Here is a 49089-nt window from a genome sequence, read left to right as displayed (position 1 = left end):
CTCATCACCCTCAACGCCATGCTCCGAGACCAGAAGGACTACCGATCCGCTTGACCGAAAAATACAGTTGCCGGATCTGGTTCCGCTTCGCTGCACCAGTCCGGGGACGGGCGGGCCGTTGGCCCGCAGCCCCAAAGAAAGAACGTCAGTCCGGCCCGCTCCCGGAGCCGCGAAGCGGCAGCGATAAGGGCGGGCCTCGCCCGCCCGTCCCCGGAATGCCGGAGCCTTGCGGAGGCATGTCCGGGGGCCAGCGCATGGATGTTGCCGCGAAGCGGCGCTGCACCAGCCTTTTCGTATGGACGCGCTACGCGCGACATGGTGCGCTGGGCCCCGGATCTGGTTCCGCTTCGCTGCACCAGTCCGGGGACGGGCGGGCTTTCGCCCGCAAGCGCAAAGGACGGACGCCAGTCCGCCCTCCGCCCGCCGCCCCTCAATAATTCTGGAAGGGCTGATCGCACACCGAGAGCGGGCAGGCCGGCTGGTCCTTGGTCTTCACGAACATGACGCGCGTGACCTCGCCGATGGGGCAGTAGGTGACGCTCGCGACATAGAGGTCGTAGAAGAACTGGCCGGAGCCCAGCACGATCGAGCCCTTGCTCTTCACCAAGGCCTGCGTCTGGGCGCAGGTCATGGTCAGCGTGTCGGGGCGGCTCTGGGCCAGGGCCGGAGCGGCGGCGAGGGTGAGGATGGCGGCGAGGATGGCGCGGGACATGCCGCCATATTGCCGCGCGCCCACGGCCGAGCACAAGCCGGCGCGCGGCGGACCTGCTTCACAACCTGCGGAGGCTGCCGCGCTCCGGACGCCGGCGCGGACCCAGTCCCCCCGCGCCGTCACAGCCAGTCGATGTCGGCCTTTTTGAAGGCGCGCCAGGCGGCGTGGACGTTGGAGCGGTGGGACGTGCGGCGGGCCTCGAACCAGGCGACCGCCAGCTCGCGCGTGGCGCGGCCGGCGGCGGCGCGGGCCGGCATGCGCAGCCCACCGACCAGCGCGCCCAGCGTCGCCGCGTCGTTGGCCTCGCCCAGCACGTCCTGCAAATGCGAGGCGATGGCGGCGAAGCGTCGGGTCTTGCGCGGGTGGCCGAGCAGTGGCGCGAAGGTGTCGACGCCATAGCGCAGCGCCTTCAGCGCGACGCGGACGCGGTGCAGCTCCGCATCGGTGAGCCGCGCCAGCCCTTTGCCGCGCTTCAGCACCCGCCGGCGCAGGCGCTTGAGCGTCCTGCGGGCGAAGGCGGCGGCGGGCGCATCGAGCGCCGCGACCTCGTCGTCCGTCCGGCCGTCGCGCCACCCGCGCCTGGCCGCCAGACCTTCCGCCGCGAGCACGAAGCCGGTCGCGTCCGGTCCCTCCAGCAGGCCGACGACCCCGGCGTAGCTGGCGCGGCGGGCCTTGCCGAGCGCCGCCGCGAACTGCTCGATACCGCCGGGCGGGCAGAGCTCGGCGAAGTCCTCCTCCCCGGTCAGCGGCGCCAGCACGTCCCATTCGCGCGCGTCGGCCATGCCTTTGGCCAGGCGCGCCGCCTCGCCCCGCAGCGCCTCCAGCGCCGGCGCGGGAACCTCGTGGTGGAACATCGACAGCAGCGCGCGCAGCCGGCGCAGCGCCACGCGGAGCTGGTGCAGCGCCTCGGCGTTCGCGCCGTCGAGGAAAGCGGGCCAGTTGCGCACGAACTGCGTGACGCAGGTACCGAGCGCGGCTTCGAGCAACTGCTCCATCGTCTCCGCCGAACCGGGAACCGGCAGCGCCTTGACCGCGCCCGCCGGGCCGGCGGCGAGCGCGTAGCCGCGCTCCCCCTTGCTTGCGGCGAGGAGCCGCAGGCCGAAGCGCGGCACGATGCGCCCGGCGAGATCGAACAGCACCGGCAAATCGCCGTCCTTCAGCTCGCACTCGCAATCGCGCACGCGCGCCCGGCGCTCGCCGGCGACGATCCAGCCCTGGTCCAGCGCCATTTCCACCGCGCCGCCCTTCTGATCGACGAGGGCCGTGCGGCGCAGGACGGTGGTGACGAAGGCGGGGGCGAGCGGCGCGTCGCGGCGGAGCCCGGCGAGATATTCGGCGAGGTCGGGCTCGAGGCGGCCAAGGTCGGGCGTGTCGCCGCCATTGTCCACCTCGCGCTCGGCGCGTGTGGCGAGGCCGTGCCCGCGCTCGCGCCACTTCACGCCGAGGCTGCGGCGTCGCCCGGCCTGCCGCACGCGCAGGGTGACGCCGGCCTGCCGGAAGGCGAAATCCGCCGTGTCCCAATAGGTGGAGACGAGGCGGCGGGGACGGCCGAACGCGGCAAAGGCGGCAAGCCCCTCCAGGGCCGCGTCGGGCACGCGGAACGCCAGCTCGCGCTCAAGCCCGGCCGCGGATTGGGGGGACACGGCGCGTCAGCGCGCCCGCGGGGCCTGGCGTCGCCCGTTGCTGCGGGCGGCGGCGGGCCGGGCGCGGACGGCGCGCGGCCGGCCCTTGGCTCCGGAGGCGGATTTGGCGGCGGCGGGCTTCGAGGCGGCGGACTTGGACGCAGCGGACTTGGACGCGGCCGACTTGGAGGCGGCCGACTTGGACGCAGCCGATTTGGACGCGGCCGATTTGGACGTGGCGGATGAAGCCTTCGCCGCCCTCGATGCGCCGGAAGCCGACTTGCCGGCGGTGGACTTGGCGGTCGTGGAGTTGGGGGCGCGCGGCTTGCGGGCCCGCGACGGCGCGGCGACATCGGACGTGGCGCGCGGCTTGCGCGGGCGACGCGCCCGCGTCGGCATCGGCGACGCGGCGGGCGCGTCGGGCTCCGGCGCGGCCGCCGAACCGTCGGGCGCGGCCTGCGCGTCGGCCTTCGGCATCGCGCCGGCGATCGCCCTGCGCAGGCGCTTGAGGGCGCGCCGCTCCTGCCGCAACGCGCGCAGCTCCACCGAGATGGCCGCCAGGATGCCGGGTTCGGCCGGCAGCGCCGCGGGGTCGACGCCGCCCGGGCCCACCGCCACCGCCTGGGCCTCGACGCGCTCGCGGCGCGCCTCGGCGAACTCCGCGTATCGCTGCTTCAGCCTGTCATCACGCTTGCTCATCTGGCTCTCCCGCCCCCATTTCAACTTCTTGCCGCCAGCAACGATCCGCGCCACGCGTCACCCTTCGCCAGCTTCCGCCCGTCCCGTCCGCACGTCCGTTTCGCACGTTCCTTCTGGACGTTCCTTCTGGACGTTCCTTCTGGACGTTCCTGGGGGCCGTCCGGCCCAGCCCCGGAACTGTGCCCCAGGATGGCGAGGCGGGCACGCGTTTTGTGATCCACCCTGCCCGCGGCGGCCTCGGCGCAAACTCACGCAGGATGACGATGCCGGGTCATTTCGCTTGATCTATTGCGCATATTAGCATCAGCATTATTGCTCATTGACCAGCTTAATCTAAACCGTTCAGTTGCCTTATGCGTCACGATCCCGAACGGAGAGGCCGCATCGTGTGCATCCGCGGGGCCACCCCGTCGGGCGCATGGCGGACGGCGCGCCCGCGCCGCGCCACCAAAACCGCTCCGCCGCGTTCAAGGACGGGCGAGCGGCGCGAGGCCGCGACGGACGGTCCGTTCCGGCCCCGTTTCAACTCCCGAAAGACGAGAGGTTTGTCATGAAGCGCAGGGTTCTACTCGCCACCTTCGCCGCCGCCGCACTCGCCGTCGCGGCCATGCCGGGCCTCGCAGAGGCCAAGACGGCCGCCGTGCGCATCCAGATCGTCAAGGCGGGCCTCATCGTCGGCATGTCCGGCGGCAAGGGCACGATCACCATGGACAAGAAGACCTACCCGCTGAAGATCGGCGGCGTCAGCCTCGGCGCGACCATCGGCGCGTCCAAGGCCGACCTGGTGGGCACCGCCTACAACCTGACCAGCGTGCAGGACATCGTCGGCACCTACACCGCCGCCGAGGCGGGCGTCGCCGTGGCCGGCGGCGCGCAGGTGGCGCGGCTGAAGAACTCCAAGGGCGTCGTCATCGAGCTGAAAGGCCGCCAGATGGGGGCCATGTTCTCGCTCGACCTGAACGGCCTGGAAATCGGCCTCGGCCGCTGAGGCGGCCGGACGCCGTCAGAAGCTGAGCTGCACCTTCATCGCCCGCGAGCGGTCGCTGGCGAGCGTGAAGGCCTCGACGGCGGACTCGAAGGGCAGCGTCGCGGTGATGAGGGGGCGGGGGTCGACGAGGCCCTGCCCCATCAGCCGCACGGCCAGTTCGAACTCGGTGTCGAAGCGGAACGCGCCGCGCAACTGAAGCTCCTTCGCCACGATGGTGTTGACCGGCAGCGTCATCTCGCCGCCGAGCCCCACCTGCACCACCACCGCCCCGGGGCGCAGCACGTCGAACGCCCCGATCAGCGCCGGCGCCGCGCCGGACGCCTCGAACAGCACGTCGAACGCGCCCTTCCCCGCCTTGTACTCCGCCAGCCCGTCCGGCTCCGCCGCCATGTTGACCGTGCGGGTCGCGCCGAGCGCCCGCGAGGCCGCCAGAGGCGCGTCGGCGATGTCGGTGACCACCACCTCCGCCGCCCCGCCGTAGCGGGCGACCATCGCGCACAGCGCCCCGATGGGGCCCGAACCGGTGACGAGCACGCGCCGGCCGAGCAGCGGCCCGGCCCGCATGCCGGCGTGCAGGCACACCGCCAGCGGCTCGGCCAAAGCCGCCTCGCCGAGGCTGAGCGAATCCGCGATCGGCACCGCCTGCGACGCGTCGACCGTCATGAACTCGCGGAAGCCGCCCTGCACGTGCGGGAAGCGCATCGCGCTGCCCAGGAAGCGCATGTCGAGGCAGTGGTTGCGCATCCCCCGCGCGCAGTACTCGCACGCGCCGCAGGGGCGGCTCGGATTGACCGCCACGCGCGCGCCGACGGCGAGGTGCGACACGCCCGAGCCGAGCTCCGTTATCACGCCGGAGATCTCGTGGCCGAGCGCCATCGGCTCCTTGACCCGAACCGTGCCGAAACCGCCCTTGTGAAAGTAATGAAGGTCCGACCCGCAAATGCCGCCCGCCGCGATCCGCACGCGGACCTCGCCGGGGCCCGGCTCCGGCGCGTCGGCGATGGTGTCGATCCGCAAATCGTGCGGGGCGTGAATGACGACGGCGCGCATGGCAAACCCGATCCGTGTGATGACAAGCTGCGCCGCACCGTGCGACGCCCGAGCCGGAAAATCCAGCACGGGCTAGCCGGATTCGGACAGCCCCGGAAGGCGCGATATTCGGCGGCGGCGCGCGCAGGCGCGATTCCGATGGAACAGCGGCCGAAGATCCGGATTCCGACGTTCCGACACAAGAAGCGCGGATCGCGGCGCCGTTCCGTGCCGAATTCGACACGGAAACGCGGGCGACGATGGCGGATTCCGACGCCGATTCCGGCGGCGGGCGCGGCGAAGCGGGCCGCGTCCGCAACTCCTGCGTGTCAGCCGACGAGCTGGCGGTAGATGGCCGGCAGAGCCATCGGCAGCCGCGACGCCCGCCCCACCGTGGCGAATCCGAAGCGTCCGAACAGTGTCGGAAAATACGACTTCGCATCCTCATCGATGGTCACCCCGAACACCGCCACGCCGGCGCGGCGGGCCTCCTGGACTGCCCGGCGAGTGTCCTCGATGCCGAACCGACCCTCGTAATGATCGACATCGTTCGGCTTGCCGTCCGTGAGCACGATCAACAACTTGCGGCGGTTCGGTTGAAGCACGATCTGAGCGACGGCGTGGCGGATCGCGGCGCCGATGCGGGTGTAATAGCCCGGCCGCAGCGCGCCGATGCGGCGCTCCACCGCGCCGCTCATCGCCTCGCCGAACTGCTTCACCGTCTCCACCCGCACCCAGGAGCGCCGGCGCGAGGTGAAGGTCAGGATGCTGTGGCTGTCGCCCGAGCCCGCCAGCCCGTGCGCCAGCACCAGCAGCGCCTCCTTCTCGACGTCCAGCACCCTGCGCCCATCCACCCAGCTGTCGGTCGACAGCGAGACATCCACCAGCAGCGTCACCGCCAGGTCCTGCCCCTGCTCCCGGGTGGTCATGTGCACCCGGTCGAGCGCGCCGTGCCCGGTCGCCAGATCGCAGCGCGCCCGCACCAGGGCGTCGAGATCGAGCTCCTCGCCGTCCGCCTGCGCCCGCATTAGGACCCGGCGGGGCCGCAGCGCCTCGAACTGCCGGCGCACCCGCCTGACGTGCCGCAGCGCCTCGGCGTCGGGCGTCCAGGTCTCGCCCGTCTCCGGCGCGACGCCGGCCAGCACGCGGCAATGGGCCGGAAGATAGGCCGCGCGGGTGTAGTCCCACTCGGGATAGGTCAGCTCGGCGGTCAGCCGCTCGCGGTCGACCGCCTCGGGCGGCAGGTCGAGATCAAACTTGAGGCGGCTCGCCGGCTTGCCGTCGCGGCGGCCGACGGTCAGTTCCTCCAGCGCGTCGGCGGCCTCGCGCGCCTGGTCGTCCTCGTCCTCGTCCGACGGCCGGTCGACATCGACCATCTCGGCCATGGCCAGGATCTTCTCGAAGCGGTTCAGCGCCAGCGGGTCGCGCTCGGCCCGCTCGGCGTCCTCGCGCTCGCGGTTGGCGGTGCGCTTGCGCGTCTCGGCCGCCTGGGAGTCCGACGCGCCTCCGGCCTCGTCCGGATCGTCGGCTGCGGTCTGTTCCGCCCGCAGCCAGGCATCGCCCCACAGCGGACAGGGAAGGAATGGCTGGTAGCCGCGCGCGATCCCGGAAGGGAGCGGCCCCTCGCCCGCAACCGCCGCCCACAGCGCGCCGGGAGGCGGGTCGCCGGCCCCCAGCAGCGTCATGACGATGCGCTCGAGCTCGCGCTCGTTGGCGGGCATCGGCCGCTTCGGCCGCGCGGCGGCGATGGCGCAGGCCAGCGCGCGATGGTCCCCCGCGAGGCCGGGGAAGGCGGCGAGCACCGCCAGCGTGGTGCGCCGCGCCCGGCGCAGCGCCAGCAGGTCACGGCGCAAGGGCTCGTCCTCGCCGAGCGGCGTGACAGGCACGACGGCGAACCACGCCGCCAGCCACCGATACAGCGCCCGGTTGAGCGCGGGGTCCGGGAAATAGGCGATGCCGGCGGGCAGGAACAGGGTCGCGCCGTCGCGGCCGGGCTGTTCCAGCCGCTCCTCGCCCACGCCGACGAATTGCCGCCAGCCCAGGCGATGCTTCGAGCGGCGCGCGCCCGCCGCCGCGATCTGCACGGCGGCCTCGCCGCCGAACCCCCGGAACATTACGGCCAGCGGGCCGCGCACCTCCTCCAGCGTCGCTTCCGCCTCCGGGCAGCGCGCGTAGGTGGCCGCGCCGCCGACCAGGCGGTGCCAGACTTTTCCGACAGTCTCCTCGAGCTCCAGGAAATCGAGCATGGCGGTCACACCGCCAGCGCGCGGGCGAGCTCGACCAGCGCCGTCTTGACGTCCGGCTCGTCCGTCAGCGGCTCGACCATGGTCGCCAGCACCGCCTCGCGCGCCGGCATGCCGGCGGCGATCAGGCTGGCGCAATAGACGACGAGCCGGGTCGAGACGCCCTCCTCCAGGTCGTGGCCCTTGAGGGCGCGCAGGCGGCCGGCGAGCGCCACCAGCGGCTTGACCCGGCTCTCCGCCAGGCCGCTCTCGGCCGAGACGACGGGGATCTCCCGCTCGGGAGGCAGGAAGCCGAACTCGATGGCGACGAAGCGCTGGCGGGTGCTGGGCTTCAGCGCCTTGAGCAGGCTCTGGTAGCCGGGATTGTAGGACACGACGAGCATGAAGCCGTCCGGGGCGTGCAGTTCCTCCCCGGTGCGCTCCAGCGGCAGGATGCGCCGGTCGTCGGTCAGCGGATGCAGCACGACGGCGACGTCCTTGCGCGCCTCGACCACCTCGTCGAGATAGCACAGGCCGCCCTCGCGCACGGCGCGCGTCAACGGTCCGTCGCACCACACCGTGTCGCCGCCCTTGAGCAGATAGCGCCCCGTCAGGTCGGCGGCGGTGAGGTCGTCGTGGCAGGAGACCGTGTGCAGCGGCAGTCCCAGCCGGGCCGCCATGTGGGCGACGAAGCGCGTCTTGCCGCAGCCGGTCGGGCCCTTGAGCAGAAGCGGCAGGCGTCGCGCCCAGGCCAGCTCGAACAGCTCGATCTCGTTGCCGGAGGGCGAATAGAACGGGATGACGGGACCGGCGGCCGACGGGACCGGATGAACGGCGATGGTCATGGGGATTCTCTCGGATTGAATGGGGGAACGGGGCGGCCGGCCCGCGCTCGGCGGGCCGGCCGCCGGGAGGTCACTCCGCCGGCTGAACCGCGCCGAGCGGCGCGCCCTTGCGCTCGCGGCCGGGGACCAGCACGGACCAGACGAACATCAGCGCGGCGAGCCCGACGAACGCTCCGGAGCCCAAACGTACCCAGTAGAACAGCGCCAGCCCGTCCTGGACGTCCATGTAGGACTGGCCGAGCACGCGCTGCAGGTGAACCTGCACGACGCCCGCGAAGGTGAGCGCGAAGGTCATCACCGTCATCGCCGTGCACATGATCCAGAAGCTGACGATGCTCAGCCACTGGCTGTAGACGCGGCGGCCCAGCAGAAGCGGGAAGGCATAGGCCATCATCGCCAGGTTCAGCATGACGTAGGCGCCGAAGAAGGCGAGATGTCCGTGGGCCGCCGTCACCTGCGTGCCGTGCGTGTAGTAGTTCACGGAGGACAGCGTGTGCAGGAATCCCCACACGCCGGCGCCGAGGAACGCCATCACCGAGCAGCCCACCGACCACAGTAGTGCGGCGCGGTTCTCGTGCTTGCGCCCGGCCTTCCACGTCATCTGGACGGTGAACAGGATCATGGTGAAGAACGGCGCGACCTCCAGCGTGGAGAACAGCGAGCCGATCCACTGCCAGTAGCCCGGCGCGCCGATCCAGTAGTAGTGGTGGCCGGTGCCCAGGATGCCGGAGAACAGCGCCAGGCCGATGATGACGTAGAGCCACTTCTCGACGACCTCGCGGTCGATGCCGTTCAGCTTGATCATGAGGAAGGCCAGGACCGAGGCCATGATCAGCTCCCACACGCCTTCGACCCAGAGGTGGACGACGTACCACCAGTACATCTTGTCCAGCGCGAGGTTGACGGGGTTGTAGAAGGCGAACAGGAAGAAGATCGCGACGCCCCACAGGCCGAACAGCAGGATGTTCGTCACCGTGGTCTTGCGTCCCTTCAGCACCGTCATGGTGATGTTGAAGAGGAACATCAGCGCCACGACGACGATCCCGACCTTGATGGCGAAGGGCTGTTCGAGGAACTCGCGGCCCTCGTGGATGTGGAATAGATAGCCGACGACGGCAACGCCGGCCGCGGCGAAGAACAGCCAGAACTGCACCTTGGCGAGCATGGGGCTCCACAGCTCGTTCTCGGTTTCCTCGGGGATGAGGAAATAGGTGCAGCCCATGAAGCCCATCAGCAGCCACACGATCAGCGCGTTGGTGTGGATCATCCGGACGATATTGAAGGGCAGAAGCTCGGACAGCGTGTTCGGCAGGACGTAGATCGTGCCGGCCAGAATCCCGAACGCCACCTGGGCGAGGAAGAGCGTCAGCGCGCCGTAGAAGTAGAGCAGCGCGACCTTCTGGGTCTCGTATCTCATGGTGCGAATCTTTCAGCGATGAAGGTGTTCGGTCAGCCGGAGGTGTGGGGCGGCCAGTTCTGGGTCTTGATGCGGCTCGTCCACTCCAGGAAGTCGGAGAGGTCGTTGACCTCCTGCTCGGAGAGGTTGAACTGCGGCATCTGACGGCGGCCCGGCGTGCCGGACGGCTGCGAGGCCATCCAGGCCTTCAGCATGTCGCGCGCGGCGGCGGGATCCTCGTTGCCGTTCCAGCGGATCCAGACATTGCCGAGCTCGGGAGCGAAATAGGCGCCCTCGCCGAGCAGCGTGTGGCAATTGATGCAGGAGTTCTTTTCCCAGACGTGCTTGCCGCGGGCCACCGCCGGCGTCAGCGTCGACGCGTCGGTGGACGAAGTCGCCATGTACCAATGACTGTGGGCCGTGAGCCCCAGGAAAATCACGAAGAAAAAGGCCGAGCCGCCGTAGAACACGTTGCGGGCCGCCGAGGTTGTGAGGCGCTCAGCCATCACCGATCCTTTCGAGAGTCAGTCCTTTCGACAAAGCCCTGCGCGGGCATGCTCCGGACAACCGGGACACGGCGCGGGACGCTAGTCGTCGCGGCGCAGTCTTCTTTGTGGCGGCGCAACAAACGGGGCGATTGACGATGCGCGGGGCGTTTGCGCGGGCGCAACGTCGCGCCTCCACCCTGCGGGTAGGTCAGGGCCGACGCGGGGGCTCACCCGCCGGGGAGTTCGACATGACCGACGCACAAATGGGCCTGATCGTCGCGACGCCCATCATCATCGCCTTCGCGGTGGCGCTGCGGCGCATGGGCGTGCTGCGCACGTCCGCCGCCGTGTTGGCCGTTGTCGCATCGGTGGGGATCGCCGCGACGCTCTTCCTGACGCAGTGACAGGCGGCGCGGCCCCGGCGCGCATGCGATGCTTCGAATATACCTGACCTGAATCAAGGACGGCGCAGGCCGACGGGCCTAGTTTCGTCTCCTGAAAGGTTCCGCGGTGGGGCCGCGCGCTATGGCGCGACGGTCCCATTGTCGTCGCGGATCCGGCGGCCGAGCGCGCGGCGTCGCAGCCATGCAGTCGGGTCTGGATCCCTCGCCACGAGGGCGCGCAGCGCTCCGGGCGGGCCGACGTCCCGCGGTGGCGAAGGAGGCACCGGATGGCCGAAGGCGACACCATCATCGAAGGCCCGCTCTACGCGGCGCGGAAAAAAGTCTACCCCCAGGCCGTGCAGGGCCTGTTCCGACGCGTCAAATGGGCGATTCTGGTTGTCACGCTCGGCATCTACTACCTGGTGCCCTTCCTGCGCTGGGACCGCGGCCCGAACCTGCCCAACCAGGCGGTGCTCGTCGACCTGCCACACCGGCGATTCTATTTCTTCTTTGTCGAGTTGTGGCCGCAGGAGGTCTACTACTTCACCGGCCTGCTGATCATCGCAGCGATGACGCTGTTCCTGATGAACGCCGTCGCGGGCCGGTTGTGGTGCGGCTACATGTGTCCGCAGACCGTGTGGACGGATCTGTTCTACGCAGTCGAGCGCTGGGTCGAGGGCGACCGCCGCGAGCGGATGAAGAAGGACAAGGGCGGCTGGTCCGCCGACATCGTCGCGCAGAAGCTCCTCAAGCACTCGATCTGGCTGATGATCGCCTGGTGGACCGGCGGCGCGTGGGTTCTCTATTTCTCCGACGCGCCGACCCTGGTGCGCGACCTCGCCACGCTGCAGGCCCCGTGGGTCGCCTATGTGTGGATCGGCATCCTCACCTTCACCACCTACGCGCTGGCCGGGTTCATGCGCGAGCAGGTGTGCATCTACATGTGCCCCTGGCCGCGCATCCAGGCGGCGCTGACGGACGAGTGGGCGCTCAACGTCACCTATCGCAGCGACCGCGGCGAGCCGCGCATGTCGGTGAAGAAGGCCGAGCACGCCCGCGAGCGCGGCGAGAAGGCCGGCGACTGCGTCGACTGCCGGCAGTGCATCGCCGTGTGCCCCACCGGCGTCGATATCCGCGACGGCATCCAGCTCGGCTGCATCCAGTGCGGCCTCTGCATCGACGCGTGCGACACGGTGATGAAGGAGATCGGCCGCCCGACCGGACTGATCGGCTACGACACCGACATCAACATCGCCTGCCGGGCCAGCGGCAAGCCGACGGTCCGCAAGGTCGTTCGCCCGCGCACCATCCTCTACGCGGCGGTGATCGGCACCGTCGGGGCGATCATGCTCTACGCGCTGCTGACGCGCCCGACGATGGACCTCAGCGTCCTGCACGAGCGCAACCCGCTGTTCACGCGCCTGAGCGATGGAAGCGTGCGCAACGACTACACGGTGCGGCTGCTCAACAAGCGACCCATCGACCGCAGCTTCGAGCTCGGCATTTCCGGCCTCCCCGGGGCCGTGCTGCGGGCCGTCGGCGCGGAGGAGACGGCAGGTGGCGGCGTGGTGCTCACCGTCGGGCCCGACCAGACCAGCGCCGTGCGCGTGCTCGTCAGCACCCCGAAATCCGCCATTCCGCACGAATCCACCGACCTCGTGTTCACCCTGCGCGACACCGCAACGGGGGAATCGTCGGTCGTGAAGGACCATTTCATTCCCCACTGAAACGGGGCGGAACGCGGCGGACGGCAAGCGTGTCCGGGCGGGTGGCGCCCGGCGTTCGAGAGGGCGCGAGCCAACGCCCCTTCCTGGCGTGGCGCCGCCGCTTCGCCCCACATCGCCCCGTTATTTGATCTAAAGCAAGGATCGCGCGCCTTCGCCGATCTAGAAGAACCCCCGAGGCGCTTGAGCACTCGCTCAGCCTCCCTGTTTGACTTAAGGCCGCCCTGTGGGGCGGCCTTTTTTCTTTCCCTGCGAGCTGGCGCTCCAGCCCGACGCGGACGCCGCACGCCCGGCGCACGGCTGAGGTGCGCACCGCAAGGCTTTCCACCGCCTCGCGCTTCGACTAGCGTGCGCGCGGAACGAAGGAAGACAGGTGAGCATGAGCATTTCCATGAGCTTCGCGCGCTTGGTCGCAGCGGTCGGCGCAACGATGGTGGTCGTCCGCCGCATGCGCGATGGCGGGGTGACGCCGGCCTTCGGCAAGGCGCCCGCCATTCCCTCGGCGAAGCCGCAGGGCAAGCTGCCGACCCTCAAGATGCCCACCGCGCGCGGCTGGTCGAAGGGCCAGAAGCCGCAGGTCGCGCCGGGTCTCAAGGTCAACGCCTTCGCCACGGGCCTCGACCACCCGCGCTGGATCGAGACGATGCCGAACGGAGACGTGCTCGTCGCGGAGTCGCGCAGCGTCCCGGGGCCGCTGAAATCCGTCTTCGACTACGCGATCCGCACCACGATGCAGCGGGCGGGTTCGGTCGGCGTCAGCGCCAACCGCATCACGAGGCTGCGCGACGCGGACGGCGACGGCGTCGCGGAAATCAGCGGCGTCTTCCTCGACAAGCTCAACCAGCCCTTCGGCATGGCGCTGGCCGGCGACACGTTCTACGTCGGCAACACCGACGGCATCGTCGCCTTCCCCTACTCGCACGAGACGGCGGCCGCGAGCGGCCCCGGCCGCAAGCTGGTGTCGTTCAAGCCGGCCGGCCACTGGACCCGCAGCCTTCTGCTCAACCCCGAGAAGACGAAGCTCTACGCCGGGGTCGGCTCGCTGACCAACATCGCCGACCAGGGCTTCGCCGCCGAGGAAGGCCGCGCCGCGATCCACGAGCTCGACCTCGCCACGGGCGCGAGCCGCGTCTTCGCCTCCGGCCTGCGCAACCCGGTGGGCATGGCCTGGGAGCCGACGACCGGCGCGCTGTGGACGGTCGTGAACGAACGCGACGGGCTGGGCGACGAGACGCCGCCCGACTACCTCACCTCCGTGCAGGACGGCGGCTTCTACGGCTGGCCCTATTGCTACTGGGGCCAGACCGTGGACGACCGCGTGCAGCAGGACGCCGCCGCCGTCGCGCGGGCGCTGACGCCCGACTACGCGCTGGGCGGCCACACCGCCTCGCTGGGGTTGTGCTGGATGCCCGCCGGTACGTTGCCCGGCTTCCCGGATGGCATGGCGATCGGCCAGCACGGCTCGTGGAACCGCAGCACGCTGAGCGGCTACAAGGTCATCTTCGTGCCGTTCGAGAACGGCAGGCCGAGCGGGCCGCCCCGCGACATTCTCTGGGGCTTCCTGTCGCCGGACGAGAGCGAATCGTATGGACGGCCGGTCGGCGTCGGCATCGGCCCGGACGGCTCGCTCCTGGTGGTGGACGACGTCGGCGACGCCATCTGGCGCGTGACCGGCGCGTGAGCGCCTAACCGAACCCCAGGTTTCCAGCGAGAGAGGAACGGCCGTGACCGAGCATGCGACGTTCAGGGCGGTCCAGCCCTGGCTCCCCGAACTCACCGCGATCCGGCGCGACATCCACGCTCATCCCGAGATGGGTCTCGAGGAACGGCGGACCGCCGCGCTGGTCGCCGCCAAGCTGCGCGAATGGGGCATCGAGGTCGAGGAGGGCGTGGGCGGAACGGGCGTCGTCGGCACGGTGAGGGGCCGCCTGCCCGGCCAGCGTTCCATCGGCCTGCGGGCCGACATGGACGCGCTCGCCATGACGGAGCGCACGGGCCTGCCGCACGCCTCCACGCACGCCGGCGTGATGCACGGCTGCGGCCACGACGGCCACACCACGATGCTTCTCGGCGCGGCGCGCTACCTCGCGGAAAACCGCGACTTCTCCGGCGTCGTGCAACTGATCTTCCAGCCCGCCGAGGAAGGGCGCGGCGGCGCGCTCGCCATGCTCGCGGACGGGCTGTTCGAGCGCTTCCCGTGCGACGCCGTGTTCGGCATGCACAACAAGCCCGGCATGCCCCTCGGCAGCTTCGGGATCTGCAAGGGCGCCGCCATGGCGGGCGGCAGCAAGTTCTTCGTCCGCTTCACCGGCACCGGCGGTCACGGCGGCAGCAACCCTCACCTCTCGACCGACCTGTCGATCGTTGCGGCGCACTTCGTGCTCGGCCTGCAGACCATTGTCGGCCGCAACATCTCGGCCTTCGAGCCCGCCGTCATCAGCGTCGGACATATCGGCGGCGGCGATCCGGAGGCCTGCAACGTGATGCCCTCCGAGATCATGGTCGCGGGCACGACCCGCCACTACAGCGACCCGGTGAAGGAGCTCACGGAGCGCCGCATGCGCGAGCTGGCGCATGGCCTCGCCGCGATGCACGGCGCCTCGGTCGAGGTGACGTTCGACTGGCTGGCCGAGCCGCTCATCAACCACGCCGACGAGACCGACGCGGCCGTCCAGGCGGCGTCGTCGGTGGTCGGGGCCGCCTCGGTCGACGCGAAACTGCCGCCGACCGGCGGTGGCGAGGACTTCGCCTTCATGCTGCGCCGCCGCCCCGGCTCGTTCATCTTCATGGGCAACGGCACGACGGAGGAAGGCGGCGGCGCGGGCCTGCACACGCCGGTCTACGACTTCAACGACGCGGCCATTCCCTACGGCATCGCCTACTGGATCGAGCTCGTGAAGCAGGAGCTGCGCGTGCCGGCGTGAGCCGGCCGCGCCCGCGCCGCACGGTCAGACGGGGATCGGGTTCGGCCGCGCGAAGTGGCACGCGACCTGATGGCCGGGCAGCTCGTCGCGCAGCGGCGGGCGCTCTTGCCGACAGATGTCCTGCGCCAGCGGACACCGGCTGCTGAAGGCGCAGCCGCTCGGCATGTTGGTCGGGCTCGGCACGTCGCCTTGCAGGATGATGCGGCGGGACGGCCGGTCGGGATCGGGCTCGGGCGCGGCCGACAGCAGCGCCTGCGTGTAGGGATGGTGCGGCGTGCGGTAGATCGCGTCCTTCGGCCCCATCTCGACGATGCGGCCGAGATACATCACCGCCACCCGGTCGGCGATATGGCGCACGACGGCGAGGTCGTGCGCGATGAACAAATACGATAGCCCGCGCTTCTGCTGGAGATCCTGCATCAGGTTGATCACCTGCGCCTGGACGGAGACGTCGAGCGCGGAAACCGGCTCGTCGGCGACGATGAAGCTCGGGCCGAGCGCAATCGCCCTGGCGATGCCGATGCGCTGGCGCTGTCCTCCCGAGAATTGGCGCGGATAGCGGTCCATGTAGCGCGGCGGCAAGCCGACTTGCGTCAGCAGGTCGGCCACCATCTCCCGCCGCTCGCGCGCAGAGGAGCCGATGCCGAAGACGCCCATCGGCTCCGCGATGATGTCCGCCACGCTGCGGCGCGGGCTCAGCGAGCCGTAGGGATCCTGGAAGATCATCTGCACATGCCGGCGCATGGCCCGCATGCCGCGGGGCGACAACTGCGTCAGGTCCTCGCCGTCGTAGAGAACCTTGCCCGCGCTGGGCTCGATGAGGCGCAGCATCAGGCGGCCGAGCGTCGATTTCCCGCAGCCCGACTCGCCCACCACCGCCAGCGTCTCGCCCCGCGCCACCTCCAGCGAAACGGTATCGACGGCGCGCACATCGGCGCGCTTTCCGCCGAACCCGAGTCCGGTCTTGGAGCTGAAGACCTTGGAAAGCCCCTCGGCCCGGATCAGCGGCTCAGCGACGGGCGCGGGCCGGGTCGACGCCTGCGCGTTCATGGCGAGGCCTCCGCGGCGGACCGCGCCTGCGCGGCCTCCGCCGTCACCCAGCACGCGGCCTTGTGGCTCGGCCCAAAGGCGAACAAGGGCGGCCGATCGACGGCGCATGTCTCGACGCGCAACGGGCACCGCGCCCGAAAGGCGCAACCCTGCGTCACGGACCCGGCGAGCGGCACGGAGCCGGGGATCTGATAAAGCCGGTCGCGCTCGTCGTCGAGGCGCGGGATGGATTTCAGCAGGGCCCGCGTATACGGGTGCGCCGGATTGCGGAAGATCGAGCGGACGTCCCCCTCCTCCACCACGCGGCCCGCGTACATTACGACCACACGTTCGCAGCTGTCGGCGATGATGCCGAGATCGTGCGAAATCAGCAGGATCGCCGTCCCGAGGCGCTGGCGCACGTCCTTGAGCAGGGCCAGCACCTGCGCCTGGATGGTGACGTCGAGCGCGGTCGTCGGCTCGTCGGCGATCAGCAGGCGCGGGTTGCAGGCGACGGCCATGGCGATCATCACGCGCTGGCGCATGCCGCCCGAGAACTGGTGCGGATAGGCGTCGATCCTTCCGGCGGGATCGGGGATGCCGACCAGCCGGAGCAGTTCGAGCACGCGCTTGCGCCGCTGTGCGGAGTTCAGATCCTGGTGCAGCAGGATGGCTTCGCCGATCTGGTCGCCGATGGTCATGACCGGGTTCAGCGAGCTCATCGGCTCCTGAAAGATCATCGCCACGTCGCGGCCGCGGATGTCCGGCATCTGGTTGCGGGGCAAGGCGAGGAGATCGGCGCCGTCGAACAGGATGCGCCCGCCGGAGATGCGTCCCGGCGGCTCCGGCACGAGCCGCAGGATCGACAGCGAGGTCATCGACTTGCCCGAGCCGGACTCGCCGACCACGCCGACCGACCCGCCCGCTTCGATCTCGAAGCTCACGTCGTCGACCACGCGGATCGGGTTGGCCCGCGGACCAAACTCGACGCTCAGGTTCTCGATGCGCAGGAGCGGCGCGGTCACTGCGCGGTCTCCGGGTCGAGGATGTCGCGCACGGCGTCGCCGAAGACGTTGAAGGCGAGCACCACGCAGGTGATCGCGAACCCCGCCCCGATCACCGGCCAGGGTGAGCCGAACAGGTTGTTCAGGCCGTCGCGGATGATGTTGCCCCAGCTGGGGTTCGGCGGCTGGGTGCCGATGCCGAGGAAGCTGAGCGACGCCTCGAGCCGGATGGCGGAGGCGGTCCACAGCGTCATCAGCACGACGATGGGCGCCGCGATGTTGGGGATGATGTGACGCAGGATGATGACCGGCGTGCTGACGCCGACGGCCACGGCCGCCTCCACGTAGGGTTCCTGCCGCACGGCCATGGTCTGGGCCCTCGCCACGCGGGCGAAGCCCGGCACGAAGGCCGCCGAGATCACCACGACGATGTTCCAGAACCCGCCCCCGAGCGCGGCGGCGATAATGATCGCCAGCAGCAATTCCGGGAACGAGATCAGCAAATCGACGATCCGCGAGATCACCCGATCGACGATGCCGCCGAAATAGCCGGCGACGACGCCGAGCGTCGTGCCGACGACGGCGGCGAGCGCCGGCGACAGCAGGCCCAGGATGAGAGAGTTCCGCGAGCCGTAGATCATGCGCGACAGCACGTCCCGCCCGAACTGGTCGGTGCCGAGCCAGTTGGCGGCGGAGGGCGGCTTGTTGATCTTCAGGAAGCTCTGGGCCAGCGGGTTGTAGGGCGCCAGCCACGGCGCCAGCAGGGCGATAAGGACGAAGATCAGAATGACGATGGCCGCGAACAGCGTCGCCGGCCTCGCCAGGATCACCTGGCGGAAGATCTCGAGCCGGCTGGGCGCCGGGGAGACGGGCTCGAACGTGTCGATGGACGCCGTGGTCATTGCACGCGGATCCGGGGGTCGACCACGATGTAGAGCAGGTCGATCATGAGATTGACGACGACGACGAAGAGCGCGAACACGATCACCCCGCCCTGGATAACCGCGTAGTCGCGCTCGCTGATGCCGGAAATCAGCAGCGTGCCGATGCCGGGCCGATTGAAGACGAGTTCCACCGCCACCGACCCGGAGAGCGTCGCCAGCAGGCTCATGCCGAGGCCCGTGGTGAGCGGCAGCATCGCGTTGCGCAGGGCGTGGCGGTAGATCACCCTGCCCTCCCGCGCGCCCTTGGCGCGGGCGGTGCGGACATAGTCCTTGCCGAACACCTCCAGCAGGGAAGTCCGCGCCAGCTTGCCCATGAAGGCGGACTTCAGGAAGGCCAGCGTCAGCGCGGGCAGGACGATGTGGTACATCCGGCTGGGGAAATCGTCGCCGCCGCCGTTGATCGGAAACCAGCCCAGGTTCAGCGAGAAGACGATCAGCAGCAGCGCTCCGAGATAGAAATCCGGGATCGCGTAGCCCACCAGCGAATAGAGCCGGACCGCCGAGTCCGCCGGGCGGTTGCGGTGGGTGGCGGCGAGCACGCCCATGGGGATGCCCGCCGTCACGCCGATCAGCGTCGCGGCGATCGTGAGTTCGATCGTGTACGGGAGGTGGTGGGCGAGCAGGTTCACGACCGGCGTGTTGCTGATCAGGGACCGCCCGAGGTCCAGCGTCACGACGCCGTGGAGAAAGTTCAGATATTGCCGCCAGAGCGGGACGTTCAGCCCCATCTTCTCGCGGAAGACGGCGATCTGGTCAGGCAGGGCATTGTCCCCGAGGGCCGCGATCGCGGGGTCCCCGGGGAGGATGCGCATGGCGATGAAGACGAGCGTCAGCACGAGCAGCACGGTCGGAATCGAATCCGCCAGCCGCCAGAAGATGTAGCGCGCCATCGCCAGCCGGCCCGGTCAGGCCGTCTTGGTCGCGCGGTGGAAGCGCCACCGCGCATAGCCCGACTTCACCGGGTAGCCGAGGTCGACATTGCCCCGCCGCGCCACCGTGAAGGACAGCGTCGACAGTCCGATGAGCGGGAGGTCGCGGAGCACCTGAAGCTCGATCTCCCGACAGGTCTTCTCGTAGTCCTGGAAGCTCGTCGCCTTCAGCGCCTTGTCCAGCAGGTCGTCGATGCCGGGCATCGCGACGCCGTAATGGCTGTAGTTGCCGCCGCCGTTGCCGTCCGACTTCACCTCCGAGGCCGACGCCAGCTGCTGGAAGTAGAGCTGCGTCGGAATGGGCGGATAGCTCGACGAGTGCATCGCCAGCGTGTTTTTGTCGGAACGGTTGTCGGCGTGATAGGCGGTGTGGTCGCCGATCTTCAGGTCCATGTTGATGTTGGCGAGGCGCAATTGCTCCTGCACGATCAGCATGGTCGAGGCATAGTCCTCGCGCTTGCTGCACAGCGCGACGAAGCTGATGCCGTTCGGGAAGCCGGCCTCGGCGAGCAGCTTCTTCGCCTTCTCCGGATCGTAGGGGTATTGCAGTTCCTTCGGCAGGTCCTCGGTCTTGAAGCCCGCGGGGAAGTTGGCGGGCTGCAGGCCGGCCATGACGCCGCCCATCGGCGCCAAAGCCTGCGCGACGGCCGGACGGTCGATGGCGTGCATGATCGCCTGGCGAACCTTGAGCTTGTCGAAGGGCGGCCGGGTGAGGTTGATGTGCAGCGTGTTGAACGAGCCCGGCGCCGTCATGTCCATCTTCAGCGTGCGGTCGCGCTGCAGCATCGAGTCGACCCAGCCGGGGGCGCGCACGGCCTCCATCATGTCGATCTTGCCGGACAGCAGCGCCAGCGTCCGGGCGGTCGTGTCGGCGATGTACAGGCACTCGACATTGGCGATCTCCGCCTTCGTGCCCCAGTACTTGTCGAAGCGCTTCATGAACATGCCGGCGTTCGGGTCGAACTTGGCGAGTTCATACGGGCCGGTGCCGACTGCGTCCGTGGCGAAGGCCTCGCCCATCTTTTCGGCGGCCTTCTTCGAGACGATCGACGTGTTATTGTTGAACACGCTGGTGCCGAGGAACAGCGGATCGGGATCCTTGAGGGTCATCACGACGCCGTAGGGCCCGTCGGCGACGACCTCCTTGATGTTGGCGAGGATGGTGGTGTTGGTCCCCGCCTTCATCGCCCTCGTGTAGGAATAGACGACGTCCTCGGACGTCATCTCGCCGTAGCCCTTGTGGAACTGCACGCCCTCGCGCAGCTTGAACTTCCAGCTCCTGGCGTCCTCCGACATCGTCCAGCTCGTCGCCAGCGTCGGAATGTACTCCTCCGGCTTCACGGCGAACGTGCCGTCCTCGGGGCGCACGAGCTGCTCGTAGGCCTGCTCGGTCGCCCAGTTGTCGGAGCCTTGCGTCGTCAGGTTCGGGTCGCTGTGGCGCGGCCGGCCGGCGGCGATGCCGATGCGCAGCACGTCGGTTTCCTGGGCGCTGGCGGGCCGGAGGCCGGCGAGGCCGATCGCCGCGGCGGCGGTTCCGAGTTGCAGGACGCTGCGCCTGTCCATGGTCGTCATCCTCTCCTCCCTTTCCGTGATCGACGCGGCGCTTCAGCGCCTTTTCTGGATTTCGGCCTCGTCCACCTCGATGCCGAGGCCCGGACCGCCCGGAATGACGAACTTGCCGTCGACGGGCTTCGGCACGGACTTGAACCCGACATCCATCCGCCCCGATGCATCGGCGAATTCGGCCGGCTTGGTCAGGTGCATGATCGTCGCCAGAACGTGCAGGTTGGCGACGTTGCCGATGGTCGGCTGCGTCTGGTGCGGCACAAGCTCGACGCCGTGCGCGAAGCAGATCGCCGCGCACTGCATCAGGCCGGTGATGCCGCCCATCTTGACGATGTCGGGCTGGACCATGCGCACGCCGGCGTTGATCATGTCGACCAGCGCCTGGACGGTGTAGGTCTGCTCCGCCGCGGAAACCGTGATGTCGAGGCGCTGGGCCACCTCGCCCATGCCGCGCACGTCGTAGTGCTGGACGGGCTCCTCGAACCACGAATAGCCCAGTTCCTCCAGCGCCCGCCCGACCCGGATGGCGCCGCCGACCGAGTAGCCGTTGTTGGCGTCGAAGCCGAGCGGGTAGTCGTCGCCCACCAGCTTGCGTACCGCCCTCGCCTTCGCGATGTCGCCGTTGATGTCGGCGTCGAGCTTTGTGCGGTCGCCGTCCCAGCGGATCTTCACCGCCGCCGGACGCTCCTTCGTCAGGCGCGCCTCGACGGCGCGGACGGTCTCGTCCACGGTCCTGCCCGCGTTGCCGCCGATGCTGGCGTAGAACGGCACCTCGGTGCGCCACGCGCCGCCCAGCAGCTTGTACACCGGCAGCCCGAGCACCTTGCCCTTGATGTCCCACAGCGCAATGTCGACGGCGGCGAGCGCGCCGGTCAGCGCGCCTTCCGGCCCGAGCTTGATGTTCTTGTGAAACATCCGGTCGTGCAGCACGGCTTGGTCGAAAGCGTCCGCCCCGACGAGGGAGGGCGCGATGTCACGCTCCACGATCCCCAGCGAATGCATGCCGCCCTGCATGGGAGACGCCTCGCCCCAGCCCACCACGCCGTCCTCGGTCGTGACGCGCACTAACGCGGTGCGGCGTCCGGGCGGATCGCCAGGGGCCCAGCTCACCTGAAAGGCTTCGACCGACTTGATCTTCGCGGAAACGCTCACCGTCTGCCCTCTTCCGTCCGTTCCTCGTGCGCGGGAGGACGCCGGGCTTGCGGGGCTCGCCCGGCCGCCGGGAGGCGGGCGGAGAGCCGGTCGCTTGCGCGCTCGATGACCGCCCGGCTACCGCCGGGTCGGTCATTCGGCGAGATCCGGTGAGGACCCCTCGGCGTTTCACTCCCTGGGCGACCGTTCCCCGGCCGCTTGTTGGTCAGGCGACGATAACGCAATTGCATGCGGATGCAATCGTTATGGCCGCCGTCATGCATAGATCTGCGTCCGCCGGAAACGCGCCGCGACGCTTCGCCCGTCGACGATCAGGTGCTCGTCGGTCTGGAAGTAATGCCGGCCGCGGCGCTCGTAGACGTCGCTGACCACCGCCGAGACGGAGAGCACGCGCCCCGGCTTCACCGGCGCGAAATGCTGCGTCTCGCAGCCCACCAGCACGAGGGGCGCTGGAAAGGCGTAGCCGCTGTTCACGTCGAACATCGCCCGGCGCATCAGGCCGCCGGAGTGGACCAGCCCCGTTTCGGCGTAGAACGTGTGTCGCTCGTCGAAGGCGTCGAGCGACGCCCGCAGGTCGTCCGCCGACAGTTCCGCCGGAGCCGTCCGGCAGACCTCGCCTACGGCAAGGTCGCCCACCGTCACCGGCCGGCGGCCGTCCGGCGGTTGCGGGACGGGAAGGCTCGCGAGGGTCGGCGGGGCGACGGGCTCGTCGGGCAGCGCCAGCCAACCCGTCAGCACGTCCTCGCCGTCCTCGTTGCGCGCCGACAGCGCGGCGGTGACACGTTCCCCTTCGCGGGTCGCCTCGGACACGTGAAAGGTCACGACGTCGCCGTTGTAGACCGGCCGGCGGAAGCGAACCTCCATGGCGCCGCGAGTCGCCCAGTCGAGACCCCAGGCCTCGATCGCGAACCGGCTGGCGTGGCCGTAGAGAAACGCGCCCGGGACCAGGGCGGCCTTGAACCCCATCTTCCGCGCCGTCTCGTCATCGTGCGTCGAACCGCGATAACGGGGGTTGTCGTCCAGCCGGATGCGGATTGGGGTCGCCGAGGGAAAGACGGACGGCTTCGCCATGTCAGGCTCCCGGCAGCGGCGCGTCGGCGATGACGCCCGCCTCGCGCGCCGCCTCGAGTGCGCGCTCGTCCAGGCCCACCAGGTCGCGCAGCACGACACGCGTGTCGCCCCCGAAAACGGGCGCCGCCCGGAATTGCCCGCCGGGTGTCAGGCTCAACCGGATCGGCAGGGTCGGATAAGGATGCCGCCCCGCGTCCGGATGTTCGAGCCAGGTGAAAAAGCCGCTGCGGGCGAGATCGTCGCTGTGCGCCAGATCCTCGGCGGTGCGCACCGGAGCGGCGGGGACGCCGCAACGCTGCAAATGGCTGGCAGCCTCGTGCTTCGACCGCGTGCGCGACCAGGCGGCGATGATGGCGGACAGCGCGTCCTCGTTGGCGCGCCTGTCGGCGAGCGTCGCGAAACGCGGGTCGCGCGCCAGCTCCGGCTGGCCGATCGCCTCGCAGAGCGCATGCCACTCGTCCTCGTCCCGCGCCGCGACGACCAGCCATTCGTCCTCGCCCGCCGCCGGGAACGCGTCGTGCGGCGCGGCCCAGGGCGACCGGTTGCCATCGCGTTCGGGATCGCGCCCCGTCTCCGCCGCGGCCAGAATGTCCGCCCCGATGAAATGCATCGCCGCCTCGACCTGCGGAATCTCCACGTACTGCCCCTCCCCCGTCCGCTGCCGGTGAAGCAGCGCGGTGAGAATGGCGGACGCCGCGTTGAAGCCGCCGATCGGATCGAGATAGGACGGCCCCGTGGTCTCCGGCTGGCCGTCGCGATAGCCGACGAGGCTCGCCATGCCGGTCGCCATCTCCATCGTCGGGCCGAGCGCGGCGAAGCGCGACATCGGTCCGACGCCGCCGAAAGCAGGCAGTTCGGCGACGACGATGTCGGGCTTGATGGCTCTCAGGCGCTCGTAGCCGAGTCCGAGCCTATCGAGCGTTCCCGGTCGGAAGTTGCAGATCAGCACGTCCGACACGGCCACGAGCCCGCGCAGCAATTCGCGCCCGCGCTCGGTCTTCAGGTCGAGGATGCAAGAGCGCTTGTTGATGTTCTGCGAGTTGAACAGGAACGACCGATCGAAGGGCCGCTCGCCGGGCTCGCCGTTCGGGAAGTTGATGGGATTGGGCGTCTCCTTGTTGAGCCGCCAGGAATTCACGCGGTTGGGAGACTCGACGTGGATCACGTCCGCGCCGAGGAAACCGAGCACGCGCCCTGACATCGGCCCCGCCCATGCGGTCGTCAGTTCGAGAACGCGCAGGCCGGCCAGAGGCGCGGCCCGATCCGTCGTGGCGGGAACCGGCGGCTGCGACGGAGCCTCCGCGAGGCTGGCGAGGCCGTGCCTGTCCTCGCCCAGTTTCGGCGGCGGCGCGGGGACGCGCCGGGGCGTGCGGGAAAAGCGGTAGGGCGGCCCCAGCGCCAGCGACCCGTCCGGGAGGCGCTGCCAGTAGCCGCGCTCCTTCAGATGGGCGCTGGCCAGCGTCTCGGTCAGCCGCTCGGCCTTGGCGGCGATCACTTCGGCGCGTTGCAGGCGGGCGACCAGTTCGTCCGCGTCGCGATCCGCCACCCTGGCCTGGATGATCTCGAACAGGGCCGTCCAGTTGTCGCGCCGGGTCGCCGGCTCGGCGAAACGCGGGTCGCGCTCCAGGTCGCCGAGGTCGAGCGCTGCGCAGAGCGCACTCCAGCGGTGATTGTAGATCCAGATGCAGACCCAGCTGCCCCGGCACAGCACCTGCCCGGCCGGGATGTTCTGGTCCGCGCGGCTGCGCCGCACGCCGCTGTAGATGTGCTGCACCAGATAGGGGAAGCCCATCGCCGCCGCCGTCTCGGCTTCTGCAACCGACACGTGCTGGCCCCGCCCCGTGCGCGTGCGCGCCAGCAGCGCCGCCGTGGCGCCGATATAGGCGGCGAGCCCCGCCGCGAAGGATGCGCGGTGGCCGCATCCGTAAAGCGGTTCGCGCCCAAAAGCCCCGTTGTTGACCATCATGCCGGAGAGCGCCTGCAGCACGATCTCAGGCCCCTTCCAGCCAGCCAGCGGACCGTCGCCGCCGAATGCCTGCACCGAAACCGACACGCACGCCGGATTGGCCGCCCGGACCGCCTCGGGCTCGAAGCCGGCGGGCAGGATGGCGACGTCGGCCGCGCGCAACAGCGTCGACAAACGCGACGCCGCGCCCGGCCCGTCCCTGTCCAGGACAATTGAGCCCTTGCCAAGGTTAAGGTGGGCGAAGAGAAAGGAACCGCCGTCGCTCGTCGTGGACAGCGGCGGCGCGGATCGCACGAGCGACCCGCCAGGAGGCTCCAGCAAGGTCACTTCCGCGCCATGGTCCGCGAAAAGACGCGCGCAATACTGCCCGCCAATACTGTCGGAGAGATCGACGACGCGCAGGTCCGCCAGGGCGCAATCTGCAGTCTCGGTCACGCGCGCACTCCCCGTCGCGACGCGACGTCGGCCCGTTGGCGGCCGTACGGTCCCGTCGACTCGGCCGGCTCCGGGCCGGCGTTTCATCCCGCCGTCACCGTAACCCGCCTTTGCATCCGTATGCAAGGCCGTGCTAGGATCAAACCGGTTATGCATCCGGTGCAAACGACATCCGGAGTCCGTGAAAGATGAACGAGGCGAGCAAGACGATGACGGCCCGGGATCTGGCGCGCCTGATCGGCGTCAGCCAGTCGGCTGTGTCGCGCGCCTTCACGCCCGGCGCATCGATTTCCGAGGACCTTCGCCAGCGCATCCTCGCGGCCGCCCAGCGCTTCGGCTACCGCCCGAACGTCATCGCGAGCATTCTGTCGCGTCAGAAAAGCGACATCATCGCCCTGGTGGTCTCGGACCTGCGCAATCCCTACTACCCCGGGCTGCTGGAACGGCTGTCGCGGAGCTTGCAGGCCCGGGGCCTGCAATGCCTGCTGTTCAACATCGCGCCGGGGTCGGACGTGCGCCAGCAATTGATGGCGCTGCGGCAGTATCACGTCGACGCGCTGGTGGTGATCTCCGCCACCGTGCTCAGCGCCGAGGAGATCGTGCTCGCCGCAGAGGGACGGCGTGTCGTGCTCGTCAACCGGATCGCGCCGGAAGCCCGCCTGACGACCGTCAGTTGCGACAACGCCCACGGGGCGCGGGCGATCGCTGATCATTTCCACGCCCTCGGCCGGAGGCGCGCCGCCTTCGTCGCCGGCCTCACCGGGACGGTCGTCAGCCTTCAGAGGCAGAACGCCTTCGTCACGCGGCTGGCGGAACTCGGGATGACGCTCACCGCCAGCATCGGCGCGGGCGAGTACAGCTACGAGGCGGGCTACCGGGCCGGGCTCGAACTGGGGCGCGCCGGCGGCACTGACGCGGTGTTCTTCGCCAACGACATTCTCGCGCTCGGCGGCCTCGACGCGCTGCGGGAGGGTTGCGGCGTCCGCGTGCCCGAGGACATCGCGGTCGCCGGATTCGACGACATTCCGATGGCGAACTGGCCCCATTACTCCCTGACGACCTACCGCCAGCCCATCGATGAGCTGGTCGGCCGCATCCTCGACGTCATCTCGGGCGGGGACGCCACGCCGGCCCTCCACCTGCTGGAGGGGGACATGGTCGTGCGCCGTTCGACGACGCCCCCCGTCTAGCGCGACAGCGCGATCAGAACACGAAGTCGCCCTCGCCGAGCTTTGAGAGCGAGACGTTCTGCAGCGTGATGGTTTCCCCGCCGGCCGAGATCACCGCATAGCCGAGACCGTTGTCGGCTGCGTGGGACGTCACGTCCGCGAAGCTGGCGAGCCCGAGCGCGCGGGCATCGATCCGGTCCTGCCCGACGACGAAGTCGGTGATCGTCGCGGTGGAGGCTGTCGCGGGGCTCGTGAACAGGAAGATGTCGTTGCCGGCGTCCCCCGTCAGGGTGTCCGCGCCGGAACCGCCCGCCAGCGTGTCGTTCCCCAGGCCGCCGTTCAGGCGATCGTTGCCCGCGAGTCCCGAGAGGGAATCCGCGCCGGCGCCGCCCACCAGAGTGTCGTTGAAGGCCCCGCCGGTCAGCGCGTTGTCGAGCCCGTTGCCGTTGCCCTTGAACGCCCCGGAGCCGGTATAGATGAGGGCTTCGACATTGCCGGTGAGCCCATAGGACGACAGCGCCGTCCATACCGTGTCGTAGCCGCCGTTGCTCAGTTCGCTGACGGCGTCGCCGGTGTCGACGACGTAGACGTCGTCGCCTTGCCCTCCGGCCAGCGTGTCACCGCCGAGCCCGCCGTCCATCGTGTCGTTGCCCGCGCCGCCGACCAGGCTGTCCGTTCCGGCGTCGCCCGCCAGGCTGTCGTCGCCGCCGCCGCCGTCCAGCGTGTCGTTGCCGTCATGGCCCCGCAGCGTGTCCGGCCCGGCCGTGGGATAGAGCTGTCCGACGACGGTCGCGGTCGGCGTGATGAGATCGTTGCCGGACGTGCCGTCGACGACATTCCCCGCGCCCCCCGACCAGTAGCCGTCGACCGTGACGGTGAAGGCGGATTGCGTCGTCAGGCCGCCGCTATCGGTCGCCAGAACGCTGACGTCGAACGACGGCGCGTCGAGGGGCCCCACGACGACCAGCCGCCCGGCGCTGAGCAGGAAGCGCCCGCCGGCGTCGTCGGCCAACGTCAAAGTCGGCACGTCCTCGGCGTCGGGGTCCTGGACCGTGACCAGTCCGACGATGGCACCCGTGGCGCTGCCGGCGGCGACATGGTCCGAGGACAGCGCGAGGCCATAAGGCGCTTCGTTCACGTCGGTGACGGCCAGCCGAACGCTCTTGTCGAAGCTCAGGCCGGTCTCGTCCGTCACCCGTACCGTAATGTCGTGCGAGGCGGCGGATTCGTAGTCGAGCGGACCGTTGACGACCAGGGTCCGCCCGGAAATGGCGAAGAGCCCGCCGGCGTCGTCGACCAGGGTGTAGCTCAGCGTGCCGCCCCGGTCCGGATCCATGCCGATGAGAACGGAAATCGGGGTTCCGGCAGGGGAGTTCTCGGCGATTTGCGTCACCGGCACGGTCAGTCCGACCGGGGCGGACCCCGACGCCGTCGCGCCGAAGACGAAGTTCGCCTCGGCGAGCTGGGCGGCGCGCACGCCCTGCAGCGTCACGGTCTCGCCGGCCGCCGCGATCACGGCGTTGCCTCCGGCGTCTTCCGAGAGATGGGACTGCACGTCGGTCCAGCTGGCGAGGCCGAGGCCGCGCACGTCCAGCCGATCGCCGCCCGCGACGGCGAAATCCGTGACGAGGGCGCGCGACGCCACCGACTGCGCGGCGAAGACGAACACGTCCGCGCCGGCGTCACCCGTAACCGTGTCCGCGCCGGCCCCCGCGACGATCCGGTCGTCGCCGAGGCCGCCGTTGAGGCGGTCCGCGCCCGCCCCTCCATAAAGCGTGTCCGCGCCGGCGCCGCCGATCAGCGTGTCCGCGCCGTCGCCGCCCGACACCACATTGTCGAGGCCGTTCCCGACGCCGCGAAACGCCGAGACGCCGGTATAGACCAGGCTCTCCAGGTTGCCGGTGAGCGTCCAGCTTCCGACCGAGGCCTGCACGGTGTCGAAGCCCGCGTTCGCTGCCTCTGTAGCGATGTCGCCGGCGTCGTCGACCACATAGACGTCGTCGCCGACCCCGCCGGCCATGGTGTCGGCCCCGGCCGCGCCGGAGAGCGTGTCGTTGCCGGCGAGTCCGGCAAGACTGTCCGCGCTCCCCGCGCCGACGAGCAGGTTGTCGAGGGCGTTGCCGACGCCCTTGAAGGGGCCGTCTCCCGTGGCGACCAGCCCCTCGACGTTGGCGCCCAGCGTATAGGCGGCGAGCGCGGTTCGGACCGTGTCGAAGCCGCCGCCCGCCTGCTCGACGACCAAGTCCCCCGTCCCATCGACAACGTAGACGTCGTCGCCGCCCTTCCCCTCCAGCGTGTCGGCGGCCCCGCCGCCGTCCAGCCAGTCGGCGCCGGCCCCGCCGACGATGCTGTTAGCGTAACCGCTGCCGACCAGCGTCGCGTCCCCGCCACCGGTGTAGACCATGCGCTCGATAGCGTTGCCGAGGGGGCTCGGGCCGAGGCGGAAGCTCGAGGCGGAGACGTAGACGGTGTCGTAGCCGCCGTTCGGCGCGTCCCAGGCGATGTCATGGGAGTCGTCGACGTAGTACACGTCGTCGCCCCGGCCGCCCATCATGTAGTCCGCGCCGGGACCGCCATCGATCGTGTCGTTGCCGGTGTCGCCCTGGATGCGATCGTCGCCCGCCCCGCCGGAGAGGCTGTCGCCGCCCGCCCCGCCGCCGAAGGTGTCGTCGCCGCCATTGCCGGCGATGGTGTCGGCCCCGTCCGCCCCGGCGAAGGTCTCGTTGCCCTCGCCGCCCACGATGTTGCGCGGCACGGCCAGCGCCGAGCGGTCGGCGTCCTGGTAGACCCGGATGTAGTCGATCAGCAGCTGCGAGGGGAACGGGGTGGAGGCGTTAGGCTCGCCGGACCAGATTCCGCCGACCGAGGAGTTGGCGAGCAGGTACATGGTGGCCTTGAGGGCGTCCGGGGTGGCGACCTGGCCGGTGACGACGCCGTCGACCGAGAAGGTGATCGAGTCCGGCGTCCAGTCCATTCCGTAGGTGTGGAAGCCGACCGAGAGGTCCGAGACGGTGGTGCGGACCACCGGCGTCGAGGTGACGGTGACGCCGTCGGTGGAGGTGTGGATGGTCGAGTTGACGGTCGAGGTGGCGTTTCCGAGAATTTCGGCGATGTCGATCTCGCCGAGCACGCCCTCGTCGGTGCGCAGCATCCAGAAGGCGGGCCACAGCCCCTGCCCCGCCGGCACCTGGGCGCGCACCTCGACATAGCCGTACTGGAAGCTGAAATCGTTGAAACTGCTCAGCAAGCCGCTCGAATAGGTGCGGTTGTCGAGGACCGGCGAGAGCTCCGGCGGCAACGGATTGGCGGTGATGGCCAGCACGCCGTCTGAGATCGAATAGGGGTCGATTCCGGGCGAAACTCCGTCATTCGTGACGTAATTCCGGTCGAGAAAGAACTGCTTCTGGTAGAGGGGAAGGATGGTCCGCCCGCCGAAGTAGAAGCTGGTGTCCCATGTGGGGACGGGCTGGTCGTAGAAGTCGGTACGGTCGAATTCGTCAGCAAAAACAAGGTTCATGTCGGGTCGGGGAGCGGCCATCGGGTGGAAAACCTCGGTTCGGGGGCGACCCGGCAACGCTCGGGCGCGCCGACGCGTTCCGCGCGCATCTCTGCCTCCGCGCGCGGAATGCGCGAAGTCCCAGCTCAAAGCCCGCGAACTTCGGGCCGTGTTCGGCGCGAAGGTCGTGCGGAGCTCGGCGGAACCCGCACCGTCTTCCGCCGTCCAATGCGGAATCCGGATCTTCCGCCCGAGTTCCGAGCGCGGGCCGCGCCGGCCGCGGCTTTTGCGCGCATCGCGCGACCATTTCCCGTCCGGCGAGCACAAGCGGGGCATTGTATCCGCCACCCCGGCTTCGCTAAGAAGGACTCGTTGGCCCCGCGCGGCGGACCCCGCCCCATCCCGAGAGCGATCCATGCCAGTGAGCTTCACCACGGACCGCATGCTGAATTTCGGCGACTGCGACATCTCCGGCACCGCCTACTACCCCTCCTACCTCAACCTCCTGAACGGGGTGATCGAGGAGTTCTGGACGAGCATCGGCTTTCCCTGGCACGAGATCATCTGGAAGGAGCGCTGGGGCACGCCGACGGTGCACCTCACCTGCAATTTCTCGAAGCCGTCCTTCTTCGGCGACCGGCTCACCTTCCGCCTCACCGTCACCCGGGTCGGCCGCTCGTCGGTGACGATCGAGCACACCGTCCATTGCGGCGCGGAGGCGCGCTGGTCCGGCCATCAGGTGCTGGCCGCGAGCCGGCTCGACGAGCATACCTCGATGGTTTGGCCGGAGCCGGTGAAGGCGAAGCTCGAGAGCTTCCTGGCCCCGGGCTGATCGGCCCCGGACCGATCCGGACGCGGCCTGATCCGCCCTCCCCTCAGCCCCGCCAGCCCAGCGCGCGCGCGTGGGCGCGCACCTCGGCCTCGCGCTCGGCGGCGCCGGGATGCGTGTCGAGGATGGTCGCGCCGTCCCGTCCGGCCGCGCCCGAGAGGCGGCCGATCAGCACGACGAAGGCGGTGGGGTCGCGCCCCGCCGCCAGCATGATCTCGACCCCGCGCCGGTCCGCCTCGCGCTCGAAGTCGCGGGAATAGGAGAGGATGCGCAGCACGCCGGCCTGCGTCGCCAGGGTTTCGACGAGCGGGCCCGGGTCGCCGCCCAGCACGGCGACGAAGGCGTAGAGCCCGGCGGCAGCGTAAATCCGGCGCAGGCCGTGCCGGAGCTCGACGTGGCCCATTTCGTGCGCCAGCACGCCGAGCACCTCGTCGTCGGTCCGCGCCGCCTGGACGAGCTGGTCGGTGAGGATGACGGTGCCGCCCGGCAGGGCGAAGGCGTTGGGGCCGATCGACGGCGCGTCGCGCAGCAGCAGGTCCGCCGGCGGCAGGCCGGCGCTCTCGCCGAGAGCCGCCATCTGGCGGCGCAGCGCCTCCTGCCGCGCCTCCGGCAGGCGCGACGGTTTCAGCAACGTCCCCTCGAAGGTCTGGCGCGCGGCGGCGTCGATGGCGGCGGAGACGCCGGGCGGCGTCACGCTCGCAAGGCCCCGGGCGAGCGCTGGCAGCCCCCACTGGTAAAACGCGGCCACCGCCGCGACGGCCAGCACGCAGGCCAGGGCGACGGCGAGCGCGTTACGCTCGATCCAGTGCACCGCCGACGCCACCTTGCCTTCGGGCCGCGGAAGCGCGGAGAGATCGGCGTCGTGCGCCGCCTCGAACACCGCGCCGTCGGCGAATTCGATCTTGCGCGGCAGGCTGCCGACCGGCGGCGACACCGCGACGATGCGCGGCGCGGCGGCTTCCGCGCCGTCGCCGAGCCGCAGCAGGAGTCCTGCTGGGCCGGCGCGCAGCGTCGCGTCGATGGAGCGGGCCGACTCGGGCGGGAAATAGCGGCCCTCGATCATTCGCACCTCACAGGCCGAGGTCCACTCCGGCGAGGTCGAGATATTCCGCCGAGGCGACGTTGCCCGCCTCTCCGGCGGCCCCGACGATGGCGTCGAGCGGACCGCCGGGAACGAGGGCGGTGTGGCGCACCATGTAGTCCCAGGTCCGCACGGCCGCCCACGGGCGCATCAGCCCGAGCGTCGCCACCGTCACGACGACGTTGGAGACGGCGATCCACAGGACGCGCGACCGGCCGAGCCGCGACACGAGGCGATGGCCGCCGTCCAGCCCGGTCGCGTTGAACGCCACGTTGCGCACGCCCGCCCGGTAGAACACGCCGGCGAGGAACACGGAGAGATAGGCCGCGACGACGACCCAGTGCCAGAGGCTCACACCACCCATCTCAGAACCTCCCGCTCGAGGCGGCGACCGTGAGGAGAACCGCGAGGCCGATCGCGCAGACCGGGATCAGAGCCGCCAAGCCCAGATTGGCGTAGAGCGGCCCCAGCCGCGCCTGCGTGTGGAAGCGCGCCGTTCCATACGAAAGCCCGTTGCCGACATAGTTGGCCGACAGGCGCGAGAACACCGGCAGCAGCAGGCCGGCGCTCAGCAGCACCGCGATGGGCATGCCGAGATAGATGCCGAAGGCCGGCCAGTACGAGCCGCGAAAGGCGAAGCGCACGTTACGGTAGGAGGTCATGCGCGCGTTGAACGCCAGCGCCGTGTTGACGGCCCACGGCAGCACGAAGGCATAGATGATCAGCAGCACGGCGAAGGCCGGCGAGATCGTCACCAGCACCTGGTAGACGACGAGCACCGCGACGACGATCAGCCGGCCGATCAGGATGCGCGAGGGCCGGGCGTGGTACTCGAAATTGTGCCCGTCCAGCCAGGTGTTTCCGTAGAAGTACCGCACCCGCCGCACCTTCGCCCACGCCGAGTAGATCCCGAGCGTGATCAGCGACAGGAGGACGTTGACGATCCAGATGCCGAAATACTCCCCGGCCCGGCCCTGGAAGGTAAAGGCGAGCTCCCCGCCAGCTTCAGACGGCGCTCGCGGCGCGGAGTCGACCGCGCCGGCCCGGTCGCGCTCGCGCTGCACGGGAGACCATGAAGGACCGCCCTGCGCGGGCGGTGGGACGGGCGGGACGGCGGCGCCGCAGGAGGAGCAGAAGCGCGCCCCGGCCGGCAGCGCCGCGCCGCAATTCGCGCAGAAGTTGGGAATCATCGAGGGCCAATTCGCAAGAGCTTGAGAACGGGCGGATGGAAACAGCAGGCCGCCCTGTCGGTCAAGCTTCCGGGCGCGCTAGACCAGCAGGCCGAAGATCGCGCAGGCGGCGGCGAACAGGATGAGCGGCATGCGGTAGGCGGTTTCGCCCAACGCCAGCATGGCGACGATGAAGGCGGCGGCGGCGAGCGCGGCGAACATGCGCAAATGGTCGCGCCGCGTCAGCATCCCCGCCCCCCTCGCGCGGCGGGCGCGCGGCGACGCGCGAGACGAAGCAACTCGGAGTTGCATCCTCGATAATACATTGGGTTTTCTCAATAAAATAAAGTAATGATAGGCGACAACGACCGCATGGAAGCCGATGCGCCCAGGACAGTCAAGTCGTTCTGCTTCACCCGTCCCCGGACCGGTGCAGCGAAGCGGAACTGGATCCGGGGCCTAGCGCAATTTGTCGCGCGAAGCGCGTCCTTGTGGCCTTTTCCATTGAGCGCCGCTGCGCGGCAGCATCCATGCGCTGGCCCTCGGACACCCCTCCGCTGACGCTGCGGGGTTCCGGGGACGGGCGGACGAGGTCCGCCCTTTCCGATTGCGGGCCTCCGGCTCGACCAACGAAGAGACGCGCGGACACTCGGTCCGCGCATCTTCCCTCCCGCCCGTCAGGCCGGCAGGCGGCGGTCGTAGTCGGCCTTGAGGCGGGCCCAGCCTTCCCAGAAGGGCGCGGGCTTGTCGCCACGAGCGCGGGCGACCAGCAGGTCGAGGTGCATGTGCCAGCCGGCGCTGACGTTGAGCATCGTGCCGCGATCCGGCAGGCGCTTGTGGACGAGCGTCAGCAGCACCTCGTCGCCGCGCGGCTCCAGCCGGATGCTGACGCCGCCGGTGTTGCCCCAGGTGAAGCCGAGAAGATGCGGCGGCTCCAGCTCGGTGATCTCGCACGTCAGCCGGTGCTCCTCGGGGAAGCCCTCGGGCCGGCGGCCCGGCGGGTCGCTCAACTCGTCGTTGCGCCAGATCAGTTCGAAGGAGGCGCCCTTGCGCAGCTCCATCTCGCCCCCGGCCAGCCACTGCCGGCGCAGCTCCGCCTTGGTGAGGTAGGTCCAGCAGCGCTCCAATGGGCCGGGGAGCAGGCGGGTGATGGTGAGCGTGGCGGGCTCGGTGAGCACGCCGTAGTCGTCCAGGGTCGCGAGCGTCATGAGTCGTCTCCTTTCGACGCGGGGGATTGGCGGGCGTCCTCCTCGCGGAGGAGCCGTTCGAGGATGTCCAGCCGGCCTGTCCAGAAGCGTTCGTAGAAGGCCAGCCAGTCGTGGGCGGTGGCGAGGGGGCCGGGATCGAGCCGGCACAGATGCGTCCGGCCGCGCACCTCGCGGCGGATCAGCCCGGCGTGCTCCAGCACCTTGATGTGTTTGGACGCCGCCGCGAGCGAGATGGCGAAGGGCTCGGCGAGCTGCCCTACGGTCCTTTCCCCGCCCGCCAGTTCGCGCAGCATGCGCCGGCGCGTGGCGTCGCCGAGGGCGTGGAAGACGGTGTCGAGCTGGGGCGCGTGTAATTCAACCATGCGATTGAATATGCATCCGCCGATCTCGATTGTCAACCGATTGGTTGAATGTCAGACGGCTTTCAGTTCGGCCGGGCCGGGTTCGCCCAGGCCCGCGCCGTCACGCCAGCCGCCACCGGGCGGGCCTCCCGCGCGATCTGGCGGGCCAGCGCATGGGCGAGCGCCAAAGACAGCGCCGCGACACCGTACAGGGTCACAAAGGCAACGAGCATCGCAATGGCCTCAACCACGAGTGCAATGGATGCAGCCTAGGGCGGCCAAGCTTCCGCAACGTTGTTCCCGCACAAGTTGTAGCACCATCGCGAGCGCGATCCGTTCAGGCGAAGCCGGCGAAGTGAGCGAGGCTCCACTCGCGCGCCGCGAACGCCTCGCCCACCGCCTGCAATTGCGGGATCGCGTCCACCGCGTCGAGGCGGGTCAGCTGGTTGGCGTCCAGCCCGCCGAGCCCGAGGGCGTCCAGGCCCGCCGGCGTGAGGTCGGGATCGTAGCGCACATAGGTGAAGGCGCGCGAGCCGGGCTGCGCCGGGTCGACGAGGTCGCCGACCTCGCGATCGAGCCTCGGGCCGTGGCGGCAGCGCCCGAACACGCGGCAATTGAGGTCCTGGTCGTAGGCCATGCCGTCCATCATCTGGCCGGGGGCCTGCCGCGCCACGTCGATGAAGCTCGCCCGCTCGTCGTCGGGCGAGCGGCCGGCGCGGTCCCATCCGCCTGTGCCCACCGAGACGACCAGCAGGCTCTCCTCGCCGCGCGGCCAGTTCAGCCCGAAGGTTGGCGCCGTGGCGATGCGCGCCATGGCGAAGGCCGGCATGTTGTAGGGCGTCATGCCGCCGTCGACGAACACGAAGCGGCGCGGCCCCAGCGTCACCACCTCCGGCGGAAAGAAGGTCGGCGCGGCGGTGGAGGCGCGCACCACCGTCCACAGCGGGATGTCGAGGTTGCAGTCGGGCCGCGCGCGGTCGTTGTACTTGGCGGCCGGGTTGTTGGTGAGCAGCCAGGGCGAGTTGGTGGTGACGTTGTAGGTCACGGCGAGCAGCAGCGTGCGCAGGCGCGGAGAGCCGAGCGTCGTGTCGGCCCCGAACACCGCCTCGAGCTGGTCGCGCAGGGGATCGCCCCGGTACAGGTTCCACAGCCGGTGCAGCACCATCTCCTTCTCGAACATGGCGTGCCCGTTCTCGACGTAGAAGCGCGAGAGGTCCGCGACGCTCATGCCGCAGGCGAGCCCGGACGCGACGATCGCGCCCGTCGACGTGCCGCCGATGAAGTCGAACCAGTCCGCCAGGCGGAAGCCGCCGGGGTCCGGCGACCGGCGCGCCAGATCGGACTCCATGCGCGCCAGCATCGCCAATGTCAGGATGCCGCGAATGCCGCCGCCGTCGAGGGCGAGAAGGCGGCGCTGGCCGGGGCGGCGCGGACTCAGGAGGTCGGGCGGCGGCATGGCGCTCCCCTCACCCGCCGCCGGGCGGTCGCGTCCAGCGCGCCTGCCATCCCTGCGTCTCGGCTGACATCACTGCCTCGCAGCGCGCCACCCAGCCGGACCAGTCGCCGCCCGGCTGGGCGGCGGCGTCGAAGCCGGCCAACTCCGCCTCCAGCCGGTTCGCCGTGGCGAGATAGCTCGCGGCGAGGTAGCCGTAGCGGGAGGCCTCGGCGTGGCTCAGCAACCCCGCCCCCACCGTCGTCAGCAGCGCCGTCACCGCCGCGATGTCGAACGGCACGCCGGTGAACGGGATGGTCTTGCCGGTCGCGCCGGCGGCGGCGGTGATCAGCGTCGCCGCCAGCGCCACGCCGAACTCGGCCTTGCGCAGCAGCGACGCGCGCCGCCGCGACAGCTCGGCGCGCGGCCGGTAATAAAGGTCGATCTGCGCCACGACGCGGCGGTCGCGATACTCGGTCGGGGACAGCATGTCGCGCGGCGCCGAGCCCGGGGCCTTGGACTGCGTCAGCTCGGGCAGCAAATCGTCGCCGCCCTCCTCGATGCGGCGCGCCTCGGCCGGCAGGCGCTCGCGCGCCGTCGCGGGGTCGTCATAGGGCGCGGCGCGCGCGGCGTAGCGGAAGGCCTCGCTCTTCATCGCCTCGGCGATGGCGCGGGCGCGCGTCCACGAGGCGATCCGCTCCGGTCCGCCGAGCCGCGCGGAGATGAAGTTTCCGGCGGCCAGGATCACCGCGCCCAGCACCAGCAGCCCGGCGCGCCCCGGCGTCTCCGACGCCATCTGGCTGGCGAGCGTCGCCGCCGCCGCGCCGGCGAGGGAGAGCCCCAGCGTCGCCTTGCGCGTTCGCGTCACGGCGGCGTTGAGCCGCCCCGCCGTGGCCGACCAGTCGGCGGCGCGCTGCGCCACGCGCGCCAGCGGCGCGGCGGCGTCCGGCGCGGGCGGCGGCGCCGTGTCCGGCAGGTTCTCGACAACCGACATCGGCTCCTCCCTTGGACGCCGCGCTGGGACGTCTCCACTGGGACCGGACGCAATCGGGCGCGCCTCATCGCGCGCGGACGCGCCGCGCATCGATCAAGCAGAACTACATAAAATTACAAAAAGCGAAATTTAGTTAGATTTCGCTGGAGTCTTCGCTGACTAGTGAACTGATTGAACGAGCGTTTTCGTTGCGAGTCAATGACCCGAATAGAGTCAGATTTGCAGGCTTCATCCCGTGTGTTGGGACGCACATCTTTTTACCTTGACTCGTTTGCATGATGAGACATGATTTTGCCAGAAATCCGCCACCCTTCCACTTGCGGAGGGACTGATGCCGCTTGCCGGAGACGACGATAGGCCCAGCATCTTCGTCAGCTACGCGGGCCTCGACGACGCCTGGGTCGCGGCCTTCCTGACCGACGCGTGGTGGCGGCCGATCCGCTCGGCCGCGACGCTGTTCCGCTACAAGAACGACCCCGTCCTCGTCGGCTCGGTGCGCGAGGAGATGCGCGAGCGCGTCGAGAAGTCGGTCGCCTTCATGCCCATCCTGTCGCGCTGGTACGTGGAGAACGGCGGCAAGATCATCGAGGAGGACGAGTTCCTCTGGGCCGTCGAATGCTATTCGAAGCGCCCGAAGGGGCGGCGGCTGTTCTTCCCCGTCATCCTCGACAGCGTCGCCGACGACTGGTGGTCGATGCGCGGCCACGAGGTTCTCCGGCGCAACGCCTGGCTGAAGGACGAGAACGTCGCCAACCGCGACTTCCTCGGCCCCATCACCCCGCAGCGCCAGGAGGAGATCAACAAGGTCCTCGAGTTCGTCCAGCAGATCCGCGCGATCCTGCCGCCGCCCGAGACGGACGCGCCGCCGCCTCCCGACGCCGCCGCCTCAGCCGACGCCGAGTTCGTCGTGCTCGGCCACGAGGACGACGTGCGCACGGACGAGCTGGCCGAGACCCGCAAGGCTTTGTGCGACCGGCTGAACGAGCGCCACCGCAAGGCGGTCGAGTGGCCGAACGGCTGGCTCTCCTCCGGCGACCGCAAGGTGGCGCGCAAATGGCCGCGCTTCATCCAGCCGCTGACGCCGCGCGAGGCGCTGGCGCTGGCCCGCGACAGCGCGCCGGACGAGGTGGCGCAGCGCGTCGGCGTGGCGGCCGGCGTGGCGCTCACCCCGGCGGGCGACCTCGCCGAGCCGGCCCCGCCGGTGACGCTGTGGCTGCCGCAGGACCTAGCCGCCGACCCGCTGGCCGCGGGCTTCGCGCGGCGCTTCCCGCCGCCGCCCGAGCCGGGCCCCGACGCCGTGCCCGCCGCGCCGCGCGCCTGCGTGGCGAGCGTCGACCTCCTCGCCGGGCTGCTCGCCCCCGCCGGGCCGGTCGACATGCCGACGGTGACGGTCGAAATCCTCGACGACGACATCGTCGTGGCGCGCGCCAGCACGGCGCAGAAGCTGATCGAGGACAAGCTGCGCGACTACGTCGTCAGCGCCACCAACGGCCCGCCCGACCCGCGCGGCGCGCGCCCGCCGATCGGCCCCGACGACGTGTGGATCGCCAATTTCGCCGACCCGAAGGAGCTGGCGGCGCAGATCGCCAACACCAGCATCGTGGTCGCCAACGACTCCACCCTGCAGCGCGGGCGCACCCTCACCGAGGCGCGGCGGTGCGTGCGCGACAAGGTGCGCGTCTACGCCAACGGCCTCGGCGACGCGCCGGGCAATCACGGCGTGCTGCCCGTGTTCCTCGTCATCAGCAACGCCGACTGGTTCCGCGACGACCCGACGCTCGACGCCTATCTGCGCGGCGAGAAATGGCGCGTGCTGAGCCTCGACCGCCAAAGCCTGGAGCCCGACCCGGCGAGCCGCCAGCGGCTGATCGGCGAAATGCACCGCGTGCTGGCGAGGTGACAATGTCCGCCCAGCCCGCCCCTCTCCCCCCGCCGCCCGCAGCGCCGCCGCCGGCGGAGACGGGCGAGGGCCTGGCCGCCTATCTCGCCGCCTTCGCGCGGCTGGCGGGCGACGGACGGGCGGCGCAGGCGCAGGACGAGCAGGGCCGCCTCACAGCGCCCTATCCCGGGATGCGCAGCTTCTCCGACAGCGAGAGCGGCGTGTTCTTCGGCCGCCGCGCCCCGGTCGAGGACCTGATCCGCCTGCTCGGCCAGCGCCAGATCATCATCGTGCTCGGCGGCTCCGGCTCGGGGAAGTCGTCGGTGGTGCGCGCCGGCCTGATCCCCGATCTGCGGCTGGCGCGCGCCATCCCCGGCCGCAACGGGCGCTGGTACGTCGCCTCGTTCATGCCCGGCCGGCGGCCGGCGCGCGAGCTGCTCGACGGGCTGTGGCGCGACCTGCTCGCGAGCGCGCCGCCGGCGACGGCCGACAAGGCGGTCCGCGTCGCGGGCGGCGCCGTCCCGCGCGACGCCGCTCGCGCGGAAGGCCCAGGCGCGGACGCGCTGCGCGAGGCGTTCCACGCGGCGCTGACGCGCGACGGGCGGCTGGACGTCGCCGGCGTGCGCCGCTTCGCCTCCGAGGCGCTGGGCGAGATCGATTTCGAGATGAACGGCAGGCTGCGCGGCGGCGCGCCGAGCCTGATCCTGCTGATGGATCAGTTCGAGGAGATCTTCAAGCCGGACGTCGACCCGGCGGAGCGCGACGACGTGCTGGCGCTGCTGCGCGACGTGTTCGAGGCGGCGCGGCGCGGCGAGGCGCAAGGCTTCTACATCGCCGTGACGCTGCGCAGCGAGGAACTGCACCGCTGCGCCGAGCACCCTGCCCTGCCCACCGTCGTCAACAGCAGCTTCTACCTGCTCGAGCTGATCGGCGAGGAGGCGCTGCGCGACGCCATCGTCAAGCCGGCGCGGATCGTCTTCGAGGACTGGACCATCCCCCCGCCGGACGCCGCCCCGGACGCGCCGGTCGCTCCCGAGCTGGTGACGACGCTGCTGGCGCGCAGCCGCGACATCCGCGACGGGCTCGACCATCGCCCCGACCAGTTGCCGCTGCTGCAGCACGCCCTTCGCCTGACCTGGGAGAACGCCGCCCGGCGCTGGAGCGCGCTGCCCGCCGGCGCGCCGGTGCGCGTCGAGCTCGCCGACCTGCCCCCGGGAGGCCCCGCGACGCCCGCCCAGCCGGCCTACCTGAAGGAATGCCTGAACGAGGCCGCCGGCGCGGCGTTCGAGCGGGCGGTGGCGGCCTACGCCGCCATCGCCCGCGTGCCGAAGGCGGAGGACGAGGCGCGCTGGGTGCTGCGCATCGTGCTGGTGTCGATGGCCCAGCGCGACGACCGGGGCAACTGGGTGCGCCGCCTGCTCAAGGGTGCGGAAGCGGCGCGCATCGCCGCCGACGCGCCGGGTTCGAAGGGGCAGCGCCGCGACCGCCGCGAGGCCCTGGAGGCCGCACTGGACGAGCTGGTGCGCCACGGCTACGTCGCCATCCGCCACGCCGGCCAGCCGTTCGGCGAGCGCGAGTTCGAGGTCTGCCACGAGGCGCTGATCCGCAGCTGGCGTCTCTACGGCGAGTGGCTGAAGGAGGCCGAGGCCGTCACCCGCGCGCTGTGCCAGATGGTCGAGGCGGCGTCCGGCCTCGATCCCTCGCTGCTCAAGCCCTACCCGCGCACGCCCGCCGGGCTATGGGCCTGGCTGCGCGCCCGCAAGGAGCTGGCGGCCCGTGACGTCGCGCCCGTCGCCACGCGCGAACAGCTCGGCAAGGTGTTCTGTCCCGCGCCGCTGTTCGGGCACGGCTGGCTGCGCGACCGCGTGGCGCGCGAACTGGCCGCGCGCGCCGCCGCCGGAGGGGGCTGAGATGGAACCGACCGTCCTTCATTCAGCCGAAGTCGACCCCGCCGCGCGGCTTGCCGCCATGCACGAGGCCGACGCCATGCTGGCGCGGGTGAGCCGGCTCGCGGCGCTGGCCGGCCCGGCGACGCCGCAAGTGGCGCGCGGCAGCCTGCTCTCGCGCGCCGACGCCTTCGCCCGCCGCCCGGAGAACCGCCTCGTGGTGACGCTCGCCGTGACGGCCTTCGTGCTCCTCCTCGGGCTGGGCGTGATCGCCTACGTCTCCGTGGTCAGCGTCAATCTCACCTTCCAGAACCGGATGATGAGCGCCCACGCGCTGGCCGGCAGCCAGTTGCGGACGCTGCTGCGCAACGAGACCGACAGCACGCAGTTCGCCTACGACATCGGGCAGGCGCTGCGCCGCGTCGACGCCAGCGCGCCGAGCATGGGCAGCGACAATGGCATGGCGTGGTCGCTCGCCGTGTCGCAGCTCGACGAGGTGGCGAGGCCGGGCTTCGGCCATCCGCTGGCGGTGTCGCTGGCCGCCGCCGCCGGCGCGTCGCCGGCTCGCTGCCGCCGGCTGGTGCAGAACGTGCCGCCGGCCCCGCTGCTCACGCCGCCGAGCCCCGACTTCCCCGGCCGGCGCGGGCTCGCCTGGGTCGACGCGCAGACCGCGCCGCGCTGGGCCCCCGTGTGGACGCCGGGCGACGAGGCGGCGTTGCGGCAGGCCGGCGTCGCCCGCAACGGCCGTCTGCCCGACCTGTTCCCGCAGCTCGGCGCGCCCGGCCGGCCGGCGCGCAGCATTCACTGCCTCTCCGACGACGGCGGGCTGCTGGTCGATTGGACCGAAGGCTTCTCGCCGAGCCTGGTCGAGCTGCGCTGGTATCCCGACCCCGCGACGCCCTCGGCGTGGCGCGTCGAGGTGGCCAACAACATTCCGCCGGCCGCCCTGCCGACGCCGGAGCAGGCGCTGGCCAGCCACCGCGACGACGTGTGGACGGCCTTCTGGGACGCGGCGGAAGGGCCGAACAACCGCATCCTCTATAAGGCGGACGGCGCGCGCCGCGTCTTCGCCTTCGACGTCCAGGGAGAGCCCGGATCGAGCTTCGCCTACCAGGCGTTCGCCGGCGTGCTCGCGCCCCGTCCCATCCCGAAGGCGGCGGCCGCGCCGCCGGCCGAGGCGCGCTGCGACTACGCGGCGTCCTCGGTGTGCAACATCGAGACGATTTTCTACGGCCATCCCGCCATCGTGCAGATCGAGGCGACGCCCGCCGACGCTTCGCCCGAGGCGGCGGGCGGGGCGGGATCGAAGCCCAGGGCCTGCGCGCGGCAGGAGATCTGCAGCCACGACATCCGCATCGTGCCGAAGCCGGACGGGGCCGAGAGCCCCGAGCACCAGATCGCCTGGGTGTCGGTGAACGGCCACGTCTCGGCCCGCATCGAGGCGGTGCGACTGGAGCGCACGCCGGAGGCCTCGTCGGAGAGCGGCGACCGGCCGGACCTGCTCCGCCTCGACGACGCGACTGGCCAGTCCTGGGGCCTGATGGTGGGGCGCGACGCCGCCGAGCGCGTCATCGCCGCCACGCTGGCCGCCACCGGCCAGCCCATCGAGGGCCGCGTCTCGCGGCTCTGCCGCTATCTGCGGTGCCAGTCATGGTGACGTCGCCCGCCACAGCCGCCGAAGCGACCGCGCGGGCGACCGGCGCGACAGGGGAGCACGGACATGCGCGAGAGATGGTCGACCCTCGTCAAGGGACTGGCGCTTGCGGCGAGCCTGGCCCCTCCGGCCGGCGCGTCGCCGAACCCAGGCGCCCCGGAGACGCCGGCGCCGCTCATCGGCCGGCTCGACGACATCCGCGCCCGGCTGTTGCGGCACGCGCCGCCCGAGCAGGCGACGCCAGACCGGCAGGCGCAATACCGCCCGCAATGGGCGAACTGGAACAACTGGCCGAACTACTGGAAGAATTTCTAGACGCGCCTCTCCGGGGCTCGACCAACCTGCTGGTGCTGCAGGGCACGCCGTTCTGCAACATCGACTGCGCCTATTGCTACCTGCCGGACCGCGACAGCCGCGCGCGCATGGCCCCGGCGCTGGTCGAGCAGGCCGCGTCCTGGCTGCATCGAAGCGGGCTCGCCGCCGACGAGCTGACCATCGTGTGGCACGCGGGCGAACCGCTGGTGCTGCCCATCGCCTGGTACGAGGACGCCTTCGCCCGCATCGCCAGCGCCATGCCGGGCCGCGCCGTACGACACGCCTTCCAGACCAACGGACTGCTGATCGACGAGGCGTGGTGCGCCTTCTTCGCGCGCCATTGCGTGTCGGTGGGCGTCTCCATCGACGGTCCGGCGCGCCTGCACGACGCGCGGCGGCGCACCCGCGCCGGCCGCGGCACGCATGACGGCGCGATGCGCGCAGTGCGGCTGCTGCAACGGCATGGGGTGCGCTTCCACGCGCTCGCCGTCGTCGGCGAGGCCGCGCTGGACGACCCCGACGGGTTCGTCGACTTCTTTCTCGACGCCGGGATCGAGGCGCTGGGCCTCAATGTCGAGGAGATCGAGGGCGCGAACCGCGCCTCCTCGCTGGCGCATCCGGACGTCGAGCGCCGCTTCCGCGCCTTCCTCGCGCGCGTCACCGACCGCGCGCTCGCCTCCGGCCGGCTGCGACTGCGCGAGTTCTGGAACATGGCCGAGCGCTGCCTGTCGGAGAGCGCCGCCAACGACGAGGCGACGCCCTTCGCCATCCTCACCGTCACGGCGGACGGGGCGCTGTCGACCTACTCGCCGGAGCTGGCCGGCGGCGACGGACGCTTCGCCATCGGCCGCTTCGACGAGCGCGGGAGCGCCGGGCTGTTCGACGTGATCGATCGCCAAAGGCTGCTGGCGCTCGCCGCGCAGGTGCATCGCGGTGTGCGCCGCTGCACGTCCTGCGCGTACTTCCGCCTGTGCGGCGGCGGCGCGCCGGCCAACAAGCTCGCCGAGAACGGCTCCTTCGACAGCGGCGAGACGCTGTTCTGCCGGCTGACGCGGCAGGCCGCCGCCGAGGTCGCCCTCGAGCGACTGGCCCTTGTCGCCGACCTTCTGGACAATTCGGCAGAGTTCAAGATTTCAAAGTGTAACTAAGTTTAGTTTTCGTTTAGTCGATTCCGGCAAGAGTCTTTTCGCTTGGCATGACTTCTTTTTTGTGTTGTGTTTGTTGCACGAAAGAGTTCTACCGGCACGTTCATTGAACGTCGCGGAAGACGTCATTCTCTGCGCTCCGTTTTATCTCAGACAATTACAAGCAGCGGCGCGAAGACGCCCGGCGACATCATGTTCGCGACACGCATGCGAGGCGCTTTGCTTCGCAGGGAGGACGCTTGCGCCCGGCGCGGGGGTGGCCGGGACCGGGGAAGACCAGGCTCCAGCGGCGCTGGAGAAGGAGGAGCCATGATTCCGATCGACGGCGACGCTCTCCGCGAGATCGCCCCGCGCATGTCGGGACCGCGCGCGGCGAAGCAGAAGGCCATCTTCGAGGCGCTGAGCGGCTCGCTCGCCGCCACGCTGGACGAGGCCGCCATCAACACGCGCCTGCGGGCGGCGCACTTCCTCGCGCAGATCTGCCACGAGTCCGACGGGTTCTGCACCTGCGAGGAATACGCCAGCGGCTCCGCCTACGAGGGTCGCCGCGACCTCGGCAATCTGCAGCCCAACGACGGACGGCGCTTCAAGGGACGCGGGCTGATCCAGCTCACCGGGCGCGCCAACTACCGCGCCTTCGGGGCGAGGCTCGGCGTCGACCTCGAGGCCGATCCCGAGGCCGCGGCCGACCCGAAGCTCAGCCTGCGGATCGCCTGCCTCTACTGGACCGACCGCAACATCAACCCGAAGGCCGACCGCGACGACCTGATCGCGGTGACGCGGGCGATCAATGGCGGCCTGAACGGGCTGGACGCGCGGCGCGCCGCGCTGACCCGCGCCAAGACGGTGCTCGCCCGCCTCGCCGCCGCCGAGGTGATGGCGGCGGAGCCGACCCCCGTCGACGAGGTGGCGCGGCGCGGCTGCGCCAGCGACAGCGTCGGCGACCTGCAGCGCATGCTGCACGACCTCGGCTTCCCGGTGGCGGTGGACGGCTCGTTCGGCCCCGCCACCGAACTGGCCGTGATGCGCTTCCAGATGGAGCACGGCCTGGAGGCCGACGGCATCGTCGGCGCGCAGACCTGGAGCGCGTTGCGCCAGGCCCAGGCGCCGTCGCGCGCCGCCTGACAAGGAGGCCGGCGGTCCTCGCCGGCTCCCCTCGAAAACTTGGCAGGGCGGCGCGGACGCGCCGGCCCCGGAGAGGCTGCGCATCCATGCCCGACCCCAATTTCCGAATGGCGGCGTTCCGGCGTATGCCCGCCGAGGCGGGCATTGCGAAGGCAGGCCTGGCGCAGGCGGTGAAGATCAATCCCGCGCTCGTCGGCGCGGTGGCCAAGGACCCCGGCATGGCGCGGCGCGACAGCGACGCCATGATCGCCGTGCGCGACATCGTCGCCGCCCCGCCCCCGCCGGTGAAGGGCGTCGACATCGGCAACGCGGTGCGCACCGACGCCGTGCGCATGGTCGACCCGCAGCTCTGGCTGCGCCTGCGCCGCACCTTCCCCGGCTTCCGGCGCGGCGTGAAGCGCGAGGCGCTGACCGTGCCGGTCGCCCCCGCCGACCCGATCGACGACAGGATGGTGTTCGAGGGCGCGACGGACGGCTCGCGCTGGCACCTGCCGCGCTACCGGCTGGCGCAGCAGGTCGTCTCCGGCGTCGACCAGTACAAATTGTTCGTCGAGGATTCGCCGCAGGGCTGGCTGCTGCGCGCGCAGCTCTCCAAGGCGCGCCCGCCGGAGATCCCCGCCGCGACGCCGACGACGGAACTCACGCACCACCTCGCCGTGAGCCTCGTCTACCAGGTGACGATGGGCGGCGGCGCGACGGCCCAGAAGGACCTGCCGTTCCAGGAGATCACCTTCGACGAGGCCAGCGGCGAAACGGAGGCCGTGCTGCGCTTCGCCTCGATCGGCGAGCGCGACCAGGCCGTCTCGGCCATCACCACCGCCGCCTCCGGCGCGGGGCTGAAGACCGTGCTCGCCGCCGAGGTGGGCGTGCCAGGCGAGAAGGACGACCAGGGCGTCCAGCTCTATCGCCAGTCGTCGCGCTTCGCGACCTGCTTCGCCGAGCCGAACCCGCTCTACGTCAACCCGGAGCTGAACCGCGCCTTCTTCGCCGGCGCGGTGCGCGCCGCCACGGGGCCGGCGCTCACCCCCACGCAGGTGAAGTGGAAGGACCGTTTCCACACCTACTGGCAGGACGTGGCCGAGCCGCACGTCTTCTACATCCTCCCCGACGCGTTCCGCCTGACGCGCGGCGACCGCCCGCCCTTCGACCCGATGTGCGCCGTGCGCGTCGCGCCGGGGGCGACCTCCGCCGACGACGCGCGCCTGACGCTGGAGTTCGCCGCCTCGACCTTCATCGACGCCGCGCGGCTGGAGGCGGCGCGCGCGGTGCTGGCGGCGCAGTTGCCGGCCGAGCTGCGCGACAATGGCGGCGGGGCGCGCGTGCGCTTCGAACTGCTCTACGGCGGCAAGGCGTCGTTCTGGCTGTCGCTGCCCGGCGCGACGGGAGCCGGCGTCGGCCTCAGCGAGCGCCCCGGCGCGCAGGTCGATCTGCGCGGCGTGCTCTACCACTCCGAGACGCTGACGCTGCCCGCCTTCAAGGCGGTGTTCGACGCCATGATGGGCGGCTCCGTGTCGCTGATGCGCGGCGAGGTCCGCGTCGACGTGGGCGGCGGCGCGGTCGACCGCGTGCCGTTCGAGGCCCGCTTCGACCGCATGAACGGCGGCCACCTCGACATGTCGGCGGCGGCTGTCGCCGAGGGCCGCTACGAGGTGACGCTGACCAACACGCTCGAGTCGCCGATGACGGTGCGCGCGCTTGACATCGACCTCGCCTACGGGGCGGGGCCGGACGTCGTCGTGCAGGGCGCGGTGTCGGGCGTCACGCTGCCGGTCGACCTCGCGCCCGGCGCGTCGATGCGGGTGGCGCTCGCCGCCAGCCCGCCGCCGGAGGTCGCCGGCCTGCTGCCGACGCCCGTCGTCGACGCCTCCGGGCTCGACGTGAAGCCGGACCCGCAGCGCATCTGGGACAAGATCCTCGACACCTCGACCCCCGCCGAATACGCGCGGACCATCTCGGTGCGGGCCTACGGGCCGATGTTCGATGCGCCGAGCGGCAAGCCGGAGGACCGCGCGCTCGCCATCATGGTGCAGTTCGAGCGCGGCGACGCCGTCGAACTGACGCCGGACGCGTCGGAAAAGCAGGCGACGGTGCGCATGCCGCTCTCCGACCTCGTGCTCGGCGCGGGCGGCTCGCCCACCTACCGCTACCGCACGCGCGTCGTCCGCCGCACCGGGCAGATCGTCGACCCCACCCCGCACGAGGACAGCTTCGACATCCTCGTGCCGCAGCTGCCGGCGGGGTGAGCATGGCCGGCGCGCTGCCAGACTGGACCGTCCCCGCCCCGCTCGCCGAGGGCCGCGCCTTCCCGGCCTTCGAGCGGCCGGACGTCGCGGTCGCGCTGCCGCTCGGCCTCGCGGTGGCGGACGAGCCGGGCGGCGACCCCGCCTTCCGCCTGACCGCCGTGCGCCCGGCCCGCCCGGACCCCGGCGACCCGGACCGGGCGCTGCTGGAACTGCGGCTGCGCCTCGTCTACCCGGACGCGCCGGGCGCGGAGCAGGCCGCGCCCGTGCGCGGCGAGCTGGCGCTGCTGCCCTCCGACTCCGTCACCGACGCCAGGCTGACGCCGCCCCCGCCCGAGAGCCTGGACTGGCTGGGGCTCGGCCTCGCGCGGCTCTCCGTGCCGCTCGACCCAGCGGCCGCGAGCCTGATCGAGGCGGCGCTCGCCGACGGCCCCCTGCCCTTCACGGCCCGCGCCGACATCGAGATCGACGGCGTGTCGCCACGCGCGCCGGCTCGCGTCGTCGTGGCCGGCAAGCGCCTCGCCGCCGCCCTCGCCGCCCACGCGCCGGACGGCTTCCTCGCCCGCGACGGCCTGCTCGCGCTGCTGCGCGGCGACCTCGCTTCGCTGGGGCTGACGGTCACGGCCGCCGGCCCCGAGCCCGCGCCGGGCGCGCTGGCCGAGGCGCTGGCCGACCGCATTCGCGTCCGCTTCGGCCGCTTCGCGGCGCCCTCCGGCCTCGGCGCGCCGGGCTTTGCCCTCGCCGTCGCCGAGCGCGACGCGCCGGACGAGATCGCCTGGAACCTCGCCGAGACGCTGGTCGCGCCCCGCTCCTTCTCGCTCGGGCTCGATCCGTTCGCCGAGGCGCGCGAGCTGGCGCGCCGGGTCGGCCGCGACGCGCTGGTGCGGCGCGTCGTCACGCCGGAGCTGTCGCTCGGCTTTCGCCGCCTGCTGGTCGAGGCGGCGCTGCTCCAGCGTCCGGCCGGCGTCGCGCTGGCCGCGGTGAACATCGTGCTGCCCCCGCACCCGCCCGGACGTCCGCAGGAAATCCGCAAGTCGGTCGACCTGACGCACGCCGAGGTCACGCCGGTCGACGTCCGCCTCGCGCCCGACGAGGAGCTCGCCTGGACGGCGGCCTGCGTGATGATGCTGGAGACCCCGGCGGGCATGAGGCGGCTGGACGGACCGCCGCGCTCCGGCGCGGGCTGGCGCGTCTCCATCCGCCCGGCCGACCTGCCGGCCCGCTTCGTGCGTGTCGAGGCGTCGCCCGCGCTCACCGCGCTCGCCGACCTCGACGTGGCCTGCGAAGCGGGCGGCGCGCCGGTGGCGAAGCCGGTGCGGCTCGACGCCAGCCGGCCGTCCGCATCGCTCACTCTGCCGCGCGATCTCGCCGACGCGCGCCTCGTCGCCACGGCGGTCTCCCCGCGCGACGGCGCGCGGCTCGCGCTCGCCCCGCGCGACGCGCAGCCGTGCCGCTTCGACGTCACCGACCTGCCTGGCTACGGCCCACGCGCCGCCAGCCTCGCCGCGCGGCTCGACGGCGCGCCGCTGCTCGCCCTCGAGGTTCGCCCCGAGTCCGCCGGCGACGAGGCCGTCGAGCCGGTGCTGCTGACCGCCGACCGCGACACGCGGCTGGTGACGTGGTTCGCCGCCGACCCGTTCCGGCCGGGCCTGATGTGGCGGCCTCGCCAGCCGGACGGCGCTCCGCCGCTGCCGTGGCGCGGCCCGATCCAGGACGGCGAGGCGCTGAGCGTGCCCGCCGGCGCGCCAGAGGGAGCCACGCCATGAACCCGCTCGACAGCGCCGAGACGATCGACGGGCTGCGCGTCTGGCGCGCCGCCGACGGCCAGTCCTGGCTCTTTCTGCCGGCCGTGCCGGAGCCGATGCTCGGCGGCGACGGACGCCCGCAGGTGAGCCTGATCGCCGCCGGCGAGACGGGCTTCCTGTCCGTCGGCGCGCGGCTCGCCGCCAGCGACGAGCGCGTCGCCGGCGTGGCGCGCCAGCTCGCGGCGCGCGCGCC

Annotated in this window: 42 protein-coding genes; 16 read left to right on the top strand and 26 right to left on the bottom strand. The window is 71.0% G+C overall.

Translation table 11 applies throughout. From position 1 onward, the window contains the following. Nucleotides 1-430 precede the first annotated feature (430 nt). From NK718_RS20215 to NK718_RS20205, 3 genes are all read right to left on the bottom strand, one after another. The gene (locus NK718_RS20215) at nt 431-712 is read right to left on the bottom strand and encodes a hypothetical protein (protein ID WP_254746096.1); all 282 of its coding nucleotides are present in this window, start codon (nt 710-712) and stop codon (nt 431-433) included. Nucleotides 713-831: 119 nt separating this feature from the next. Next, complete coding sequence (locus NK718_RS20210; protein WP_254746094.1) at nt 832-2355, bottom strand: CYTH and CHAD domain-containing protein; 1524 nt, start codon at nt 2353-2355, stop codon at nt 832-834. Nucleotides 2356-2361: 6 nt separating this feature from the next. Then, nucleotides 2362-3033, bottom strand: a complete 672-nt coding sequence (locus NK718_RS20205; protein WP_254746092.1) for a hypothetical protein — start codon at nt 3031-3033, stop codon at nt 2362-2364. A gap of 550 nt (nt 3034-3583) precedes the next feature. On the opposite strand from NK718_RS20205, the gene NK718_RS20200 reads away from it, so the two are divergent. Continuing rightward, entirely contained in the window at nt 3584-4021 is a 438-nt protein-coding gene (locus NK718_RS20200; RefSeq protein WP_254746090.1) for a lipid-binding SYLF domain-containing protein, read from the top strand. Between the two features lie 15 nt (nt 4022-4036). Here NK718_RS20200 and NK718_RS20195 read toward each other — a convergent pair whose 3' ends face one another. From NK718_RS20195 to NK718_RS20175, 5 genes are all read right to left on the bottom strand, one after another. After that, nucleotides 4037-5071 carry an L-idonate 5-dehydrogenase gene (locus tag NK718_RS20195; protein WP_254746088.1) on the bottom strand — a complete coding sequence of 345 codons (1035 nt, stop codon included), beginning with the start codon at nt 5069-5071 and terminating at the stop codon, nt 4037-4039. A gap of 308 nt (nt 5072-5379) precedes the next feature. Then, on the bottom strand, nt 5380-7296 hold the full coding sequence (locus tag NK718_RS20190; protein ID WP_254746086.1) for a nitric oxide reductase activation protein NorD: 1917 nt from the start codon (nt 7294-7296) through the stop codon (nt 5380-5382). A 5-nt stretch (nt 7297-7301) separates the two neighbouring features. Next, nucleotides 7302-8117, bottom strand: a complete 816-nt coding sequence (locus NK718_RS20185; protein ID WP_254746084.1) for a CbbQ/NirQ/NorQ/GpvN family protein — start codon at nt 8115-8117, stop codon at nt 7302-7304. Between the two features lie 70 nt (nt 8118-8187). Next, nucleotides 8188-9534 (bottom strand): cbb3-type cytochrome c oxidase subunit I, encoded by a 1347-nt coding sequence (locus tag NK718_RS20180; RefSeq protein WP_254746082.1) that lies wholly within the window; start codon nt 9532-9534, stop codon nt 8188-8190. Between the two features lie 32 nt (nt 9535-9566). After that, the gene (locus tag NK718_RS20175) at nt 9567-10019 is read right to left on the bottom strand and encodes a c-type cytochrome (RefSeq protein WP_254746080.1); all 453 of its coding nucleotides are present in this window, start codon (nt 10017-10019) and stop codon (nt 9567-9569) included. 230 nt (nt 10020-10249) lie between these two features. On the opposite strand from NK718_RS20175, the gene NK718_RS20170 reads away from it, so the two are divergent. The 4 genes from NK718_RS20170 (at nt 10250) to NK718_RS20155 (ending at nt 15032) form a co-directional block, all read left to right on the top strand. Further along, a complete protein-coding gene (locus NK718_RS20170) occupies nt 10250-10405 on the top strand; it encodes a hypothetical protein (RefSeq protein ID WP_254746078.1) in 156 nt (51 codons plus the stop codon). Between the two features lie 266 nt (nt 10406-10671). Continuing rightward, on the top strand, nt 10672-12111 hold the full coding sequence (gene ccoG / locus NK718_RS20165; RefSeq protein WP_254746076.1) for a cytochrome c oxidase accessory protein CcoG: 1440 nt from the start codon (nt 10672-10674) through the stop codon (nt 12109-12111). Nucleotides 12112-12487: 376 nt separating this feature from the next. Beyond that, complete coding sequence (locus NK718_RS20160; RefSeq protein WP_254746074.1) at nt 12488-13789, top strand: PQQ-dependent sugar dehydrogenase; 1302 nt, start codon at nt 12488-12490, stop codon at nt 13787-13789. A 43-nt stretch (nt 13790-13832) separates the two neighbouring features. Then, complete coding sequence (locus NK718_RS20155; RefSeq protein WP_254746072.1) at nt 13833-15032, top strand: amidohydrolase; 1200 nt, start codon at nt 13833-13835, stop codon at nt 15030-15032. 24 nt (nt 15033-15056) lie between these two features. Here NK718_RS20155 and NK718_RS20150 read toward each other — a convergent pair whose 3' ends face one another. From NK718_RS20150 to NK718_RS20115, 8 genes are all read right to left on the bottom strand, one after another. After that, nucleotides 15057-16082 (bottom strand): ABC transporter ATP-binding protein, encoded by a 1026-nt coding sequence (locus tag NK718_RS20150; RefSeq protein ID WP_254746070.1) that lies wholly within the window; start codon nt 16080-16082, stop codon nt 15057-15059. Further along, entirely contained in the window at nt 16079-17086 is a 1008-nt protein-coding gene (locus NK718_RS20145) for an ABC transporter ATP-binding protein (RefSeq protein ID WP_254746068.1), read from the bottom strand. The genes NK718_RS20150 and NK718_RS20145 overlap by 4 nt, the downstream gene beginning before the upstream one ends. Beyond that, on the bottom strand, nt 17083-17967 hold the full coding sequence (locus NK718_RS20140; protein WP_254746066.1) for an ABC transporter permease: 885 nt from the start codon (nt 17965-17967) through the stop codon (nt 17083-17085). Before NK718_RS20140 ends, NK718_RS20145 begins: the two co-directional genes overlap by 4 nt. Further along, nucleotides 17964-18899, bottom strand: coding sequence for an ABC transporter permease (locus NK718_RS20135; protein WP_254746064.1), 936 nt, complete (start codon nt 18897-18899; stop codon nt 17964-17966). Before NK718_RS20135 ends, NK718_RS20140 begins: the two co-directional genes overlap by 4 nt. Nucleotides 18900-18914: 15 nt before the next feature. Continuing rightward, the gene (locus tag NK718_RS20130) at nt 18915-20510 is read right to left on the bottom strand and encodes an ABC transporter substrate-binding protein (protein WP_254746062.1); all 1596 of its coding nucleotides are present in this window, start codon (nt 20508-20510) and stop codon (nt 18915-18917) included. A 33-nt stretch (nt 20511-20543) separates the two neighbouring features. Then, on the bottom strand, nt 20544-21656 hold the full coding sequence (locus NK718_RS20125) for a mandelate racemase/muconate lactonizing enzyme family protein (RefSeq protein WP_254746060.1): 1113 nt from the start codon (nt 21654-21656) through the stop codon (nt 20544-20546). A gap of 255 nt (nt 21657-21911) precedes the next feature. Continuing rightward, complete coding sequence (locus NK718_RS20120; RefSeq protein ID WP_254746058.1) at nt 21912-22727, bottom strand: MaoC family dehydratase; 816 nt, start codon at nt 22725-22727, stop codon at nt 21912-21914. 1 nt (nt 22728) lies between these two features. Beyond that, nucleotides 22729-25128 carry a CaiB/BaiF CoA transferase family protein gene (locus NK718_RS20115; RefSeq protein WP_254746056.1) on the bottom strand — a complete coding sequence of 800 codons (2400 nt, stop codon included), beginning with the start codon at nt 25126-25128 and terminating at the stop codon, nt 22729-22731. 188 nt (nt 25129-25316) lie between these two features. Between NK718_RS20115 and NK718_RS20110 the strand changes: the two genes are divergently transcribed. After that, nucleotides 25317-26318, top strand: coding sequence for a LacI family DNA-binding transcriptional regulator (locus NK718_RS20110; protein ID WP_254746054.1), 1002 nt, complete (start codon nt 25317-25319; stop codon nt 26316-26318). 13 nt (nt 26319-26331) lie between these two features. On the opposite strand, the gene NK718_RS20105 is transcribed toward NK718_RS20110, so the two are convergent. After that, nucleotides 26332-29814, bottom strand: a complete 3483-nt coding sequence (locus tag NK718_RS20105; protein WP_254746052.1) for a family 16 glycosylhydrolase — start codon at nt 29812-29814, stop codon at nt 26332-26334. Nucleotides 29815-30208: 394 nt separating this feature from the next. Here NK718_RS20105 and NK718_RS20100 point away from each other — a divergent pair, with 394 nt between their 5' ends. Beyond that, nucleotides 30209-30625 carry an acyl-CoA thioesterase gene (locus tag NK718_RS20100; RefSeq protein WP_254746050.1) on the top strand — a complete coding sequence of 139 codons (417 nt, stop codon included), beginning with the start codon at nt 30209-30211 and terminating at the stop codon, nt 30623-30625. Nucleotides 30626-30668: 43 nt separating this feature from the next. Here NK718_RS20100 and NK718_RS20095 read toward each other — a convergent pair whose 3' ends face one another. The 9 genes from NK718_RS20095 to NK718_RS20055 all read right to left on the bottom strand — a co-directional run bounded on the left by NK718_RS20095 (nt 30669) and on the right by NK718_RS20055 (nt 36847). Then, nucleotides 30669-31685: a M48 family metallopeptidase gene (locus NK718_RS20095; RefSeq protein WP_254746048.1), complete on the bottom strand. Its 1017-nt coding sequence runs from the start codon at nt 31683-31685 to the stop codon at nt 30669-30671. 7 nt (nt 31686-31692) lie between these two features. Then, nucleotides 31693-32067, bottom strand: a complete 375-nt coding sequence (locus tag NK718_RS20090; RefSeq protein WP_254746046.1) for a DUF898 family protein — start codon at nt 32065-32067, stop codon at nt 31693-31695. Between the two features lies 1 nt (nt 32068). Further along, a complete protein-coding gene (locus NK718_RS20085) occupies nt 32069-32893 on the bottom strand; it encodes a DUF898 family protein (RefSeq protein WP_254746044.1) in 825 nt (274 codons plus the stop codon). Between the two features lie 78 nt (nt 32894-32971). Continuing rightward, nucleotides 32972-33121 carry a hypothetical protein gene (locus tag NK718_RS20080; protein WP_254746042.1) on the bottom strand — a complete coding sequence of 50 codons (150 nt, stop codon included), beginning with the start codon at nt 33119-33121 and terminating at the stop codon, nt 32972-32974. Between the two features lie 428 nt (nt 33122-33549). Beyond that, the gene (locus NK718_RS20075) at nt 33550-34080 is read right to left on the bottom strand and encodes an SRPBCC family protein (RefSeq protein ID WP_254746040.1); all 531 of its coding nucleotides are present in this window, start codon (nt 34078-34080) and stop codon (nt 33550-33552) included. Further along, nucleotides 34077-34442 (bottom strand): ArsR/SmtB family transcription factor, encoded by a 366-nt coding sequence (locus NK718_RS20070; protein ID WP_254746038.1) that lies wholly within the window; start codon nt 34440-34442, stop codon nt 34077-34079. Before NK718_RS20070 ends, NK718_RS20075 begins: the two co-directional genes overlap by 4 nt. 62 nt (nt 34443-34504) lie before the next feature. Next, nucleotides 34505-34654: a hypothetical protein gene (locus tag NK718_RS20065; protein ID WP_254746036.1), complete on the bottom strand. Its 150-nt coding sequence runs from the start codon at nt 34652-34654 to the stop codon at nt 34505-34507. Between the two features lie 104 nt (nt 34655-34758). Continuing rightward, complete coding sequence (locus tag NK718_RS20060) at nt 34759-35877, bottom strand: patatin-like phospholipase family protein (protein ID WP_254746034.1); 1119 nt, start codon at nt 35875-35877, stop codon at nt 34759-34761. A 10-nt stretch (nt 35878-35887) separates the two neighbouring features. Next, entirely contained in the window at nt 35888-36847 is a 960-nt protein-coding gene (locus tag NK718_RS20055; RefSeq protein WP_254746032.1) for a DUF4231 domain-containing protein, read from the bottom strand. A gap of 331 nt (nt 36848-37178) precedes the next feature. On the opposite strand from NK718_RS20055, the gene NK718_RS20050 reads away from it, so the two are divergent. The 9 genes from NK718_RS20050 to NK718_RS20010 all read left to right on the top strand — a co-directional run. Further along, nucleotides 37179-38747 carry a toll/interleukin-1 receptor domain-containing protein gene (locus NK718_RS20050; protein WP_254746030.1) on the top strand — a complete coding sequence of 523 codons (1569 nt, stop codon included), beginning with the start codon at nt 37179-37181 and terminating at the stop codon, nt 38745-38747. A gap of 2 nt (nt 38748-38749) precedes the next feature. After that, entirely contained in the window at nt 38750-40636 is a 1887-nt protein-coding gene (locus NK718_RS20045) for an nSTAND1 domain-containing NTPase (RefSeq protein WP_254746028.1), read from the top strand. Nucleotide 40637: 1 nt separating this feature from the next. Next, a complete protein-coding gene (locus NK718_RS20040; RefSeq protein WP_254746026.1) occupies nt 40638-42269 on the top strand; it encodes a serine/threonine-protein kinase in 1632 nt (543 codons plus the stop codon). A gap of 63 nt (nt 42270-42332) precedes the next feature. Further along, complete coding sequence (locus tag NK718_RS20035; protein WP_254746024.1) at nt 42333-42581, top strand: hypothetical protein; 249 nt, start codon at nt 42333-42335, stop codon at nt 42579-42581. After that, complete coding sequence (gene grrM / locus NK718_RS20030; protein WP_254746022.1) at nt 42536-43729, top strand: cyclophane-forming radical SAM/SPASM peptide maturase GrrM/OscB; 1194 nt, start codon at nt 42536-42538, stop codon at nt 43727-43729. The genes NK718_RS20035 and grrM overlap by 46 nt, the downstream gene beginning before the upstream one ends. Before the next feature lie 306 nt (nt 43730-44035). Then, complete coding sequence (locus tag NK718_RS20025) at nt 44036-44851, top strand: peptidoglycan-binding protein (RefSeq protein WP_254746020.1); 816 nt, start codon at nt 44036-44038, stop codon at nt 44849-44851. Nucleotides 44852-44937: 86 nt separating this feature from the next. Further along, the gene (locus NK718_RS20020; protein WP_254746008.1) at nt 44938-47094 is read left to right on the top strand and encodes a hypothetical protein; all 2157 of its coding nucleotides are present in this window, start codon (nt 44938-44940) and stop codon (nt 47092-47094) included. A 2-nt stretch (nt 47095-47096) separates the two neighbouring features. Then, complete coding sequence (locus NK718_RS20015) at nt 47097-48857, top strand: hypothetical protein (RefSeq protein ID WP_254746006.1); 1761 nt, start codon at nt 47097-47099, stop codon at nt 48855-48857. Continuing rightward, nucleotides 48854-49089, top strand: a 236-nt coding sequence (locus tag NK718_RS20010; protein WP_254746004.1) for a hypothetical protein, incomplete at its 3' end; no start/stop codon positions are given. The genes NK718_RS20015 and NK718_RS20010, both read left to right, overlap by 4 nt.

This window comes from Alsobacter ponti, from assembly GCF_024294805.1.
In the GTDB taxonomy this organism is placed as follows: Bacteria; Pseudomonadota; Alphaproteobacteria; order Rhizobiales; family Beijerinckiaceae; genus Alsobacter; species Alsobacter ponti.
The sequence above is the reverse complement of the archived record's forward strand: the minus strand, read 5'-3'. Positions and strand labels throughout refer to the sequence as shown.

Excerpts from the sequence above, each read along its gene's own strand:
- NK718_RS20215 (WP_254746096.1), bottom strand. The coding sequence starts at position 712 with ATGTCCCGCGCCATCCTCGCCGCCATCCTCACCCTCGCCGCCGCTCCG.
- NK718_RS20205 (WP_254746092.1), bottom strand. The coding sequence starts at position 3,033 with ATGAGCAAGCGTGATGACAGGCTGAAGCAGCGATACGCGGAGTTCGCC.
- NK718_RS20200 (WP_254746090.1), top strand. The coding sequence starts at position 3,584 with ATGAAGCGCAGGGTTCTACTCGCCACCTTCGCCGCCGCCGCACTCGCC.
- NK718_RS20195 (WP_254746088.1), bottom strand. The coding sequence starts at position 5,071 with ATGCGCGCCGTCGTCATTCACGCCCCGCACGATTTGCGGATCGACACC.
- NK718_RS20190 (WP_254746086.1), bottom strand. The coding sequence starts at position 7,296 with ATGCTCGATTTCCTGGAGCTCGAGGAGACTGTCGGAAAAGTCTGGCAC.
- NK718_RS20185 (WP_254746084.1), bottom strand. The coding sequence starts at position 8,117 with ATGACCATCGCCGTTCATCCGGTCCCGTCGGCCGCCGGTCCCGTCATC.
- NK718_RS20180 (WP_254746082.1), bottom strand. The coding sequence starts at position 9,534 with ATGAGATACGAGACCCAGAAGGTCGCGCTGCTCTACTTCTACGGCGCG.
- NK718_RS20175 (WP_254746080.1), bottom strand. The coding sequence starts at position 10,019 with ATGGCTGAGCGCCTCACAACCTCGGCGGCCCGCAACGTGTTCTACGGC.
- NK718_RS20170 (WP_254746078.1), top strand. The coding sequence starts at position 10,250 with ATGACCGACGCACAAATGGGCCTGATCGTCGCGACGCCCATCATCATC.
- ccoG (WP_254746076.1), top strand. The coding sequence starts at position 10,672 with ATGGCCGAAGGCGACACCATCATCGAAGGCCCGCTCTACGCGGCGCGG.
- NK718_RS20160 (WP_254746074.1), top strand. The coding sequence starts at position 12,488 with ATGAGCATTTCCATGAGCTTCGCGCGCTTGGTCGCAGCGGTCGGCGCA.
- NK718_RS20150 (WP_254746070.1), bottom strand. The coding sequence starts at position 16,082 with ATGAACGCGCAGGCGTCGACCCGGCCCGCGCCCGTCGCTGAGCCGCTG.
- NK718_RS20140 (WP_254746066.1), bottom strand. The coding sequence starts at position 17,967 with ATGACCACGGCGTCCATCGACACGTTCGAGCCCGTCTCCCCGGCGCCC.
- NK718_RS20135 (WP_254746064.1), bottom strand. The coding sequence starts at position 18,899 with ATGGCGCGCTACATCTTCTGGCGGCTGGCGGATTCGATTCCGACCGTG.
- NK718_RS20130 (WP_254746062.1), bottom strand. The coding sequence starts at position 20,510 with ATGACGACCATGGACAGGCGCAGCGTCCTGCAACTCGGAACCGCCGCC.
- NK718_RS20120 (WP_254746058.1), bottom strand. The coding sequence starts at position 22,727 with ATGGCGAAGCCGTCCGTCTTTCCCTCGGCGACCCCAATCCGCATCCGG.
- NK718_RS20110 (WP_254746054.1), top strand. The coding sequence starts at position 25,317 with ATGAACGAGGCGAGCAAGACGATGACGGCCCGGGATCTGGCGCGCCTG.
- NK718_RS20105 (WP_254746052.1), bottom strand. The coding sequence starts at position 29,814 with ATGAACCTTGTTTTTGCTGACGAATTCGACCGTACCGACTTCTACGAC.
- NK718_RS20100 (WP_254746050.1), top strand. The coding sequence starts at position 30,209 with ATGCCAGTGAGCTTCACCACGGACCGCATGCTGAATTTCGGCGACTGC.
- NK718_RS20095 (WP_254746048.1), bottom strand. The coding sequence starts at position 31,685 with ATGATCGAGGGCCGCTATTTCCCGCCCGAGTCGGCCCGCTCCATCGAC.
- NK718_RS20090 (WP_254746046.1), bottom strand. The coding sequence starts at position 32,067 with ATGGGTGGTGTGAGCCTCTGGCACTGGGTCGTCGTCGCGGCCTATCTC.
- NK718_RS20085 (WP_254746044.1), bottom strand. The coding sequence starts at position 32,893 with ATGATTCCCAACTTCTGCGCGAATTGCGGCGCGGCGCTGCCGGCCGGG.
- NK718_RS20080 (WP_254746042.1), bottom strand. The coding sequence starts at position 33,121 with ATGCTGACGCGGCGCGACCATTTGCGCATGTTCGCCGCGCTCGCCGCC.
- NK718_RS20075 (WP_254746040.1), bottom strand. The coding sequence starts at position 34,080 with ATGACGCTCGCGACCCTGGACGACTACGGCGTGCTCACCGAGCCCGCC.
- NK718_RS20070 (WP_254746038.1), bottom strand. The coding sequence starts at position 34,442 with ATGGTTGAATTACACGCGCCCCAGCTCGACACCGTCTTCCACGCCCTC.
- NK718_RS20065 (WP_254746036.1), bottom strand. The coding sequence starts at position 34,654 with ATGCTCGTTGCCTTTGTGACCCTGTACGGTGTCGCGGCGCTGTCTTTG.
- NK718_RS20060 (WP_254746034.1), bottom strand. The coding sequence starts at position 35,877 with ATGCCGCCGCCCGACCTCCTGAGTCCGCGCCGCCCCGGCCAGCGCCGC.
- NK718_RS20055 (WP_254746032.1), bottom strand. The coding sequence starts at position 36,847 with ATGTCGGTTGTCGAGAACCTGCCGGACACGGCGCCGCCGCCCGCGCCG.
- NK718_RS20050 (WP_254746030.1), top strand. The coding sequence starts at position 37,179 with ATGCCGCTTGCCGGAGACGACGATAGGCCCAGCATCTTCGTCAGCTAC.
- NK718_RS20045 (WP_254746028.1), top strand. The coding sequence starts at position 38,750 with ATGTCCGCCCAGCCCGCCCCTCTCCCCCCGCCGCCCGCAGCGCCGCCG.
- NK718_RS20040 (WP_254746026.1), top strand. The coding sequence starts at position 40,638 with ATGGAACCGACCGTCCTTCATTCAGCCGAAGTCGACCCCGCCGCGCGG.
- NK718_RS20035 (WP_254746024.1), top strand. The coding sequence starts at position 42,333 with ATGCGCGAGAGATGGTCGACCCTCGTCAAGGGACTGGCGCTTGCGGCG.
- grrM (WP_254746022.1), top strand. The coding sequence starts at position 42,536 with ATGGGCGAACTGGAACAACTGGCCGAACTACTGGAAGAATTTCTAGAC.
- NK718_RS20025 (WP_254746020.1), top strand. The coding sequence starts at position 44,036 with ATGATTCCGATCGACGGCGACGCTCTCCGCGAGATCGCCCCGCGCATG.
- NK718_RS20020 (WP_254746008.1), top strand. The coding sequence starts at position 44,938 with ATGCCCGACCCCAATTTCCGAATGGCGGCGTTCCGGCGTATGCCCGCC.
- NK718_RS20015 (WP_254746006.1), top strand. The coding sequence starts at position 47,097 with ATGGCCGGCGCGCTGCCAGACTGGACCGTCCCCGCCCCGCTCGCCGAG.